Source organism: Schleiferilactobacillus harbinensis, from assembly GCF_008694105.1.
Classification (GTDB): domain Bacteria; phylum Bacillota; class Bacilli; order Lactobacillales; family Lactobacillaceae; genus Schleiferilactobacillus; species Schleiferilactobacillus harbinensis.
Genome location: NZ_CP041364.1, coordinates 1,374,749 through 1,432,419, shown reverse-complemented (window position 1 = coordinate 1,432,419; position 57,671 = coordinate 1,374,749). Strand labels below are relative to the sequence as shown.

Below are 57,671 nucleotides of genomic sequence, written 5' to 3'. Positions count from 1 at the left end.
ATGAAGGAGTTCAGGCGTATAGCCACACGCTATGATAAGCTCGCGCATGTCTTTCTGGGCGCGGTTTACGTTGCAGCAATATGGGTATGGCTTAAGTAATTTTCAGACACACCCTAGAAACTGTTGCACTTAGATTGACAATACGGGAGTTTAAAGATCAGACCGTTCATCAACTTTCTGAAAGTATGGGTGTGGGTTTGGCATGAGAGCTACCAATTGTTTCTATCGTGTTTTAGCAATCGATTAGCTCATGGCCACGCCATGGGCATCAGTGCAGTGATAACAGCACTTCGTGGGCTTTACCGCCAATGGGGTGCTGTTTCTGTCTGAACGAATCAAGCCGAACAAGTTTTCCTCTGAGCATTTAGTTACCGGTAACAGCACACTCGCTATAGCAATCGCTTACACCAATCGGTAAACTAAACATGATACCAACATCATGAAGAAGCGGGGGAAAACAATGGTAAAGACACGATGGCGGCGACTAGTACTCGCCGGTTTAGCGATCCTGGCAATCGGCGGCCTAAGCGGCCCGGCGGTCAGTTACAACTTCAACCCAGCAACCCGGGTTGAGGCGGCCCAAACGGACGCGCAAACGCAAACGACTAAGCTGGTGGTCCATTACCAACCGAAAGCGGGCGATACGGTTCAGCGCGGTGTTTATGTGTGGGCTGATGGGCTGGATGGCAAATGGTATAAATTTACCGGAACCGATAAGTTTGGCCAAGTAGCCGCGCTGGATCTGGCTGGTAATTATGCCAAGATGAATTTTATCGTCACCACTGAGGACTGGAAAAAAGACGGTGGTGATCGCACGGTCACCAGTGCCGGCGGCCTTGGCGAAGCCTGAGTAGAGAGCGGCAACGATACCACACTCACTGCGCCACCGGCTGGGTTTGAGACGCAGTACAAGAGCGTCCAGGTTAAAATCCATTACTACCGAGATGACCAGCAATACACCGGTTGGAATGTCTGGCAGTGGAGCGACGACAAAAACGGCGCGGCGGCGCAGTTTGCCAGTGACGACAGTTTTGGTAAAGTCGCGGAGTTCACAGTTAAGTCAGAGACGCCTTTTTCCCAAGTTGGGGTGATTGTTCGCAAGCCCACCGCCGACCAGGAGTGGGCGGAAAAGGATGGAGATGCGGACCGAATTTTGAAAAATGGACTCATAAAAGATAATGGCGACGGTACAGGCAGTGCAGAGATTTGGCTGACCAGCGGCGATCCGACACTCTATCTTTCGCCGACCCTCATTGATAAGGAAAACCGAATTAAATCGGCGACGATTGACACGATGAATACGATCAAAGTCACGGTGAATAAGGTATTTGACCCGGCCAAGATTAAAGATGGCATTAAGCTGAGCCAGGGGACGATTGCTGATGTGACGACGACTAAGGACGCGCCGACGGTATTGACGATCACGACTAAAGAGGCAATTGATCTGAAGACGCCGCTGACAGTCACGCTCCCTGGCTACGGTGATGCAATGGCCAGTATCGGAGCGGTCGTCCGGACCGACGCATTTGATCAAACATTTGCTTTTAACGGTCAACTTGGCGCGCTGTATACCGATGCGGAAACGACTTTCCGTCTTTGGGCGCCGACAGCAGCAAAGGTGGATTTAGTAACGTATCAGGGCACCGCGGCCGATAGTCCGGTTAAGGCGACTGTGCCACTGACCCCTGGTGAGAAGGGTACTTGGTCAGCGCAATTACCTGGTAAGCAAAGCGGTACGGTGTACACCTACCATCTGACCTTCCCGGATGGAACGACGTCGGACGCTGCGGATCCGTATGCGACAGCTGCTATTGTTAATGGCGGCCGCAGTGTGGTGCTGGCACCCAGCGAGATGGTGCCAGCCAATTGGGGCGGCCGGATGGCACCTTTTAGCCGGCCGACAGATGCAGTGATTGATGAAATGCAGATTCGCGACTTTTCAATTGCCCCGAACAGCGGTATTCAGAATAAGGGCAAGTATCTGGGAGTGATTGAAACTGGCACTAAGACCACGAAGGGCACCGTCAGCGGTTTGGATCACCTCAAAGCGATGGGTGTGACCCATGTGCAGATCATGCCGATGTATGATTTTGCTTCAGTGGATGAAAGCAAACCGGATACGCCACAGTACAATTGGGGATACGATCCGGAGAATTACAATGTGCCGGAAGGGTCATTCAGCAGCGACGCGACCAACCCCCAGACGCGGATTTTAGAAGCTAAAGAAATGATCCAAGGGCTGCATAACAACGGTCTACGGGTGATTATGGACGTGGTTTACAACCATGTGGATGATCCCGGCAAGCAGGCCTTTCAGCAAACCGTACCAGGCTACTATTTCCGCTATGATAAAAATGGCAAACTGGCCAACGGTACCGGAGTGGGCAATGATGTGGCCTCTGACCGGGCGATGGCGCGCAAGTATATTGTGGACAGTGTGACCTATTGGGCGAAAAACTATCATATTGATGGATTCCGCTTTGACTTGATGGGGATTTTGGACACTGAAACGATGAAGGAAGTCCGGGCGGCGCTGGATCAAATTGATCCGTCGATTATTACCCTTGGTGAAGGCTGGGATTTGAACACACCGCTAGCCGCGGACCGAAAGGCGAATCAGAAGAATGCGAATCAGCTGCCAGCCGTGGCGTTTTTCAATGATTCGATGCGGGATGCGATCAAGGGTTCCGTCTTTGAAGCGGCTGATCCGGGTTTCGTAAACGGTAAAACGGGTGTTGAAAGCCTGTTGGCCAAGAATATCCTGGGCGGGCAGAATCTGACCGCTGACTTGGGGACGACGTATGTCGCACCGACGCAGCTGATTCAATATGCTGAGGCTCATGATAATTTGACTCTGTACGATAAGTTAGTGAAGACCAATCCAGACGACACGGATGCGGTTCGGGCGAAGCGGGATATGCTGGCGAACAGTATTGTGCTCCTGTCCCAAGGTGTGCCGTTTATGCAAAATGGGCAAGAGTTTCTGCGGACCAAGGACGGCGATGAGAACTCGTATAAATCGCCTGATGCGATCAATCAGATCGACTGGGATCGGGCGGCGACTTACGCGCCGGCCGTAAATTATATGAAGGGTCTTATCGCGCTGCGGAAGGCGACGCCGGCCCTGCGGTATACCAGTTATGCGGATATCAAGGCCAACACTAAGCTGCTGCAAGCACAAGATTGGGTCGTGGCGTATCAGGCGGTTGCGGGTGATAAGGCGACAACGATCATTTTTAACGCTAATGAAAAGGATACACCGGTGAAGCTCGCCAATGGCACGTATGCGATTTTGGTGAAGGGTGACCAGGTGGATACGCGCGGCAGCAAGTCCTTGACGGTTTCCAACGGTGAAGTGAATGTGCCGGCCCTGTCAACGTTGGTCTTGCAGCAGACAGCGACGACCCCCGGCGGCGGTACTGGCGGTGGCAACACTGGCGGTTCTGGCAGCAACGGAGGCTCCGACAATGGGGACAATTCCAGCAAGCCAGAGACTGTTAAGGTGGAGAAAAAACGCGGTGTGCTGACCCTGCATTCCGCCGGTGTGGTTAAGACAAGCTATGATGCGGACAGTAAAATCGTGGCTCGTGATCCGCTGCCAGCCGGCAGTCGTTGGCAGATCTTTGCTGTGGCTACGTATCCGAATGGGGATACGTGGTATCATCTCGGCGGTAACCAGTGGGTGAAAGCCAATGATGGTGTGCTGAGTACTAATCAAGACAAGGCTCAGGTTGGTGTCATTAACTATGTCCCTGGATATGGTGTGGCGGTGTGGACCAAGCCTGGGGCTAAACTCGTGCCCAAGGTTAAGCTGGCACACAATACCGCCTGGCGTGTGTTTGGCAAGACGACCTACAAAGGGCAGACCTGGTATCATTTGGGTGGTGACCAGTGGGTTTCGGCTGAGCATATGATCTTGGTCGGCGAGCAGCGGGCAACGAAGGGCGTGACGCGAGTACTCGGAAACACAACGGCTCAGGTGTTTGATGGACCGGGGATGACTGGCCAGAAACGGATGCTGCCGGCTGGATCTGCTTGGATCGTTGGGACTATTGGAGCTGCGCAGAACCAATTGTGGTATAAGGTTGGGACTGGGCAGTGGATTCAGGCGGGGAAGACGAGTGGTATTCGTTAGGCCATGCTGAAATGAACAATAACAAAGCCGGTGACTTCCGTGTTAGGGGATACTCACCGGCTTTGTTGATGCACAGAACACAGAGGCTTTTTGGCCGCATTCATATGCTTGCCCAGTGCATCAGTTTGTTCTGGGATAAAATCGCCTAATTCTCGAACAGTGTTCTTCAGCTAAACAAACGCTTGCGATTGTTTTCTTCATATGTGGTTTTCTCTCTCTATGCGTCATGAATTAATAGTGCGGTACGAAGGTACCGTTACCGGCTTTCACATACTGATGGCCGCCCAAGTAGTAGTAAGTGATTCCGCTAAAATTAGTTGTAGCGTAGACTTGCCACTTGCTCTTGGCCTTCAAAATGCGTAATGGTTTTAGCTGGTCGTTATGAACCGCGGTTCCCCAGCTGGGATGATTGGGGACATTGACGGTAAAGACGCCACGGTTAGTTGGTGTAACGACGTCAGAGCTATCGATATATTGTTTGCCGCCGAGACGATAGGCGAAGTAATGGGGCGTGGCCACAGAGAAGACTTCGCGAGTTGTTTGCCACCGGCTGCCCTTGGGCAAAACCTTACCCGTGATCGGTTTAGTGAGCGCTGGATCAGAATAGACTTGGCTGCCAGACGCCTTGGCGATGGTAACGATTTTATTGAGTGGATATTCCTGATAATAGCCGTTTGCTTCCACTGGTTGTTCGGCGTGGACCGCGACTGGGGCAATTGCGCTTGTGGCGACCAGGGCACCGCCAGCCAACATCGCGGCGGCTAATGAAGCAAAGATTTTTTTCTTCAACAAGGTGAATGCGTATTTTTTCATAATCAATCAGCCCTCCTTTGGAATTGAATTCGTCACAAGTATATCAATCTGAGAGCGACGTTAACAGGTGCAGAACATAACAATTTCCAATATCTGTTCAGAGTGGCCGTCAACAGTAAAACAGCACCCGCAACTGTTTTGCCAAGCAGTCTGCGGGTGCTGATTGATTAACTATCATGAGGCAGCACTTGGAAAGGGTAATTGAACCGACTATTTGACAACTTCCAGACTGCTGACCCACTGGCCGCCACCGAGATCATATTTCACACTTTGGTATTTGCTTCGCGGATAGGCGATGTGGAAATATTGCCAAGTGGAGCCAACCTTGAACGGAACGAAACCGTACCATGCGGACTGATAACTGCGCGGATTTCCTTTGTCCATCGTCAAGTTGACGATGCTTCCTTTTGGCGATCCAGGAACCCGAACAACGCCGCGCCGGGAAACGATATGATACGAATTATCTTCACTGTCTAGAAAAGTCAGGCAATAGCCTTCAATCCATTGATTGCCGCCCAGATTATACCAGTAAGTGTCTGTGCCGGTGACGGCGACCTTGTAAAACCGCCATCTAGATTGATCTGGAAGAATTCGGCCAGCATATTTGCGGGTACTGCCCACACCGTTCCATAGGGCAATACCATAACCGGATTTGTAGACGATCCGCAATGTGCCCTTGAGCGGGGTGATGGCCGCATCAGCTGGCAGGGTGGCGGCCTGAACAGGGGCAGTCCCTGCCGCATTCGCGGCAGTTATTGTCCCGCCAACCAGAAGGGCAGAAGCAAGCAGGGCGAGAATTGTTTTCTTCATGGGTTGACTCCTTCGCGTTGAGCTTGGGGTGAATGCATTACCTAGGCACTAACGGATAATAGAACCCGCAAAAGATCCGTTGTACAAACCGGACTTCAAATCCTGAGTAGCAAAGGAAGAATACTTCACGTACTGCTGGTTCCCCAAGTCGTAATACTGATCAACATACCGGCCGCCCTGGCCATAGATCTGATACATGCCATAGGCCGTCCACTTGCTTTGTGCCGGTAAAGAACGGATTGGCTTCAAATTTTTGTTGTAAAGTACAGTCGCCCAAGTAGGATGATTCTGGACATTGACCGTAAAGACACCTTTGACTGGCGTGTAGGACGTCACAGTTTCGATGTCACCTGCTTTGACGTACTGGTGGCCGCCCAGATCATAGCCAACACCAGCTGGCGAGTTGTCAAAACCGAAAGCCGTAAAAGACCGCCAGACCGAATTCTTGGGGAGCACTTTACCCTTAATTGGTTGCGTAAAATTGGTGTCAGAGTATACTTGCGCGCCAGCAGCCGCCGTAATCCGAACGGTACCTTGCCGGGCGGCCGTTTCAGCAGCTGCTACCGGCGATGCCGTGGTTAATGCCGCTGGCGCCAGCGCAGTGACACCTAATGCAGTGGCAGTAAGCAAGGTCAAAATTGTTTTCTTCATTATTTTTATCTCCTTGACGAGTGATAGATGATGACAATATGCAGTACTTAATTCATGGTGCCGTTATACTGACCGGAGTTCAAGTCATGCTTCGGGAAGGATGCGTATTTCACGTATTGTTGATTGCCCAGATCATAGTATTGGTCGACGTAGTGGCCATTTTGCCCATAAATATTATATGAAGCGTAGACCTTCCAGCGGCTGCCAGTCGGCAACGAGCGAATCGGTTTCATGTTCTCGTCGTAAAGAACTGTGGCCCAGGTCGGATGATTTTGTACCTTGACGGTAAACGTCCCTGACCAAGCCGTTTTGACGTCAGTGAGCTGGACATCAGTCACTTTGACGAACTGACTGCCGCCGACACTGTAACCGCCGTTGGTAGGATTTCCGTTGCCGAATTTGTTATACACCCGCCAACTTGATCCCTTGGGTAGGACTTTTCCCTTGATCGGTTTAATAAAACCAGCGTCTGAATAAACTTGCGCGCCGGCTTCGGCGGTTACTTTAGCCGTTGCCCGCTGGTAAGGGATGGCAGTAGCGGTAGCGTCTGCGGCCTGAACTGGTGCCGCAGTGTTCACTGCGGTTGAGGTGACAACGGCCGCACCCAATGTGGTTGCAGCAAGTAAGACTAAGACTGTTTTCTTCATCAAGATCATCTCTCCTTAAATTTGGTATCGTTACTAGTATATCAATTACGCGCTTGACTTAATACACAACGACCGGTGTTCCAGCAGGTACGAGGCAGTACAATTTAGCCATGACAGTCGGCGGCGTGTTCACGCAACCGTGGCTGCCATTTTCTCCATACCAATCGCCGCCGTACTTCGGCTGCCAAGGCGAGTCGTGCAGACCCACCCCAGTGTAGTCGATGGGCATCCAGTAGCTGACTGGCGATGCATACTTTGAGCCATCGTCGTTCAGGCCGCGCAGAGTGGCGTCACGCTGCTTGCTCCAAACGAAGAAGGCACCGCTGGGTGTTGCTTGATTCGGCTTGCCGGTAACGACGTCCGTACTGATTTGTTCGGCGCCATTAACGTAGACCCACATATGCTTCTTGGCCTTGCTGACTTCAACATAGGTCTTGCCAATATCACTCCCGTGAAAACTCTGGCCGGAACCGCTGATTAGGGGGTGCCGGGTGAAATTCTCGCCTTTCTTGATTGTTGCAGCCAGAGCATTCGCTTCACTGGATTGTTGGATACTCCAGCCAAAGGTGCCAGCAGGAATCGACACCGTTCCGCTATTTGTAGTCTTAAATACCCGCGTTTTGTCGACAGTATGGAGAAAAAATCAGCATCAACCGACCAAATGCAGTTTTGGCAGGCAGAGCTGATTGTTAAAAAATCTTAATTTTTAAAAATGGATAATGGTCAAGATTCAATTATTGAAATGCTGGCAATCCATTCGGACTCGTCGTATATTGCCCTTCGATCCACTGATTGCCGCCCAAGTTGTACCAGAACCCGCCATCGACATATTTTTCACCGAAGACTGCCCAACTCGTCGCATTCATCAGGGTTCGCCCCGCATACTGCCGGCTGGCTCCGTCACCGTTCCACAATGCGATTCCGTAATTCGGTACATACTTAATCGTGACGATTTTTGAATTGGACGCGCCGTTGCTATTGACGGCCGGTACCCCGATGGCCCCGGTATCAATATTCGTGTACTGGCCCTCGATCCACTGATTGCCGCCGAGATTGTACCAATACTCGCCATCCGCATAAGTTTGGGCGAGCACCTTCCATTTCGTCCCGGTCAGTAGGGTCCGCCCAGCGTACGTTCGATTCGCGCCATAACCGTTCCACAGAGCGATCCCGTAATTCGGAATGTAATTGATCGTCGCAATTCCCGACATGCTGGCCGGCGGCGTGGTGTTGGCCGACGGGTCCGGATTCACCGGCGGCGTGGGCGCCAGCGCTAGCGTAGAGCATGGTGCTGTCAGAAACCCGGAACTTAGTCCCCTTGGGCAGTGGTTCCTTACCGCGCAGCTGCCGGTATTTGAACGTCCAGTTGGTGATCACGCCATCGGTTCCTAGAGAAATAACGTCCTGGGCGGCATCGCCGGTCTCGGATGTATTGAACCACGGGTACACCTGCTTGCCGGCGGCATGAATTGCATTAACCCCGGCACCATCCAACGTATCCTAGTAAGTTCCAAAGCTGGTGATGTACGGATGCTGGGCGATCCACTCTGGCGTGACGATATGCTTCGTATTCGTCAGCAGCATCGTCTTCGCGCTGGGATTAAGTTCACGAATCAATTGCAGCGACGGGGCCACGAAGGATTCGTAGTAGACCCGGTGCTGCATGCCGTATTTGGCCACCATCTGCAGCAGCTCTCGCTCCTGGGTGAGCTGCCCGTTGACCCGGCGTGTTTCAATGACGAATTTGGCCCGCTGGTCGTTGCGGTAATGCTGGAACAGTTCTTCCAATGAATGAATCTTTTCGCCGCTATTCCCCAGCGGCAGCTGGCTCAATGTGGACCAGGGCGTCTGGCTGATGACGTGATTGACCCCAGACAGCCGGTTTGTAGTTGGGTCATGACGATCACCAAGACCCCATCGGAAGACTGTTCCAAATCGATTTCCAACCAATCCGCGCCGTCCGTTAAGGCGTTGTCGTAGGAGCGGAAAGTGTGTTCCTCAGTCCCGTAGCGATTGCTAAAATATTCTCCCCGATGGCCGATGACGGTGAACCTGCCAGCGAATATCAGGGTCAGGGCGGCAATCACGGTGGATGCCGTCAGCAATAAGTAATGTGTATTGAGCTTTTCTCATGATAATCCCCCCAGATTGAACATGCGTACCGCCTGTCCCTCACAAGCGGCGATGATACATACCACCTCTACATTCTATCGTAACGAAAAGGGTTGCAAATTTAAAGCGATAACCCCTAGTGGGGGCTAACGGTTTTGTAAGTTGATTGGGCGGCGGTCTTCGCAGTCACGCCCATTTAGTCCACCGCTTGAAAGCGACAATCAGTTAACAATGTCGTGAAAAACCTGATTTTCAGTTGAGCGCTTCCCGGTGAACTGATAAAGTTATCTTGTACCGTGTATTTGTTCACGAATACGGAAGTTCACTTGAGGAGGAAACTAGCCTAATGAAGTTAAAAAAACTATTGGTCGCGGGCGCGTTAGCCGCTGTTGTGGGCACCACCGCCAGCGCTGTGCCGCAGGCCAAGGTCAATGCCGCAGTGGATACATCCGCGGCTGCCGGGCAGCCCGTGACGGCCGCGGCGACTTTAGCCACTGCGCAGCAGCGCCAATTCGTTTTGTCGATTGCCAACCAAGCGATGGCCACGGCCCAGCCCAATGGCCTGTACACGTCCGTGATGATGGCGCAGGCCATTCTTGAATCTGGTTATGGCTCATCGCAGCTGTCGCTGCCGCCGGACTACAATTTGTTCGGCATCAAGGGTGATTACAATGGGGCGTCGGTGACGTTCCCGACTTTGGAGTGGGATAAGAACGCGGGCAAGTACGTCACGGTGCAAGCTGCCTTTCGCCAGTACCCGAATTTCACGGCGTCCTTCCAAGACAATGCGGATAAGCTGCGCAATGGCGTTTCTTGGGATCCCGTACGTTATCAGGGCACCTGGATCGAAAATACGACCAGTTACCAAGATGCGACAGCCGCCCTCACCGGTACTTACGCCACCGCTCCAGACTATGGCACCAAGTTGAATCGGGTGATCACTAATTGGAACCTGGCCCAGTATGATACCAAATATACCGCAATCAATGCTGCCATTTATGCTTGGCCTAATGGGGCCACTGTGTATGATGACTTTACCAGTAACGGCACCAGCACTGGGCGAGTCCTGCCAGCGGGCTCGGCCTGGAAGGCCATGCGTTCTGTTAATTTGAACGGCGTGCTCTGGTACAATCTGGGCGGTAATCAATGGGTCCAAGGCAATGATGTGACATTGACTCAGCCGGGATCGGTCACGAGCTTCCGCGGTGTAGGCCAAATCAACTATGTGCCGGGCTATGGTATCGCTATCTGGACTAATAACGGCCACGTCATTCCTGGCCGCTATCTGCAGCATGGCACGCGCTGGCAATTGTATCAACGGAAGATTTACAACGGCCGGGTGTGGTATAACCTTGGCGGCGACCAGTGGATCGACAGTCAGTACATTATTTTGCGCTAATCATCATTGTCATCGTAGAAATCCGTGTCGAGTTTACCGACACGGTATTTTTTTGCCTTTTTTCGAAAAAAATAGTTTCCTGATAAAAATTGGACTAGACCGGTAATTGGAGTAGACCAAACTTCAAGTACACATGAGCAAAAATTGATAAAATAGGATTTTATGCGGAGAATACGATGCTGGTCCAATGATGAACACTTGCTATGCTAATGAAGCTCAAGCGCTTGGGCAATCCATTATCCGAGGAGGAAATGTATTGTCCACAACATCAGAAACCATCACCGAGGCTGGTTTTCTTGCCGCCCTGGCGGCCATGCCGCTGATCAATGGGGCTATTAAACACACGACGTACCGCATCGGCATCGCCGAGCGGGAGGATTTGGTCCAGGACGCGATCCTGACGTATGCGGCGTTCTATGATACGCACACCGAATTATGGGGTGCCGACCCCGATGCCTTTCGGACTCAGGTCTATCAGAAAATCCGCTGGCTGCTCTTGGATAAACTGCGCCGGGAGAAGTGGCTGACGGAACGGATCGAGCACGACGAAGCGGCTTTGGCCAACTTGCCTTTAGCCGGCGATACCGAACTGGCTGCTATTACTCAGGCCTGCGGTCTTTGGCTGGTACGGACCGGGAACGGGCCGTGGTCGAGTACCACTGGCTGCGGGGTATCCCGCTAGCTCAGGTCGCCGCCGCCACCGGCGTGCCCGTTCGTTCATTACGCGCGGTGCGGACCACTTTGCGAACTCGCTTGCGCCGCTTGGAAGCGATTTGACAGTTTGTTTACAGGTGCGCAATATCCATTGTGAGCCACCGGTGGACATGTTAAGCTTTTATTGCGGTGCTTTTGCAGCGCATTCATTTTGAGGAGGAGAATCCCCATGCACGTTCGCAAGACATGGTCAGTTTGGCCTGTGCCGCTGCCCTAAGCGCGGCTGCTTTGCCGCTCATGAACCATACCACACCAGCAGTCGGGCTGCACCACGTTCATGCAGCCGTGAGCAATAGAGACATTAATGCCCAAAGTTTCGCCAATCCCCAAATTACGACCTATCCCACCACGTTTACCAAATACTTTGGTTACCGTAACGGGGTGGGCCGGCCGGAGGGGATCGTCATCCACGAAACGGCGAACAGCACCTCAACGATCGACAATGAAGTTGCCTATATGCAGCGGGCTTGGCCGACAACGTATGCCTATGTGCATGCCTTCGTGGACCATTCTCGGATCATCAATATTCATCCCACTGATTACGGCGTCTGGGGCGCTGGACCGGCGGCCAATGCCCGGTTTATCCAGCTGGAGCTGGTGCGGGAGCACTCGGACGAAGACTTCGCGGCGTCAATCAATAATTATGCCTATTACGTTGCTTATCTATTGAAGCATTACGGGATGGGTGTTGATCTGGCCGACAATGATGGGGCGGGCACCATTTGGTCCCACAACGCTGTCAGCGATTGGCTAGGCGGGACAGATCATACGGATCCCATCGGTTATTTCAAGCAGTGGGGTTACGATATGAACCAGTTCGCCGCCTTAGTCCAGCAGAAATATGATGCCCTCAGCGATGATGGCGGCGGGAACAACAACGGTAATGGCGCTAACCCGGGCCAGCCGATTTTTGACATTGTGGCTAATCAGCAGTCGGTGGACTTGCTTGGTGTCATCAATGGTACCGCCACCAACGGCAAGTACTATCTGACCGACGCCGGGTTCACCCAAGCAGGGACGAGCGCCAGCGAGAACGGCAACGCGTACCGGATCACTCAGCAGGCGACGACCACCAATGGGACTCAAATGTACCTGATGGCGAATGCCAACGGGACCGGTCAGTTCTGGGTCATTTCGTCCATCGTATCGACGGAACCGCGGCCGGCTGCAGCCCCAGCGATCACGCAGAATCAGAATGTGACCGGGACGCTGCGCTTGACCAGCAGTGCGATTCTGCACAACCAGCCGGGCGACGGGACTTTCTTAAAAGGTCTCACCGCGGGCACCAGCTGGTCGGTTTACAAGCAAGCCATCCTGAGCGACGGATCGACTTGGTATAACTTGGGCGGCAATCAATGGGTTGCCGGCAACAAGGGCACATTCAACCGGGCCAGCACCCCGCCGCCGGCCACCGGGGGCGGCAGTTCAGTCGGGGAGGGTGAAGTCACCGACTTCCGGGCTGTGGCCCAGATCAATTACGTGCCAAATTACGGCGTGGTAATGTGGACCGGTGCCGGGCGCGTGATTCCGGGCCGGGTATTAAAGCACGGCACCCGCTGGGCGGTGTTTAAGGCTAAGAAGATCAACGGTCAGACGTATTACAACCTGGGCGGCGATCAGTGGCTGCAGGGGAAATATGTGATCATCCAATAGCAGGCTAGGATAGACAAAAGGCGTCTCGCAAAAAATGCGAGGCGCCTTTTCGCAGACCGTTGGTTAACCGGCATCATCAATGCCAGCCACTTTAGTGCCTTCCAATGGTTCCGGTTCGATATTGACCACATGCCACCCCGGACCATATTTTTTTTCTTCCCAGGGGGTCGCGACTACTAAATTCGCGTAAGGACCCTTGGGCACGCCATCGGTAATGATGCCGGCAATTTCGTGGCCGATGTATTGTTTCTTAGTGCCATCGAGAAGAATGAAGTAGACCCGGGTGACATTATCCATCAGGTCGCCGTCAGTGCCTTTATTGGTCATGACTTGCACGATATACATAGTTGACTCCCCCAGTGAAAAATTTCTTCTCATTCAGTGTACCAAAAATACATTGTGGGCAACAGTACAAATATAACGGTTTTGGTCGGTCAACTGCCCCAAACGAGCTTCTAACCGTCGGCCGGCGCTCTCTACAGAAAAAGCCGCGCACCGAAGCACGCGACTAAAAGGAAGTATTGGTATTCGGCCGATAATTAAAGTACGCGAACGCCGAAGGAAGGTTGGAAGTAGCTGGAAATCGAAGCAACTTGGACACCTTGGCCCGGTTGAGGTGCGTGGATGTACTTACCGTTGCCGATGTACAGCCCAACATGGTAAGTGGCACCGCGAGAACCCCAGAAGATCAGATCGCCGGCCTGTAAGTTACCGATGGAAACTTTTTGCCCAGCGCTTTCCTGAGGAACAGTCCAGCCGCCGATGTTCGTGCCGGCTGCGTTCTTGAACAGGTAGTACATCAAGCCAGAGCAGTCGAAGCTGGAAGGACCTTTGGAACCCCAAACATAAGGTTTGCCTAATTGCTTGTAAGCTAAGTCAATGACGGATTGAACATCTTGGGAAGTCTGCTTGCCTTCAACCAATACGTCGTTAGCCTTCACCCAAGCATCGGTGCCTAACAGATACCAAGTGACACCGTTGCTGTCGGTGGTCACACTGCAGATCGTCCAACGGGAACCATAGGCACCATATCGCGTCTTTTGACCGTTGACAGAATCCGGAGTCTTATAGAAGCCAGCCGCGGAGTGTACGGAGTTGCTGACCCGAACGATATCGCCCTTAACGGCGTTAACGGTGGCTGCTTGTACAATTGCGTTGTCCGAATTGTTTTGTGCGGAGTAAGTAGCGGTGGTGGTAATAGCGGTTCCGAGAAGTGCTGCGGCGATAACTGAAGTGACAACGGACTTTTTCATAGTAGTAGTTTCCCCTTACGTTTTCTTGTATTCGTCCGACTGGACGTGGATGATTCCTCGTGAGCGCATCGTTTAAGATTTGCTTAACAACAGTGTCGATACTACAGGTGGTTTATTGCAGGAGCGTTACAGAATCAACATCGGACCATTACAGTTAACGTTATTTGTATGAAATATGTCTATACCGGCGTTGAAAACGTTGTCGTGGCGGGGCTTGGCGCTGTTTTTGCGGATCAAAAATAATATTGGCTGGCAGCAAGAATTTGGTAAAAGTCGTTTGGCTAACGGTTGCCTGAGAAAAAATCGACGTAAAAAAAGGTGCTCAGCACGTTCGCTGAGCACCAGATGGTGGTGTGTATCACAAATTAATCAATACGGCGGCGGGGATTCTTGGCGGCAATGAAGACCAGACCAAGGAGCAAAAAGCCGGTGAGGCTGATCCAGTCATCCTGATTGACGGCTTCACCCGTTTGGGGCAGGGTATCTTGACCCGCGACGGCACTATTGTAATTGTCATATTGGATTGAAGTGATCCGTTCATTGAGGACGACCACTTTCCGGTCGTCCTTGACGGCTTTCACCGTTGGAACTGTCTGGGCCGTTGTCTGATGGTCGTCCGGTTGGACAGTGAGCACGGCCCCGCCTTTATTCTTGTTCGGCGCCGGTGTGGTTGGCCCGAGCGGCGTCGCGGCTGAGTCCGCGTCCGTTGACCCAGTCGCGTGGTTATCGTCTCCGGGAGTCACCGTCAGCGTGGGATTGCTGTCATCTTTGCTCGAATCGGCATCGTGTTTGTCGCCATCCGCACCCTGTTCCGGTTTGTTAGCGGTCAGCAGAGTTTGCCAGGCGGCAAAGACCTGACCATACTCCGGAACCGGCTGACCGACGGTAAACTGGGCTTTCGCAATGGCAGCGGTCAAGGCCGCACCAATCGTTTGGCCGCTGCTCTGGGCTGGTTCTTTGAGAAAGGCGGCGAGTTGCGCCGCAGCGCCATCCGGCAGTGTTTGCGGTTGCAGACCGTCAGTCACTTGCAAGGCCATGCGCTGCGTCAATTGCTGCAAGACTTGCTGGACCCGGTTATTGAGGTCTGCGGGGCTGCTGGCCGTTGCCACCAAGCTGCTTAAAGGCTGACTGGTCACAGCAAAATTGTCGCTGATAATGCCCAGATTTGCCCAGCCTTGTTGGGCGGCCGTGATTTGCAGAGCCTGCAAAGCGGGGGCTAGCACGATACCCATGCACTTGGCGCTCGCCTGAGTCAGAATTGCCGTGTAGTCCGGATCGCCCTGACTATTGAAGAGACTGGTCACCGGACTGGCATCATAGGCGAGTACCGTAGTACTGTTGGCCGCCAACTGGTCCGCCGACACGTGGGTCATGGTCATCGCCAGGCGCCAGCCAATTTGCTGGCCGATCTGCTGCCAAGCCTGAGCGAGGGCTGTACTGCTCTGAGCATTTTTAACCAAACTCAGTAGAGTAGTTTGAGTGTCCACCGTTAATGTACTGCCGTTTTGTTGAATCACAGGGGTTTGCCAGGTGACCGGCACCGCCGCGTTCTGTAATAATGCAGTGTCTTCTAACCGCTCTGCGGCGGCTGTCCACGCCGTATCAGTTTGTTCCGTTGTTGTGGCGGCTAGCACCGGCTGGCGCGGCCCAGCGCTTAACGCTGCACTGCCTAGCAGGATTGCCGCGATCACACCCGTTGACCAGAGTGCCACGTGCTTTTTCTTCTCTCCCATAAATGTGCCTCCGTTCCACCATCTACATATTCTATTATAGCCCGCTAAGCCGCCTGCGGGCTACAGCCCGAGGCTGATTTTCATTCAGGAAAGGGTTACTTGGCCCGCGTTCGGAATTTTCAAACAAGAAAGCACCGAAATAAAATACTGTGTCACAAAGATTAATATGTGTTATGATGTATCTAGACAGAGCAAAGGAGGTCGGAAAAAATGGCCGAAGCGCACATTTCGAACGACATGATCCGCGGGTACACCGGCACGATCGTGTTGAATATCCTCGCCCAAGGGGATAGTTACGGCTACCAGATCAGCAAAGATGTCACGGCCCTGAGCGATGGGACGTATACGATCAACGAAGCCACCCTGTACACCGTCTTCCGCCGGCTGGTGAAAAACGGCAGCATCACCGGCTACTGGGGGGACGAGACCCAGGGCAGCCGGCGCAAGTATTACAGCATCACGCCCCAGGGCAAAGAAGAATTGACCGCGGCCCAGGAGAACTGGGCCACGGCTAAGCATGTGATGGATGATTTGATTCTTGGAAAGGTGGCAATTAATCATGAGTAATGCAGATCGTGATGTATTAATTATTCAACGGCTGAATAAGTCGTTTAACCAATATCCCCAGACGTCTGACAATAAGGACCTCTTCGCGGAGCTGTTCGGCAACTTGCGGGATTCGGCGGCGGAGAAGATGGCCGGCGGCAAGACGGCAGAGGAGGCCGTGACGGCCGCCTTCCAAGAATTCGGTGACGTGGATGAGTTGCTGAAACAAGTCAATGAAGAAAACGGCACGGCGAAAAAGCCGGCGCCCGCGCCAAAGCCACTGCCCAACGCAGCGGGCCCCGTACCCCCGATGCCGGTGCCGCCCATGCCCGTCGAACCGCGGCCGGTTCGGCCCAAGCCGGTGCCGATTGCGCGCCAGATGCACCAGGGCGACCAGCGCTTGACAGAAGTGCAGCGGTTAACGGCGCCGAGTGCCGAGATTGGCGCGATCACCATTAATTATCCGGATGACTTGGAATTGCAGCCGACCGATTCGGATGATTTCACTCTGATTGAATATATGACTACGGATGAACCGGATCGTTATGCCCGGATGACGCACGTCGGCGACGAACTGCGTATCCAAGCCGGCCGGCGGTCGCACTTTGGCTTCACCCTGCGGATCAATGAACTAAGCTGGGGTTTTCATGCCCGAATGGTGCTGCAGGTGCCGCAGCGTTTCGCCGGCGACCTGACAATTGACGGCGATGACGGCAACATGGTGCTCCACGAATTGGGTACACTGGCGTCGGTATCGGTGAAGATCGATGACGGCAACCTGCAGGTGACCCAGATCGCCGGGAGTACGCTGAACATCGAAGGCGATGATGGCAACATCGGCTTGACCGAGCTGAATTTCCCGAGTACCAGCATTCAGGTAGATGACGGCAATACGAAGGTGACCAATGTCCAGGCGGCCGATGACTTCAGCTTTGCCGGCGGCGACGGCAACCTGCTGCTCGACACGGTCAATGCCGGCAGCTTGTCGATTTCCGGCGACGACGGCAACCAAACCTGGTCGGTGATCCGTGCTGGCGACACCGACGTATCCTTCTCCGACGGCCGCTTGGAAGCCACCGATGTGATCTTGACTAATCTGGATCTGTCCTATGACGACGGCCGGGCGGCCTTCCGCCAGACCACGGTGCAGAATCCGATCACGGCGTCATATGAGGACGGTAACTTGACGCTGGAGCAGTTCACCGGCGCGGGCGACTTTACCCTAGAGGATGGCCGTTTTGCCGGGAGCTTCACCAAGGTCACCGGCGATATCACCGTGACTGGCGAAGACGGCAACGTTCGAGTGGATCTGCCGACGGCGGCCCAATACAACTTTAACCTGCACCGGGAAGACGGCCACGCCAATGTGCCGGCGGAAGCAGTCTTCACCAAACAAGGCAAGCACCGTTGGCTCGGTCAAGTCGGCGCTGCGCCGGAATTTACCGTCAAGGGATCTGTTGAGGACGGCAGTATCAGCATTCGCTAATGATTTTCGTTGTTTCTAAACATTATTTCTGCTTGCAGTAAGATAGAATAGTAGTAAGTAGAAAAAATGGAGGAAATCATGTTGCGGCGAAAATGGGGATGGATTTTGGCGCTGTTGGGGATGGTACTGGTGTTGACCAGTGCGTGCAGCCAGCCGACGAGTATGGTGGGCCCGGTCTTGAAGCGGGCGGATACAACGTGGTATTTGTACCGCGGCCAAGGCAAGAGCAATGTCTTGCTGTTGCAGTTCAACAAAGCGGACGCGGTCGTCAAGGCCGTAGATGCGGTGGGTGAGACTGCGGGGGAGAATAAGCTGAACAGCGACTTTGCCAATCCCAAGTACACCGCCGATAGACGAAGAACACGATGCAGATTGCTGCCAACCAAGCCATCAATCTGACCTTTCAAAGCGACTACACCGGGACGGCTAATGGCTATGCCGTCACCGGCTACACGGTGCAGTATCAGGGCAAGCCGTACCGGTTTGTCCGCTTGAAAAACACGAAGCAGAAGAAAACGGCGACCAGTGCCGCCGGCAGCAGTCAAAACGGCGGTCAGAGTGCCAACGGCGACAACTCCAGCCTTGCCAACCGTCTGATAAGCGCGCTGGTGGACGTCAATACGGGGGCGCAGCCGGTGGCAGATAAAGCCTTTGTCGGCACCTTTACTTACCGCATGTTCGTTGGTAAAAACGTCGGTGCCGGCCAGATCACGGTGAATGCCAACGGCACGTACCAAAATGCCGTAACGGTGCTGAATACGACCAAGCCCGGGGATGCGGACAAGGCGGCGGTCATTTCTTACAGCCTGGCCACCGGTCAGCTGCAATCGTTATATGGTAAGGAATACTTGAACCCGAAGAATCTGCTCACGGTGGACTACACCGTCCACGGACAGAATCAGGCGCGGCGGCTGCCCCAGCGGGTGACGCTGTGGACGAATGGCAGATCCGGGGATAACATTAATCTGGCTCGGGCCCGGATCGAGAATACCAACGCTCAGCTGATCTATTATTCCAAGGACTACACGCCGTGGCCTAAGGAAGGCTTGGGGCCGGTGCAGACGGGGATGGCAATGAGCAAGACGGATGCCGCCACGCCGGGTATTCCGACCATTTACACCAACACTCTGGGCGCGTATCGGGGGATTCAAAAGGCGCCGGTGCAGAGCAATGCGGACTTCATGCAATTGATCGGCGCCATCAGTGATGCCCACCGGCAAAACGTTGGTCAGGTGGCAGTGGACTTCACCGACATGTATGGCGCTGGGGTCAAACCGACGGATTATCAGGCCATCAATAAGGATGGCAGCAAGCAGGCACTGATGCTGTACGTATTCGTCGTATCCCCCGCCAAAGTGATCGAGGGCGCCAGCTACATCATCAGTACCCAAAGCGGCAATCTGCTGGTGTTCGGCTTGCTGGACGGCAAGCTGTACCTGCTGCACCAGCCGGATCACGATTCGGCCACCGTCACTTGGATGATGATGCCGGACGTGGATCTGACGGTGCCGCCGTTGCAGATCCGGTTGAATCCGGGAATATAGTGAATAAAAAATGGGCTTCCTTGACGGAGCCCATTTTGTTTGCAATTAAATGCTTCGGCGGCGGATCAGCACTGGTAACCCGGCGAGGGTAAGCAGCGCCGCGGCCACACTGGCCAGCATCAGCCGGTCGTAATGGTAGGTGAGGCGCACCACACTCTTGCCCGGCGGGATCAGGACGTCGGTGGTACCAGACTTGTTCAGCACACCGCGGCTGGCGTGGTGATTCACGGTTACCCGCTGGGCCGCGTAGTGGTACACCGGAATGGTGAACACCGCTGGGGTAGTGATGTCATTCGCAATGCGCATCGTGTACGTATTCGGGGTAATCGTATTCCGCGGCCAGGCCCGCCGGTTGTGGAGTTTGAAGATGTTTTTATCAATAATTGACGGATGGTGCCGGTAGTGGGCATTACCGTAATCGTGGTGGTTGTAATAGTGCGTGAGGTACGCCAGCCGCTTATTTGTCAGAACGACCTGCCGATTAGCGGCGCGGGCATACGCGGTGGTGGTCATCGTCAGGTCTGTTCCGACCATTAAACCAGCGACGGCGAGGATGGCGACCCAGGGGAGCCACGGCCGGTGCGGTTGGGTGAGAGGCGGATAATTTTTAGCCGCCAAGTAGGCCAGCAGGAGAGAAATGTAGCAGTTCAACCGGAAAGAAAACTGGATCTTGATCAGCGGCGTCCAGGACAGCCAGCTCCAAGGAAACAGCGTAGTGGTTGTCCAAAAGAGAAGGACAGCGGTGCCTAATAGGATGCGATCCATGCGAGTGAGCCGGCGGCTGAAAACCAGCAGAATGATCATGATGACGAGAAAAATCAAACCAATATTATTGGTGAAGGCATCGGTCAGCCCGGTCGCCGTGAGCAATTGACCCAAGGGCGTGCTGTAGACCCGCCGAGCGGACGGGATAATGAGGGCATTAGTCCGGCTCCACTGGGCCATCGGCAGCAGACTGGGCAGGCACAGGAGCACTGATGCCGCCCCAGCTTTCAGCAAGGCCAGCAGCCGTACCTTTCTATCTGTCATCCGCGGCCAGGTGACCAGCAGAGCGACGAGGATCACCACGGCGTTCATCAGCAGCGACAGATTGTGGGTGTAGGCCGTCAGCACCATGGCGATGGTTAGAATGTACCAGCGCCGCGGATCCCGGCGCAGGATCTGGCAGATACCGACCAGCAGAATGGGCAGAAAAGTCATGGCGATCACTTCGCCCAGCGCGCCCCGGGCAATAATATCGCTGATGCGGTAAGGGTTCAGCGCATACAGCAGCGCAAAAACAATCGCCCGTTCCCGCTTTGGCCAAAGGGTGTGGAATGCCCAATAACTGATCAGCATGGTGGCAAACGTGGTCAGCCAGCAGTAAACATGGTACGCCCAGACCAGATTGCGGCTGAGACTGTACAGCCAATAGGCCGGATACAGCGTGAGCCACGGGTAAAAGAGATTCATCGCCGTGCCGTGGTGGGCAAAAGTCGTGAAGTTCACGGGACTTTGCCAGACATTTTCTAACCCGACGATTCGGGTCAGATGGAAGATCGTATCCGTGGGATTATAGTAAATGATGCGGTTGCTGACGATGAACATCAGATGGAACGCCAGCGACACAATGAAGAAAAACACACAAATGATAGCGCCTGTACAAAGTTTGTTGGCCCGCACACTGACCCCTCCCCAGTCGGTCGGAAAAATTGCTGGGTAGACCGACTTGCTCATGATAGCACGGCGAGGGATGAACGGGAATGGTGAAAGTGGGAAAGACACCAAGCGGTAATGTTCCCCGGAAGATTTGGTAGACTATAGTTGTCAGGAGGTGAAGGGCATGGCGGCAGATAAGTTCGCGATGAGTCGGGACGGGGAAGACATTTTAGTTGAGAAGAACTTTGCCCAACTGGTTTATCTGGCTGGCAAATTTGCGGGGTTGTCCACAACGCTGCTGGACACTCAGGCTAAACCGAGTGAAATTCGTACGATCTTGAATTTGCGCGACGCGTATCACTATGCGATGTCCTTGCAATATATCAGCGAAGTGAGCTTTGCGGCGTTATTGAAGATCAATTTGTTCGTCATCGGGGCCGGCGCGTCTGGGGCGGGTCAAATTCGAGTACAACCGGTTGTCGTGCCGTTAACGGACATGATATATCAACCGACGATCCCTGATGAGACACAAGTGAAGCGTGAATTTTCAGATTTGGTGCAAAGCGAGGCAACGACCACGGATAAAGCCATCACCGTGCTGCTTTGGCTTTCCCGCGCACAGCTTTTCTTAGATGGTAATAAACGAACGGCAATCATTGCGGCGAATGCACTGATGTTTGCGGGCCGGCGGGGACTGCTGGCCGTTCCTGAAAACAAGTTGGCGGAATACTTACAGCGATTGCAACAGTATTACAAAAACGGCGACACCGCCAACCTTAAACACTGGTTGTACGACACCGCCATCTTTGGTTTCTGATCGGCCCAACCTTACAAAACTATTACCAGAAACGGACTTAAGCATGATGTTTCCCTAAGCCGCATGCTTTAGAATAAAACAGTTGAAGCGGTATACTGACGGTAGAGAAGGCAGGGTGCTTGAAGAATGTACGATAAGTTTGTGGAGAATGTCCGGTTGCGGCGGTGGACGGTGTTTTTGGTCATTGCGCTGCTCTTGTACTTAATGCGGAGCCAGATGACGACGATTTTGCTCACGTTCATCTTCTCGTTCCTGGCCGTACGGTCGCTCCAGCATTTACGCCGGCACTTCCCCATTAAGCGGCCCTGGATGGTGGTTGGCCCGCTGTACCTGCTGGTGATCGGTCTGCTGTATCTAGTCTTGACCCATTACGTGCCGATTATTGCCCGGGAAAGCCACCACGTTATCAATGGGCTGATCCGGTTTTACAACAGTCCTGAGTTTGATCAAAACGCGACGTGGAGCTTCCTCTCCCGTTGGATCGATCGCTTAGGCTTGGTCAATCAGCTGCACAACGGCTTGAACGGTGTCGTGGCCACCATTACCAGCATTGGGCACGTTGGCTTTGCCATCGTCATTTCCTTCATCTTAAGCTTCTTCTTTGCAGTGGAGATCGACGATTTGAAGCGGTTCGGCCACAACTTTCTCACCAGCGACTTGGGCTGGTTCTTCCAGGATTTCAATTTCTTCGCCCAAAAATTCGTTAATACGTTCGGCGTTGTGATGGAGGCACAGCTGTTCATCGCGGTGGTGAACACGACGATCACAGCCATTACGCTGTTCATCATGCGCATGCCCAACCTGGCCAGTTTAACCGCCATGGTGTTCTTCTTCTCGCTGGTACCGGTGGCCGGGGTGATCATTTCCCTGATTCCATTGTCTCTGGTGGCCTTTTCCGTCGGCGGCTGGCAGGATGTCATTTATATTCTGATCATGATTGCCGTGATCCACGTGCTGGAAGCCTATATTCTCAACCCAAAGTTCGTGGCCAGCCGGACTCAGCTGCCGGTTTTCTTCACCTTCGTGGTGTTGATTTTTGCCCCGGAGATCATGGGACCGTGGGGGTTGATTGTGGGCATTCCGGTGTTTACTTTCCTATTGGATATTCTCGGGGTGAAGAGCATTCCGCGCCCCCAGCGGGTGAAGAGAGTTAAGAAAATAGTCAAGGAGGCTGTTCACGATGACGATTCAGATCACAGCAGTGACAAAAAGTAACGTCCGCCAAGTCGCGGATCTGCAGCATGATTTATGGCCGGAGCATCCGTTACTGGACTTGATCGTTGCGGCCCAAACCGCGGTACGTCAGGCTAAGAGCCATTATTGGCTGGCGATGGATGGGACGCAGGCGGTCGGCTTTTGTGAAGTAACGCTCCGGCACGATTACGTGGAAGGGGCGGATACGTCGCCCACCGGTTATCTGGAAGGGATTTACGTCCTGCCGGATCGCCGCCAGCAGGGCATCGGCACGCAGCTGGTGAATGAAGCGGCCCGCTGGCTGCGCAGTCAGCGCGTCAGCAGCATGGGCAGCGATGTGGCCATGGACAACACGGTGTCTCAGGAATTCCATCAGGCCTTGGGCTTCAAGGAAGTCAACCGCCTAGTCCATTACCTGCGGAAGAACTAGGGGGTCAGCACCATGCGGAAGAAATGGTGGCCGCTTCTGGCCGGCGCGGTCATGCTGCTGCTAGCCGGAATCGGCGTGTGGCGGGCGGCGTTGGACCGGCCGGAAGCGGTCAGTGAAGAAAAGCTGAACGGGCCCGCACTGAATAAGGCGATCGACCGGGTCGTCGCGCCGACGCATTTTAAAGGAGCCATCGCGGCGATTAAGAATGGCCAGGTGATTACGGTGCGGACTTACGGCTATGCTAATGCCCAGACAAAGCAGCCAATCACCGGGGACACGTTATTTCCGATTGCCTCCATGGAAAAGCCGATGACCGCCGCGCTGATCGCGCAGCTGATTCGGGAGGGCAAACTGAACTACACTACCAAACTGAGCCGCTTTTATCCGGCCATCACCGGTGCCGATCAGGTGACGGTGCGCGAGCTGCTCAACCATACGTCTGGATTGGCGATGGATGAGGTGCCGCCAGCCAGCGAATTGACGACAGACAAGGCGGCATTAGCCTATACCGTTCATGAAGTGACTAATACTCAGGATAAGTCGTTCAATTACACGAACGCCAATTTTGTGTTGCTGGCCGGGATTGTGGATCAGCTGACCAGCGAATCGTTCAATCAGGCATTAAAAAAGCGCATTTTGGACCCGCTGCACCTGACCCATACCTACGATTATCGAGTCATTCCCAAGGGATCAGTGGTTGCTGAGGGGTACAAATATGACAACGGCCGAGATTATGTGCCGGAAGAATTGGATCACAAATTGTTATCCAGTTTGCTGGGTACCGGGTCGCTGTATATGTCCATCAAAGACATGGCGGCATTCCAATTGGCGTTGAGCGATGGCCGTTTGCTGACGCGGCCGCAGTTCAAAGAATTGACGGAACAGCCGGACCATGACGGCAATTACAGTGGCGGCTTTTTCAATCTCGATGAAGACACGCGGCTGGTGGTCGGGCAATATGATGACTTCCCGAACAGCTTCAACACGGTCTTTGAAGCATACAACACTAATTCTGCGGGGGTCTTGATGTTTGCCAATCAATTCACGGATGCTGATACTAAAAAGATGGCAGAAGAGATTTTGGGCCACTTATAACGGGCTTCGCCCTATGAATTTATGCCGTTTCCGTGTAAACTAAAGGAGTAAATTCAAAAGGCGAGGAGTTAATTTCAACAATGGCAAAACTTGTATTGATTCGTCACGGTCAATCTGCCTGGAACTTGTCCAACCAGTTCACAGGCTGGGTTGACGTGGACCTTTCTGAAAAAGGGGTTGAAGAAGCCCAACATGCTGGTGAATTACTGAAGCAAAGCGGCATCGAATTCGACCAAGCTTATACTTCTGTATTGACCCGGGCCATCAAGACCCTGCACTATGCATTGGAAGGCTGCGGCCAACTGTGGATTCCGGAAATGAAGTCCTGGCGCTTAAACGAACGTCACTATGGCGCTCTGCAGGGCCTGAACAAGAAGGAAACTGCTGACAAGTACGGTGCTGACCAAGTCCACATCTGGCGTCGTTCTTACGACGTGCTGCCTCCTTTATTGAAGGCGACGGACGAAGGCTCAGCAGCCAAGGATCGGCGCTATGCTGATTTGGATCCCCGCATCATTCCTGGCGGCGAGAACCTGAAGGTCACTTTGGAACGGGTTATTCCTTTCTGGGAAGACCATATCGCTCCGGATCTGATTGCTGGCAAGAACGTCATCATCGCTGCCCATGGTAATTCGCTGCGGGCCCTGACCAAGTACATCGAGAATATCTCTGATGCCGACATCATGAACTTGGAAATGGCTACTGGCGAACCGGTCGTTTATGACTTCAACAAGCATTTGGAAGTACAATCTAAGACTAAGCTCGACTAATGAGTTTGTTTTTTGAGGGCGTCCCTGCGGGGGCGTCTTTTTTGTATTGAGCTATTCAGCTAACATAGTAGATTACACGAATTTGAGTTACATATGTTCAAGCTGATGCGTATACGACACTTGTTATTTTGTTATTATGCAACTTTTCAGACAGCCGCCCAATGCCGATTATACTTATTCCGTGTAGAGCTAAGCATATCGCTAAAGGGAGAAGTGTGTAATATGGAGAAAAAGGATCATTATCGGTTATACAAGTCCGGGAAACGCTGGTTGGCCGCTCTGGTTGTGACCGTTGCTGGGGGGCAGTGCTGACCACAGCAGGGCCGACCGTTCAGGCGGCTGGTACAGACGACGCCGCTAAGGTCACTGCGGCCGAGCCGGCATCCTGGGAAACTCAGTTGGCGGCGTTGAAGAGCACGGTTGCTGCAGGTAATTGGGGTAATTTGACTGTTAACAACCAGACAGTATCTGCTGTTTTGGCGGGTGTCACGGATGAGGCAAGTTTTAACAGTGCCTGGAGCGAAGTCGCCCAGACGATCATCAGCAATACCGTGGCTAGCAAGTTTGCCAAGCCTGCCGACCAAACAGCATTCATTCAAGCCCAATCTACCGATGCGCAATATGCAGGCAAGACAAACGCCGAAGTGCTGAGCGAAATCATCCAGTCCGGTGCCGCTGCGCCTGACTTTGGCGCTGTTCTGAATCACTTGATTACATACACAACAACGGAGGCTGATCAATTCCAACGCGCTACTGATGATCCGGTGAAGCCGAACAAAAACAACCTCACCGCGTTCTTGCAAGCCAACAGCAAAATTGGACAGCTGCTTGTAGAAAAGAAAGATGGCACCATAACGACGGTGACCGCAATAGTCGCCCAAGCTGCAGACGCGGATAGTCTAGCCCAAGCCTGGTCAGCGGTTGCCCAGGCCGTAATCACGAATGAAATGCAAGCTAAGCTGAACCTGCTGGATACGACATCTGCGGCCAGTCGAAATACAATGAGTAAACTGCTGGCGGTTAAAGCAAATGGCGCCACGGTAGCGAATAATCAGGTTTTGGCCAACGTAGTCGCGGCCAACACACCATCAACGGAGAATCCGGAATTGAATGTCGCCACGGCGATGGGGAAAATTTGCGAGGCAGTTGATAGTGCCGTTGCTAATACTCAGCTCGCTGCTGATTGGCAAGAAAACAAGGATAGCCTGCTGGCATTTTTGCAGAGCAGTAATCTAGGGTCATTAACCCCCCCCGACTGCGGGCGGATCATTAACGGCTTTGGTAAATGGTGTTCAGGACACCGGTGGCTTGACTAAAGCATGGGGGGGAAACGGCCCAGGCAGTTTTGATCAATGAAATGCAGACAAAACTGGGTCTTGCTGATACAACATCTGTAGCAAGCCGCAGCAAACTTGCTGATTTGCTGAATACTAAATCTAGCGACACCCATTATTCCGGTGACACTAATGGCGATGTGTTTGAAAAAGTCATTGCAGCCAACACGCCGTCTGCAGCCAATCCGACGCCTAACTTTGCAACGCTGGTCACCAGCTTGAGGAGTTACGTGACTGATGCAGTGAAGGCCGAAAATCTTACTGGCCAAAGCCAAGTCGTCATCCGCGACTGGGCTAATGGCGTGATTATCAATCAGCGCTCGACCACGGTCACAAGCGGACAGACGATTCCACTTTACGTTGCCGCGCATGATGGACTCAGCTTCGACTCGGTGAAGATTGACGGTGTGACCCAAAGCACCACGAACGGGACATTGAATTTCTCCCGGACGTTCAGCCAAAGCACGACGTACTACGTGGATTATTACTTCATAAAGTCTACCGGGTATACTGAAAAGGATGCTCGGGGCACGGTGTATATCAAGAACACTAACGGTGCTGCTCTTTACAGCAACATGAACATGACGGCGCAGATCACCGATCGCAATCTGAAACAAGGGACGGCGTGGGCTTCCTATAAGAAGGTCTATGATGCCCAAGGCAATGTGGTCGGCTACAACCTGGGCGGGCAGCAGTACGTCAAGGCTAGTGATGTGCAAGAAACACCGATTGGCGATGTGACGACTCAGACTTTCAATGGCGTCGTCAGCGTGATCAATCCTTGGACCCCGGTCTATTCGGACAGCGCGATGGCCAAGCAGATCAATAACTGGACCTTGGATGCCGGGACGCGCTGGCAGATTTTCCAGAAGGTCTTTATTGACGGCAAACTCGCCGGCTATAATCTAGGCGGGCAGCAGTTCATCAAGGCCAATGCCGTGCAAGAAAGCACGACCCCGTCGACGCCGCAGCAGCAGATTATTCCTAACAGCGGCGTCGTCAGCATCATTTCGCCCTATGGTGCGCGGGTATACAGTGACGCGGCCATGACCAAGGATACTGGTCGGGTATTGCCCCAGGGCGCCCGCTACCAGTACAACAACGAAGTCTACACGAAGGGCCAGCTCACCGCGTTCAATGTGGGCGGCAATCAATTCATCAGTGTCGCTGACATTGCGACCCAAATTCCGCTTTACGGTGGTTCTGGCACCTTCACGGTCCGCTACCCGGCGAATCCGCGCTGGGGTGTGGCGGTCTTGGACAGCAATCTGCAAGTTCTGAAGATCATCCCCGCCGGCACGCACTGGCGCTCTTACGGGATCGGCATTCTCAGCGATGGCCGGACCTATTACAGTCTCGGCGGCAACCAATGGGTACCGACGGATTACGGCTTCGTGCAGTAATCGAAGGCTAACAGACAATTTTCTCGACGGCGGGCAGCAATGTCCGCCGTTTTTTGAGACGGCAATCGTGGCAGATTCTTTACAATGTGCTAAGGAGCCATTTCTTTCTCAACCAATAGGGTACAATGTGGCTAAGACATTGAGAAAGACGTGTAGAAAATGAGAAAAAGGCTGTACCAGTTCTGCTACGGGCTCATTGCGGTGGGCGGCGGACTGGTGATTTACCTCGGCGTCCTCTTATTAAGCCGAGCTTACGCATATTACGCCTGGGAGCCTGGGCAGAAAGCCGTGATCTGGTTTGGCCTGCACGCCGGGAACGCCGTCGTGCAGCTGATGATCCCGGTGCTGTTTGTGTTAGCCGGTTTTGTCAGTGCCCGCAAACGCGGATCATTGGCCTGGCCGCTCCAAATCTGGCTGCGCACGGTGAGTGCCTTGATCCTCGGCACCGCCGCTGTTTTCATTGGTTTGAAACAACTCACGCTGCCGGCCATGCTTAGCAGTTTCCTGCCCCTGACCCGCGGTGTCAGTGCTGTGTTCACGGGCTTTATTATCAGCTTGATCGTGCAACCGCTTTTCTACCGGCTGCTGGAAAGGTTCGGTCAGTGGCCCGGCTGGCTCTTAACGGCCGCGACGCTGGTCGGCGGGTCGATTTTAACTCCGGCCCAAGCGGATTATGCCAGTTTCCGGATGCTGCCGCTGATGGTCGGGCTGTTTCTATTCGGCCTGGTCCTCCAGCGCAGCCGCTTTAATCAGCTGCGCAGCGGCATGGTGGCCCTGCTTGGCACGGCGGCCCTGCTTGTCACCTGGGCCAGCCAGGCCGGTTTGGGCAAGTTGTCCCTGTATTACGAAGGGGATTACCGGTTTATGGATCAGTTGGCCGGACCGTTCAGTCTGCCGGTGGTCTTGACTGCGGCGGCGCTGGTCGTTCTGATTACCCGCTGGTTTAATGAAAAACAAAGCCAAAACTTGATTACCATGCTAGTCATCAGTTTCACTGTGGCCCAATCGCCGTTCATCGGGCAGACCTTGATGGCCCCGGCGATGCAGGCCACCGGCAATAACTTGGTGAACTTTGGTCTGTTGTCGATTGGCCTCGCCCTGATGCTGAGTTTGGCTGCCTGGGCCTGGACGATTTTTAGCGGCTGGCTGTTTCGCCGGTCGTTGGCGGTTCTCGATACGCGCTTGGCCTTCACCGCCACCGGCGACTACCGGACTGGCCTGCCGGCTCTGGGCCGGGCGATCATTGCTTGGCTGCGCCGCAACTGGCCGCCCATCATGCTGGTGGCGGTGTTCTACCTGACCGTTTTTGCTTCCTTCCTGGCCATGTCACCCAACGGCAAGATTTCCATGGGGCTGAAGGGGGAGACCCAGCCGATTTTGAGTTATTTGCTGGTGGACGGACAGAAGTCCATCGTCTACACCAGCCTCTTTCTCATCGCTGCGTTCTTCGTCCTGTACGTCCTGACGACCCGCTTCTGGGTCAGCTTTCTCCTCACCGAAACGATCTACGCCGTCTGGACCGTGGCCAACGCCATCAAGATGGTCTACCGCTCGGCGCCGATCACCCCGGCGGACCTGCACGAGTTGACCGCGCTGCCGGAGTTGATGGCGATGCTGGGCAAGCACACCGTGTGGTGGGTCCTCCTCGGGCTGGCGGTGCTGATCACCGTGATCGTGGTGTTAGAAAGAAAGCTGCCGCGGAAGATCCGCGTCAATTGGGGCGTGCGCATCGGCGGCGTGATCCTCGGGTTCGTGCTGCTCCTATCTCCGGCCACCGCCAATTCGCCGACTTCCTATTCCCGGTTGTTCAACTCGGCGATGGGCAACGGCCAAGACGTGATCACGCCGCTCAAGGGCGTCCAGCGCAGCGGCCCGCTGCTGCAATTCGTTAATGCCGTGGATATTCAGGTGATGGACAAGCCCAAGGGCTATTCCGAAAGCCGGATCCAGGCGATTCTCGCCAAGTACGCGCGGCGGGCCAAGGCAATCAATCAGACCCGGACAACGAAGATTGGCGATCAGACCGTGATTTTCAACCTGAGCGAAAGCTTCACCGATCCCAAGCAGTTTCCCGATGTCAAAGTCGGCGGGGCAGATCCCATGCCTTATATTCGCCAGCTGACCAGTGAGACCACTGGTGGGCACATGTTGAGTGCGGGCTATGGCGGCGGGACGGCGAACATGGAATACGAGGCGTTGACCGGACTAGTGATGGGCAACTTCTCGGCGAATGTGACGCCTTTTTCCCAAGTGATTCCCCGAGATACCAAGGTGGCGTCGTTCAATCAGAATTTCCCATACTCCGCGGCGATTCACCCATACAACGGCACGTTCTACAATCGGCCCCAGGTCTACAACAAGATGGGTATCGACAAGTATTCTTATCTCGGCAGCAAGTACCCCATCACGAATCAGAGCAAGATCCAGAAGAGTCCGTACCTGTCGGATAACACCGCGTATGCCAATGCGCTGAATCAGATCAACGCGAAGCAGAGCGGGCAGTTCATTGAACTGGTCACGATGCAGAATCATATGCCTTACGACAGCTACTATTACCCGAATAATCCATACCAGGGCAAGGTGACCGGGGCGGCGTTGAAAGAGCAGAGCATCGCGGACGCCTTTGCGACGTTTACTTACAGTATCAGTCAGACGGATCAGGCGGTGGCGAAATTCATCAAAGCCCTGGATCAGATCAAGAAACCAGTGACAGTGGTCTTCTATGGTGATCACTTCCCGGGGATCGTGAACAACAAGTATCTGACCCTGCGCCCGGTGCGAATGCATGCCACGACGTTCTTCATCTACTCGAATAAAGCCAGCAAAGCCCACAACACAAAATTGAAGAATACCAATTATGTGGGCACGAACGACTTTATTCCGCTGGTGCTGGAACATCTTAATGCGCAGGTGTCCCCGTATGAAGCACTGCTCACCGACGTGGACCACGATCTGCCAATCATGTCCATGCCGCCTCATCAAAAGAAAAACAAAGCGGGCAAGGTCAAGACCAGCCCGGCTTGGGTAGGCGACGATGGTGATTGGTACAACGTGAAGAAGATGACGGCCAAGCAGAAACAGCTCTACGCCGATTATCGGATGATTCAATACGATATCACTGCGGGGCGGCAATATGCCTTGCAGGATAAAGCGTTTATGACGAATCCGGGGAAGAAATAACACTTAGTTTTTCAAAGACGTCCTGCGGGGCGTCTTTTTCGTAGAGAGCGCAGGCCGACGGTCAGAAGCGTAAGCACAAGGCAGAGGGAACGAAAAACCCGGGCTTAGGTTTTGCGTTCCCTCTGCCTTGTGCTCTAGCTTCTGTCGGCCGGAGCTCGTTTTTGGAAACGGATTCTGTTGATTTAGCAGTTGACGGGATACTATTCAGGTCTTAGAATACGGAATGAACGTTCATTCCACTTCCTGAAAATAACTCACTGGGGAAGGAAAATATGCTATGGACAAAGTAACCAATACCAAAGGAGACGCGATCTTAGAGGCGGCCTTGCACTTATTTGCCACGCAGGGTTATGCCGAGACCAACGTTCCGTCAATTGCTAAGGCTGCTCAGGTCGGGGTGGGCACGGTTTACCGCTACTTCAAGAATAAAGACAGCATTTTGAACCATCTCTTCCAGAAGGTCCTGGCCGTTTTTCTCTCTGAAATTCAGGAAGCAGTGGATGAGCATGCAGATATTCAGGCCCAGTTCAGCCAGTTGTTCGATGCTTCAGCCGGGTTGATGCTGAACTACACACCTGAACTGCAATTCATGAATCTCAATGTTTTTAATGAGGTCTTGGATGACGATAGCCGGGCTGCCAGAGCAAAAGTGATCACGTATTACACTGATTTTCTCCAGCGCGGTCAAGACGCGCACATTTTTGTGCACAGCAGTCCAGATGTTCAGCTGGTTCTGCTGTATGGCAGCGTGCAGACGATGGTCAGTTTCCTTTGGGCGAAACATCGCTTTGCTAAAATTCCGCCGGCAGACACGCGGAATATTCGGCAGTTGAAAAATCAATTATGGAACGCACTCACTGTGGAGAGGAAGATTTTTGTTGAAGAAGTTTAGAGAACACCACATTCTCGCCCTGATTGCCTGGATCGTGATCGTTGTTGCGGCCCTGATCATGATGCCCAACGTCAGTCAGCTGACCCGGGATAAGGGCGCTATCAAGCTGCCCAACGATGTGGAGAGCCAAATTGCCACGCGCATCGAGAAGAAAGCGAACGACAATAAGACCGTCCGTACATATATTGCCGTGTTCAACAATGGCAATCAGAAGTTGTCCGCCGACCAAATCAAGGATATCAACACGACGATCAAGGATATTCATAACGTCAAGGGCTTGTCTGTCCGGGGTATTACCGCCCCGAGTGATAACGCGGAAACTAAGAATCAGCTGGTTTCCAAGGACGGCACGACTCAGATGGCAATGATCACGGCGAAAGCCAACACCCGGGTCGCAGTCCAAAGCAAAGCGCTGGAAAAGCAGGTCAAGACCAGCGGCTTGAAGACCTATATCACCGGTTCCGACGTACTGAACGATGACTTCTCGACCATCACCGAACAAGGTATTCAGAAGACTGAAATCATTGCCATCGTCTTCATCTTGATCGTCTTGATCATTGTCTTCCGTTCGCCAATCGTTCCGCTGGCTTCGCTGATCACCGTTGGCGTGGCCTTCATCACCAGCTTGAGCATCGTGATGAACCTGGCTCAGTCCTTTGATTTCCCCATCAGCAACTTCACCCAAGTGTTCATGGTTGTGGTGCTGTTCGGGATTGGGACAGATTACAATATATTGCTGTATAACACGTTCAAAGGCAACTTGGGTGAGGGCCGAACGCCGGTGGAAGCCACCCGGCGGACACTGAAATACGGCGGCCGAACGATCCTGTATTCTGGATTGTCGGTCCTGATTGGTTTCACCGTGTTGGCCTTGGCCAAGTTCTCGTTCTACCAATCTGCTGTTGGGGTCGCCGTTGGGGTTGCTGTGCTCTTGCCGGTCCTGCTCACCCTGAACCTATTCTTCATGAGCACGCTGGGCGAACGGCTTTTCTGGCCCACTGGTACCAAGGGCCGCGAATCCGAAAGCCGCTTATGGCACACGCTGTCTAAGTGGGGCTTAGCCCAACCAATCATCACCATCGCCGTCATCGTCATCGCTGCCATCCCGTTCCTGTTCACGATGAATCAGACGCTGAATTTTAATAATGCTGACGAATTGCCAGAGAGCATTCCCTCGAAGGTCGGCTATCGGCTGATCCAGAAGCATTATTCCAAAGGGATGACTGCACCATCGACCGTCTATATCGAAAGCAAGCGGCCGCTGAATACGCAGGAAGACCTGGCTGCTGTGGATGATTTGACGCAGTACTTACAGGCTGAAAAAGGGGTCAAGACCGTCGCTTCGGTCACTCAGCCGGGGGGTAGCAAGATTTCCCAGCTTTACCTGAAGAATCAGCTGAGCACGATCGTTTCTGGTTTGAATCAGTCCACGAAGGGCATGAAACAGATTCAAAGCGGGCTGAGTGACGCCAATAAGCAGCTGACTAGCGCGAATGTGCCGGCCCAAACTGCTCAGGTACAACAATTGGCCAATGGCACCCAGCAGCTGCAAAGCGGGGCCGGCCAGTTGAATGCCGGGGTCAGCCAGTATACGGCAGGTGTCGGCCAAGTGAATAACGGCGTCGGCCAAATGCAGAGCCAGGTACCGAGTTTGACTAGCGGCGTGAGCCAGTTGGCCAGTGCGACCCAACAATTGCAAAGCGGGGCCAGCAGTTTGAGCCAAGGCATCAATCAATATACTGCTGGCGTCAGCCAGGTGAACAGCGGCGTTGCGTCGCTGCAAAGCAAGACGCCGGCATTGACCAGCGGGGTCAGCCAACTTTCTGCTGCTGGCACGCAATTGCAAAATGGGCTGAAACAACTGAATGCCCAAGTTGCCCAACTGGCCAGTCTGAATAGCCAGCTGGCGCAATTGGCGGCGAGCACTGGCGCCTTGAGTACCGGGGCCACCCAGCTGAATAGCGGCATCAGCAGCATGAGCGGTCAATTGCCGACGCTGGCCAGCGGGGTAAACACGCTCGCCAGCGGCAGTCAGCAGTTAGCCGGTAACGGGACGGCACTCAAAAGCGGGGCCAGTGCGCTGAACAGTGGCACGACCCAGGTCAACAGCGGAATCCAGTCGCTGAATGGCCAGCTGCCAGCACTGAGCAGCGGCGTCAATCAGCTTGCCCAAGGGACCGGTCAGCTGGCCAGCCAAAGCGGCACGCTGAATAACGGAGCGTCCTCCGTATCTGCGGGCACCCAGCAGGTCAACGCTGGTGTGCAGCAGATGAATACTAAGGTTAAGGCCCTGGCAACTCAAGTTGCTCAGCTGCAAAAGGGCTTAACCAGTGCCACTGATGGATTGACCACTCTGCAGCAGGGCAATGCCACGATGAAGGCATATCTCAGCGGCCTGCAAAAGTCCTATATGGGAGATAATTTCTACATTCCCCAGGACACGATCAAGAGCAAGACCTTCAAACCGGCCTTGGATAATTACATGGCCGATGACAACAAGATCACCACGTTGACAATGGTCTTCAAAGGTGATCCGGCGACGTTGGCAGCAGCTAAGCGGGTACGAGTTATCCAAAGTGATCTTAAGGCCAAAATGAAGCATGGTCCGTTGAAGGACGCCACGGTGGCGGTGGGCGGTCAAACGTCGCAAACTGCCGACCTGCAGGAACTCGCCAACGGCGACTTCCTGCGCACGGCGGTGATCATGGTGGTCGGGATTGCCATCGCTTTGATGGTTGTCACCCGATCGATCATTCAACCGCTGACCATTCTGGCAACGCTGTTGATGGCTTACGTAACTTCGTTGAGCTTGACCCATATCGTGACGAAGGTGTTCATGGGTGTGCCGCTGCTGACGTGGAACACACCATTCTTCTCCTTTATCATGCTGATCGCGCTGGGGGTAGATTACAGTATCTTCCTGATGATCCGCTTCCGCGATCTGCGGGTAATCGAGCACAACACCGCCAAGCGGATGCTTAAAGCAGCATCCGTCATCGGCGCAGTCGTGATTTCCGCCGCCGTGATCCTCAGCGGCACCTTTGCCGCGTTGATGCCTTCGGGTGTCACGACGCTGATTCAAGTGGCCTTGGCCGTGATCATCGGGTTAGTGATCCTGGTCATTACCCTGCCGCTGATGCTCTCGGCAGCAGTGGAATGGGTCGCTCGGTCCCAGAAGCTGCCGAAGAAGGGCAGCAGTGCATATCAGGCAGAGAGTGAAGCAGCCGGCGATGGGCAGAAGGCTCAGCCGACAGATAAGAAGTAATCATCAATAAACGAAAAAGGCGAGCGGATTCATCCTAATCTGGATGAGTCTGCTCGCTTTTTTGCCGGTATTGCGGTATTGAAAAAAGCAGGCAGAAAATTAAACCTTCTGGCTGCTTCATGCTTCAGTATTCTTATTGCCGCTTCTTTATCTCAATCGTATTGTCCTCATGGGCAATGATGACGGTGTCGCAGATCCCGAGGAACAGGCCATGTTCGACCACCCCGACGGTACTGTCAAGGTAACTGGCCAGCCCGCGCGGGGCGGGAAGGGGATCAATGTATAAATCAATGATGAAGTTGCCGTAATGGGTGACGTAGCGCTCGTTGGTATCGGTGGTGCGGAACCGGGGGAGCAATCCCTCATCGGCGAATTGATTGAAGACTTGCTTGGCGCTGATCGGCAATACTTCCACAGGTAAGGGGAAGCCGCCTAAATGATCCACCACTTTTGACTCATCCACGATCCATGTGTTGTGTAGAGAATGAACGGCGACGTTCTTCTCCATCGTTAGCGCGCCGCCACCGCCCTTGATGCCGTCCAGGTGGCTGTCCACCCGGTCGGCACCGTCAATGGTTAAGTCCAAATGCTCCACGTCGCTGAGTTCGCCGACGGTGAAGCCTAGGTTCTCTAACTGCTGCCGGGACCGGTCGGAGGTGGTGACCACCGCGCCCAGTGCCAGGCCTTCTTTTCTCCGTTTGCCTAAGGCATCAATGAAGAACTTGACAGTGGATCCAGTGCCCACCCCCAAGCGCATACCGGACCATACGGTGTCTGCGGCGCGTTGGGCGGCCTTTTCCTTCATCGTGTTCTGATCGACTTCGCTCAGCATCGAATAACCTCCTTGAATTTCACTGTTATTATACATGAATATGCTCAATTTGTGAAATAGAAATCGATATAGTTTTCTGACCGGAACAATACCCGGAATCGGTAGAAACGCCTGCGTATAAAGGTTCCTAACACAATCGAAATTGGAACGGTCCAAATCTGGTAATGGCATAGAACACTGGATGAGCATGTTACGTGATAGAATGAGCACAATACAGTACACTGAAAAGGAACGCAATACGAGAGTTCGCAAAAATCAGTTTGCTGCTGGTAAAGGAGGCATGGCTGGCTACGCCAAAAAATCGCAACCGGCCAAACGTATGAATGATTATCTGGATTTGAATGACGATGCGCTGGTGCGGTACCCTAATCCGTCCATTGGGGTAGTGGTGCCGACCTTAATGAACCCGTTTTTTCCGAAAATGCTTAGCGAGATCGCAGAAACGGCCCGGATTCAGGACTATTACACGGAGGTGTTTAACGCCGCGCAAGACGGCGGAGATTGGACGAATCTGGCGGCCCGCTTTGCCCAAGGCCGCCAGCAGGGCTTGATTCTCGCTGCACCGAAAGTGACGGAGAAAATTGTCCGGCTGCTCGCTGAGACTGAGCCCATGCCCTACGTCCTGACGGATCAGGCCGATGATGTTCCCGGAGCCTTGCGGGTGGCAGTGGATGACACCACCGGCGGCGGTTTGGTGGTGGACCATTTAGTGGGATTGGGCCATCAGCGGTTTGCCATTGTCTGCCCGCCCCAGCTGTCGTTCAATATGGCCGCGCGCTACCGGGGCTACTTGGATGCGTTAGGCCGGCACGGTATTCCGCGGAACGCGGTGACTTATGTGTCGGCTCCCCTGACCCGGGAAGCCGGGCAGGCCGCGGCAGCGCGGATCGTGAAGCTGCCCGGGATCACCGCCATTATTACCATCAATGATGATTTAGCCATTGGCGTGTTGAAAGGACTGCATAAACTGGGCAAGCAGATTCCCCACGATTATTCAGTCGTCGGTTACGACAATACGGACCTGTCGAATTATGTCACGCCGGAATTGACCACGGTGAATCAGCCGGTGATGGACCTGGGCCATGCGATCGCTGATTGTCTATTGGCCAAAATCGAGCGGCGAGAGCCGGAGGTGCCAGCGACACTGCCAGTGGAATTAGTCGTCCGGGCCAGTTCCGGCCGGGCAAAACTCGCCTAAGAGCGTGTTTTCCGGTAAGATGGGCGTAGAGATTATTTGGAAAGCAGGCATTTTCTATGACCAATCGCATCGTGATCATCGGCAGTATCAATGTGGATAATATTCTGCACATTAACCGGCTGCCGCAACCGGGAGAAACCATCGCCATGTCGGAATATTCCCAGGCCGCCGGCGGAAAGGGGGCCAATCAAGCCGTGGCCAGTGCGCGCAGCGGGGCGGCGACCACGTTCATCGGTCGGGTCGGTGACGACAACAACGGTTGGCTGATGATTGAGAAACTGAAGCGGGAAGGCATTGACGTGCGGCACGTGATCACCAGCCATACGCTGCCCACGGGTCAAGCGTATATTCTATTGCAAGAAAGCGGCCAGAATTCGATTATTATCGACCATGGGGCGAATTATCAGGTCATGGTGGAAGACGTTACCGCTGCAGCTGACGCCATCCAAGCCGCGGATTTTGTGATCACCGAATGCGAGACGCCGATTCCCGCGGCCGCGGCGGCGTTCCATCAAGCCAAGGCAGCCGGGGTGCGCACCATTTTGAATCCGGCCCCGGCGAATCAGCGCTTGACCCCCGAATTGTTGGCCCACACGGATATTATTGTGCCCAACGAGACCGAAAGCGGCAGGCTGACCGGGATGCCGATCACGGATCAGGCCTCGCTGGCCGCGAACGCTGCTTACTTCCGGGAGCGGGGCGTGGCTACGGTGTTGATTACACTGGGTGATCAAGGTGTTTATGTGGTGACGGATACGGGGAGTCGGCTGCTGCCGGCTTTCCCCGTGCACGCTGTCGATACCACGGGTGCGGGAGACGCGTTTATTGGCGCGCTCGCTTCCGAACTCCGGCCCGATTTAAGCAATCTGTACGCCGCGGTCCAATATGCCCAGCGGGCATCATCCTTAGCTGTCCAGGGACTCGGGGCGTTTCCGTCAATTCCGCATCGGCTGGCCGTTTTGGCCGCTGCCAAGAACGCTTAACCCAAGCGGCACCGATTGTCCAGTGGATAATCGGTCTTTTTTTGCGGGCAGATGCTATCGAGACCCACTTTCGGGTAGAATAGGTGGTATGGATTTCTTCGTGCAGAAAAGGATGTGGCATTTTCAGTGAACGTCGTGGATTTTGATTACCAAAGCCGCCCGGCCCGGCGGTGGGATTGGCTGCTGGCTTTTGGTTTAGCCGCTGTACTCTTTTTCGCCGCCGGCATTGTTGCCCAGGCCAATCCGCTCACCGGCGGCTCGTGGCTGGGCGGCGATCTCAGCCAGCAATACGTGTCTTTTTTTCAATATTATCGGCATGTCTGGGCGGGGGCGACGGATCAGATTGGGTATAGTTTCGCCAACGGTCTGGGCGGCAGTATGGCTGGCAATTGGGCCTATTACTTATTGAGTCCGTTTAATTTACTCACGCTCTTATTTCCTGCCAGCCAAATTCCGTTGGCGTTGTATGTCTTGGTGTGGTTGAAAATCAGTTGTGCGGCTGCGGCCATGAGCTTCATGCTGCGCAAAGTCGAACCGACTTTGGAGCGGACCATCAATCTGGCACTGGCCATCAGTTACGCCATGATGGGCTATGCCATTGTCTACCAAATGAATCTGATGTGGCTGGACGGGGTGATCTTGCTGCCGCTGCTGGTCTGGGCGTTACGGCGGCTGCTGGATCAGCGCAGTTATGTGCCGTACACCTTGCTCTTGGCATTGGCTGTCATCAGCAATTACTACATTGCTTATATGCTGGCGGCCTTTTTGGTCCTGTATTGCCTGTACATGGTGATCATGTCCTGGGCGGATTGGCGCAAAGCGGGCAAACAGATAGTACGGTTTGTTTGGGGCTCGCTGCTGGGCGGGCTGCTCAGCATGGTCGTGGTGGTGCCCACTTTGCTGGACCTGCTAGCCGGCAAGGGGACCCAAACCACGCCGCATTTGCCGCTCATCATGCAGGGGTGGACGCTGGTACCGACAAAACTGATTCTGGGATCGCCCAGCAACGGACTGCCTAACGTCTTTATCGGTACGCTGGCCATGTTTGCGTTTGTCGGCTATTTCTTCAGTACCCGCTTTGCCTTGCGGGAGAAGATTGCCGGCGGACTGGTTGCCCTGATTTTAGCTTCCGGGTTTCTGTTTAATGCTGTCAACCTTTTTTGGCACGGCATGCAGCTGCCCCAGGCCTATCCGTTCCGGTTCAGCTTTTTGGTCAGTTTCTGGTTGATTTATCTGGCGGCTACTCAGCTGACGCAAATCGATTATTGGCATTTTGAATCCTGGTTTCCCAGCACACTGGTGGGCGTTGCTGTGCTCGGCTACGCCTTCTTGATGCGTCATCGGGTGGTGGGTATCACCTGGTCCCGGCTTCTGCTCAGTGCCTTTTTCTTTCTATTAATCATGGCGACGGTCGTTTTGTGGGAGAAGCGGGGCGAACGGCTCTGGCGTTGGCTGGTGCTGCTGGCGGTAGTGGGCGAGTTTGGCGCGAACGCGGCGCTGGTCGCCCGGCAGATGGTCCGCGTGCCGACGGCCACGTATACCGAGTATTATCAGCGGACGCACCAGTGGGTGCAGACCGTCCAGAAACAGGACGACACGGCTTTTTATCGGTTGGATAAGAATTTTGTGCGGGCTAATGACCGAGGCGATGCCTTTGGTCAGGACTATGCCAGTGCATCGGTCTTTACGTCGAATACGCAGCCGGCCATCGCCAAGTTCTACACGGCGATGGGGCTGCCAGCCTATGGTTATTGGGCGGCCTATACGAATGGGACGCGGTTGACCGATACGTTCTTGGGCATCAAGTATTTTGCCACGACAACGCAGCCGACGACACCGGCGGCTAATTTTACGAATTACGGCCAACGAAACGATTTGGCGACCCAGCCGGTGACGACTCAGCAGAGCAAGGTCACCGTGCGTGAAAACACAGACGCGCTGCCCCTTGGCTTCGCGGTACCCAGCAACATGGTGACCCCGACGTACCAGACTTTGGATATCTTGGGCAACCAAAATAATTTATTCAATGCCCTGACTGGCGCGGATGATGCCTACTTCACGTCGTTGACCGCAACCGCGCCGAAATTGACCAACGCCATATTGACCAAGTCGTTGACTGGTACGACGATCACGAAGAAGAATCCGGCCAAACCGGCCCAGGCGGTTTTCACGATTGCTGCGCCGCGCCAGCTGCCCACTTACATCACGATTGATCAGGGCTTGCTGAATACCGCTCGGGTCACTCTCAATGGTCAGGCCATCACGTTTTTCCCGGCCCAGTATGCCCCGGTACCGTTGGGGACGCTGCCCCGGCATGGTCGGGTTACGCTGACGTTAAATTTGCTCAGCAACAAGATTCAATATCAAGCCATGCAAATCGATCAGCTGCATCCAAATATTTTACAGGAGGCGGCAACGAAGCTGAAGCAGCAGTCATGGCGGCTGCGCAAGGTCAAAGCCAATGAATTGGCCGGCTCGATCACGACGACCAGAGACCAACAGCTGCTGACGACGATTCCGTACAGTCGGCGCGGTTGGACTGCCACGGTGGACGGCAAACCAGCCGCTATTAAGCAGGCTTTGAATACGTTTATCAGCGTGCCGCTGAAAGCCGGACAGCATCAGGTGGTGCTGCGCTACCGGATTCCGGGTATGCGACTGGGCATCGGCCTCAGTATCGCTGGTCTGGTTTTGCTGATCGGCACCTTGATCATCATTCGGCGGAAGCGGCCGGCTGATGGCGACGATGAGATTCAGTAATGAGTGAAGGGGGAGATTCACTAATGCTGGGCAAACGCCTGCGACGTTGGCTGTGGCCGACGGCTTTGACCATTTTGGCGGCCATCGCCAATATTCTTTATTCCGGTGTGTCGTTTATTTATTATCCGATCACGCTGCCGGATCCGAATTGCTACCTCACTGTCGGGCGGGCCATGGCCGCCGGGAAGGTGATGTACAAAGACATTTTTGATCAAAAGGGACCATGGACCTATTTTCTCCACTGGTTCACGATCACCATCACGCCGAATCAGGGCGATTACGGCTACCTGATTTTCGACATTTTCTTCACCGTGCTGATCCTGTGGTTCGCCTACAAGATCATGCGGCTGTATTTGTCTTTCCAGTGGAGTGCGCTGCTCACGCCGGTTTATCTGGTGTTGATCATGCAGCCGTATTTCTATCCCATGGGGGACACGGTGGAGATTACCTGTATGCCGGTGATGCTGGCGGCCATTTATTTAGTGCTGCGTCAGGTCCGGCAGCCTGACCGGTTGGTTCATTGGTGGGAATCTGGGCTGCTCGGCGTGGGTCTGAGCTGGATTTTGTGGACTAAGTTTTCGCTGATCCTGCTGCCCGGGGTGGCCACATTGGTGCTGATCACCTACGTTTGGCGCGCTCAAGGTGCGCCGGAAGCATTGCGGCACATTATTTGGGGAGTGATTGGCGCTTTGCTCCCCACGATCCCGGTGATTATTTATTTTGCTGTCAACCATGCGTTCAGCTATCTTTTCCATTATTATTTTGTGGTTAATTTGACGGCCTATAGTCCCGCCTCGCGCATGATTCTGCCCTTGGCGATTTTGCGGGGCATGACTTACGGTATTTTTCACAACCTGACCAGTAATTGGGGTCTGGGAATCGCAGGCGTATTATTCTTTCTTAGTTTTTTCGTCGGACCAGTGGCTCCACGGTGCTGGGGCGATCGGCTGGCAATTTTCCTGCCATTCTTCGCCGGGCTGTTTGCGGTGGCGTATCCCCAATATGGCGGCTATTATGTCTACCCCGATTGGGTGATCGCGCCCATCGCCGCCGTGACCGGGGCGTGGTTATTGGTGAAAGCCTTCCCGATGCTGAAAGGCTGGCAGCTGGCTGGTCGCCATCTGGGTTTTGCCTGGACTGGGGTGGCCTTCACCTTGCTGTTGGTTCTGGCGAGCTTGAACACCACACCGCGTCAATCGTGGCTATATAACAAAGACAAACCGGTTTTTGACCAATTCGTCGCGCCAATTCGCAAAGATCCGAACAAGGACGCGTCGCTCATGCTTTACAACGTGATGGACCAGGGGTTCTATTATTTTGCTGGGAACAAGATTCCGCCGACTCGCTATTTCACCCACTACAACATCAAGGATAAACAGTTCCCGGAGTTGAAGCAGGATCTGAACAAGCAGCTGCGGGCGCGCTCGGTGGATTACGTGATTACCCGGCACGGGACGGCTAAGAAATACCGAAAGTTCAAGGTGGCTAAGGTGATCAAGCAAAATTACCGGCTGATCAAGACACTGCCTTATTGGGGTATGACCTATGATCTGTACCAGGCCAAGAAGTAGGAGGAGACAAAAACTTGGAGAAAAGTAAAACGCTGTTGCGCCGGGGCTGGCAGCTCTGGTTGGCCCTGGTGGCCGGAATCAGCACGCTATTATTCGCCGGCACGTCGGTGCTGTACCATAATATTTCATTGCCTGATCCGAACTATTATTTCACTGCCGCCCGCATGATCATGAACGGCAAGGTGATGTACCGAGACATCTTTGAGCAGAAGGGGCCGCTGGTGTATTTCACCCATGTCATTGCCCTGGCCATTACTCCGGGTCGGCGGGATTACGGCTATTCGATCATTGAATTCCTGTTGATGTTTTTCCTGCTGTGGTTCACCTACCGGATCATGCGGCTGTATTTGCCCCGTATCTGGGGCGCGGTGCTGACCCTGCTATTCCCGGCGGTCTTCTTGCAAAACGCTTTGTTCCGGGAGGGGGACACGGTGGAGATCACCAGCACGGTGATCATGATGGGGGCTTTGTACCTGGTCATGCGGCAGATGGTTCAGCCGGCGCACCGGGTTCGGTTCTGGGAATCCGGGCTGCTCGGCATGGGCGTCGCGTGGATCCTCTGGAGCAAGTTTTCGTTGGTGTTAATGCCCGGTATCGCAGCGCTGGTGCTGGTCGCGGTGGTTTGGGGCAATCAAGGCTGGCGCCAGGCGCTGCTGCACACGGGACTGGGGCTGCTGGGCTTCGTGCTCATCACCGGTCCAGTCTTGTTCTATTTTTGGCACTATCGGGCTTTGAATGATCTATTTAACGTGTATTTTTACTGGAATCTCAATGCTTATACGGAAGCGGCCAAATTACCGTTGGCTGGTGCAATCCTGTATGGGGCATACTTAGGCGTGGCCAATGCGCTGATGTCCTATCCGATCCTGATGTGGGCGGCGGTGATCGGTCTGCTGGGTGTGTTCCTTGGCCCCTTCACCCCGCGCAAGGGCTGGTATCGCTTGGGTTTGTTCTTGCCGCTGTGGGGCGTTATGTTCTCCGTCGGCTATCCGCATTTGTTGGGGTATTACATCTATCCCTTGGTCATTTTTGTACCCTTGGCGCTGCTGACAGCGGCGAAGCTGATCCTCTTTCTTTATCCCAAGCTGGCAGAGTGGCAGCCGCGGGGCTGGGCGACGGTGGGGACGTGGCTGGCGCTGACGGTAGTGACCCTGCTGATTGCCGCCGGATTCAACAACACGCCCCAACAATCCCGACTGTTTGAGAAAGAAGATCCGGCCATTTTTCAATTCATGGCGCCGGTGCGTCATGATCCCAAGGCCAGCATGATGCTGTTTGGCGTCATGGATTATGGCTTCTATTATTACGGTGGGAATAAAGAGCCGGTATCGAAGTATTTCGCCGTGTACAATTTGGATTGGAATAAATTTCGTTATCCGTGGAAGGATTGGGATCAGCGCTTGGCGGACAAGAGTGTGGACTACGTGGTAACGAATACCGCCCGGGCCCACTCGAATGGCCATTTGCGGAAGAATTATAAGTATTTGTCCACTGTGCATATTCAGGGGCAGGCGTTTGACCTATATCACGTGCGCAACTAATTTTGCAGGCAGCAACGACCACGCCAGGCCGTTACTGCCTGTTTTTGATTGGCCGCAACTTGACTTAACATAGCTAAGTTCCTTACACTAAGTAAGGAGACTATTTCAGAAAGGATGGTAACATGGCTAAAATTAACGCACACAGTCTAACGGATACTTACACGCTGACTAACGGGGTGAAAATTCCGGTCATTGGCTTCGGTACTTGGCAATCTTCACCAGAGGATGCTTATAATTCGGTTAAGTGGGCTTTGGAAGCCGGCTATCGCCATATTGATACCGCGGCCACTTATGAGAATGAAGAAGCTGTTGGTCGTGCGATTCGCGATGCTGGGGTGCCGCGGAAAGAACTGTTTGTCACCACGAAACTGTGGAACGAACAGCGTAATTCCTACGATGATGTACTGCATGCCTTCCGGGATTCCCTGACGCGGCTGGGCTTAGACTACATTGATCTGTACTTGATCCACTGGCCGGAACCGGCTGCTCATCATCAGGATTGGCAGCATTTGAATGCCGAGACGTGGCGGGCCATGGAACACATCTATCATTTGGGCAAAGCCCGGGCGATTGGTGTATCGAATTTCTTGGCGCACCATTTGGATGAGCTCGCCAAGACGCAAAAGACACCGCCGATGGTTAACCAGATTTTCCTCAATCCCCATTCTCCACAACCGGACATGGTCGCCTACAATGCAGCTCACGATATGCTCAGCGAGGCGTATTCGCCGCTGGGCACCGGGGAATTGCTGAAGAATGAAACGATTGGGGCGATTGCCCAGAAGCATGGCAAGTCCCCGGCTCAAGTGCTGGTACGCTGGAGTTTAGAGCAGGGCTTCCTGCCGTTGCCGAAATCCGTGCACCAGAATTACATTCAAGCCAACGCGGACGTCTTTGATTTCGAATTGGATGAGGATGATACTCAGAAGATCGGCGCGTTGGCCGGACAAGGCCGGCAGCGGCAGGATCCGACAACGTTTGATTTCAGTAAGCAGATTCCGTTTTTGTGAGTTGAGCCATTGAAAAAGCCTGACGGTACGCGCAGTTGCGTATGCCGTCAGGCTTTATTGATATTACTGAGCGATGCGGGCTTTGACATCTGCCAAAGTCGTCCACCAGTCGGCCTCCCAGGGATCGGCAATTGCCAGATGCTGCCAGGGCAGAAGTATTCATCAATGGCATAGCACCGGCATGCCAATCGGTCTGCCGCTCCAGAAAAAATGTTTACCCAGGTCGTTTACGATGATGTCGCGTGATTTGACCAAAGAAACTACTGTCTCAGTGGCGTTGCAAGCTGGTATGATAGGGATAAAAGTGAATGACGCCAGTGCAGTCAACGGGCAAAACTTGGTCGTACTGCCCAATCGGTTTGCGGCCATTAGCGTACCGGTACTCGCTGGTCAATCGACGGTTGCGGTGTTTCAGGCACCCGATCAGGCTCAAATCGAGCAGGTCCAAGCAGCCCTGCAAGCGGGGGTGCCGGTGCGGCTCCAAGTGTTTGGCCCTGGCCTTGGCGGCTGGGCTGATCAGTTGCGGCCGGCGCTGTCACCCAACTTTTCGTTTCTAGACAGTGAGGGAAAAGCATGAATTTCTTTGTTAACGGCACCATGGGTATCGGCAATTCCGGCATCGAACACGCTGAATTTTATCGGGCCAAACTTTTCGATCAGGTTGGCTTAGAATACAAGTACGTTTTCGTTGATTTGGCCCCCCAATTACGGGAAGCCATGGCCGAGTGGCATATTGCCAACGAGACAGTTGCCAATATGTGGGAGTATTTCACTCTCGGCGATCGGTATTTGACCAACGGTGTAACGCGTGAGTTTAAGAAAAAAGACGATCTGGTCATCGACAGTACCAAGACCCATCGAAAGCGGGAAACATGGACACCCAGCGGTTTGCGAATCGTAGAGCATCTGGTGAAGTACCCGAATAAACACGAAAAAACGGATGTCTTACTGGTCAGTACAGCCCGGGTGGAGATTTTTTCCCGAATTGATGGCCGACGCAAGGTTGAGTTTGAATACGTGGACGATCCGCACCGCAAGTTTCAAATCCGCAATATCCATGTCTATGACTTAAACGGCCAGCATCTATTCTTTCCCAATGAAATGTTGGCGCGGCGGTACTTTTTCCATCAGCTGGCGCGGGTCTACGCCGAACATAATGTCTTCATGATTGACCGTGGGGAACGGAATGAAGTGGCTCTGTATGCGCCCAAGATACCGAATGCGACGGTGATCCATGTAATCCACGCAGACCATCTCACCAATCGCGACGATCCTGCTAAACCGCTGTGGAACAATTACTACGAATATCTGTTGACTCATTTGGATCGCGTGGCGAAAGTGGTGGTGGCCACCAAGATGCAGCGGGCAGACTTACTGCGGGACTTCCCCCAGGAGGGCGATAAGTTTGTCGCGATTCCGGTCGGCGGAGTGCGGGACCAAGCACCTGCGAACATTGACCATCCGCTGACGGCGCCATTGAAGCTGATCACGGCATCCCGGCTATCTCCTGAAAAGAATGTTGATTTTATTGTCCGGGCAGTGGCCAAGGTCCACGATGAGGGTACGCCGATCACGCTGGCGGTGTATGGTGACGGGATCAAGAAGCCCCAGTTGGAGAAATCAATTGCGGAACTCCATGCTGCGGACTACATCACTTTGGCGGGCCAGTCCAATCATCTTGAGGATCTTTACCCACAGTATGATGCCTTTATTTCCGGATCATTTTCTGAAGGCTTCGGGCTGACCTACATTGAGGCACTGAACGCGGCCCTGCCGGTTGTGTCATTCAGTGCCCACTATGGGGCCCTGGAGCTTATTGAGAACGGGGTGAACGGATTCTTGCAGCCGTTTAAACGGAATGATGATCAGTACGATATTGATCAGTTAACAGAGGGCTTGCATCGTTTACTGGCCGCCGACTATCCGCAGCTGCGGAAGAACACACAGCAATCCGTACGCGATTACCGCGATAGCGTGATTGCGAAGAAATGGCAGGTGCTGATCAATGAATTATGAGCTGATTAATGGGGTCTCGCCCCAAAGTCCCGCGTGGCCGACATTCAAACAGTGGGCCAAGGAAGAAAACGCGCCGTTCATTGTTCTTCAGCCATTGCCGGGGCTGCTCGGCGTGGCTAAGGAACAAGATATCCAACTGCGCAGCGTCATCGACTTTGTCACGAAGCGGCGGTATGCAAAAGATTTTTATCGCTTTTTTAATGAGGCACCAGTGCCTGACGGTGCAGAGATTTTCATGAGTGGCGACGGTGTCATCAGCATTATTTACGAAGGCGAAATCATCGGCTATGTGACTACTTATGCAAATACACGGCGGGCAGTCAAACAGATTGATTATCTCAATCCGGACCAGACGAAGGACTTCACGGAAGAGTATGCCTATGATGGCAATGAATACAGCAATTTGTTTTACTATGACAACACGCTGCAGCAGATCCAGTTTTTAAATAATGACGGCCAAATAGTGGTGCGGGAGTATCTGTACGATGGGATGATCAATATGATCACGATTGAGGACCCAATCACCGGTAAAGTCGTGACCCAGTATGATGACTTGACTCGTTTTTTGACGGCCACTGTAGCCAAAATGGTCACGGCCCACGATACCGTCCGCATTCACTATATGGGCGTTGAGCTGAACGTGCTTAAGGATTCGCCGGCTCACAATGTGCTGCGGCTGGCCGAGGCGCCTTTTGATGATCAGGGGACAGTCCGCGGCTTTCTGCTGATGATTCTGAAGGATGAGATCAACTATGTGCAGGAAGTGGAAATGTCCCGGGCCGCTTATCAGGCACTCACCGTGCAGAATATCCCCTTGGAGAAAGCGACAATTATTGACGATCCATTGAGTGACCCCAAGTAAGCACTTGCTCATGTGTACTCATGGGGAGGCCGCGATCTGTGGGACGACCATTTACCTTTTTGGCGGATGGCTGTTTTTTAGTAAGCGCCTTTCTCAAACGTGGTGCAGAGTTTAATGAAAACAGGTGTTGCCATGCCTGTTTTTCATTCTGAGAACTACTGAAAATTAATGTCACCAACGAAAGCCTGCTGCTCCGCTGTTGCAAGCACTCGGTTGGTAAAGTAGCCGTCTCGAAGCAAGACGCCCATATTATTGACGTGTACCAGCATATCCTTGATTTCATCGTCGCTTAGATTTGCTAGCAGCCCATCAATTTCATCCAGACTGCCGATGGTCAGCCCTAGATGGTTTTTCTCGATAAACGGTGCCACTGCTGCCTGCTTCCAGACGATCACTGGCATGCCATGGGAAAGATAGAGCGATACTTTATGGGGATGATTGTATTTCGTATAACTTCCGTAATGACCCATCCAAGAATCACTGTCCCAGGCCAAGCCAAACCCCTTAGGCAGTTGATTGATCAGATCATCCCGGCGCAGGGCCCCATGATACTCTACTTTTGGATTATCCCGGAGTCCTTTCTGAATCGCATCATCGGCAACGCCAAACACTGAGATAGGAGTTTCTTCGTGCCACTCTGTTAAGTAAGATGATTTGAAAAGATTACCGGATAAAACCAAGGTCTTGGTAAACTCTTCAGGAGACGTAAAAAGGCGGTGCCAGTCGTGGTTATTGTCCAGATAATCTAAGAGATATTGAGAGACCATAGGGACATTGACGCCAAGTTCTCGTAACTTGGCGCCCATAATTGGGTTGTGAATGATCAGAGCATCAGCTTTGTTAAAATAGGGGATCTCATCAATACTGTTGCCAATATTGGTTCCCCGAAGAAATTCGACATCGTGGATGAGCAGAACGACTTTGACGCCGCGATTATGCATTTGATCAATGAAGAACTGATCGAAGCGGGGGCTGATCAGGACGGGATATTGATATACCACAAGATCGCCGTTGGTGACGGCTGCTGTGATCCCGTCAATGCGGGACTGAATGGCTTGATTGGATTCGTAATCGCTGTTATAGCGAAAAATGTGCAGCGGCGCATACCCGTTCTGAATGCCGATGGCGGTGATGTCATCCTTGGCTTGGGAGGTTGCATCGGCGGATTCGCCTTGAATGATATCTGTGATCCATTTTCGCAAAATGATTCCTCTTTTCGAGAAATTTATTTAGGCAGTGTGATTGGGCCGAAGCGTACCGTTTGCTCAGCAGCAAGCAGCACCCGTTTAGTAAAGCAGTCCACGCGCGCCCCGCGCATCTTCATGCAATCAATAAAGCGGGTCTCAAAGCGCGGACCATTCAAACCGGGATATTGATAGACTAGAAAGTCGCCAGCAGCCACTGCCGCCGTGATTCTGTCGATCCGTGAATCCACCGCTTGGTCGGACTCATACGCACCATTATACCGGTACATGTTTAACCATTCGTAACCGACGTGGCGTCCAGTGTGGGCGCTTCGATCATGCGGGCCGCCGTTGAATTTAACCTGCACACTCTCCACTAGAACTATATCAAGGAATGTAAGCGTTTCGCCATAAACTTTTAGTAAGTAACATTATGCTTTCTGACCCCGCATTTGAGAAAAATAATGTAAATGAGGATAACGGTTGCTTTACAACCACTAAAGGGGTATATTACTCATCAAGTTATTAATCGACACACAAGGATAAATTGCTTATGGATATTGACGAAGAAATTCGACCGGGGACCAACCGTTATGTTAGTGAAGAAGGGGCCACTGCCAATCTGCCAACACTGTTGACGGGATTCTCTCATCCAATTATCATCACCGGGGAGAAATCCTATGCCGCTTACCAAGCCCACACAACCAAACCGTTGCGCTTGCCGGTGTATCGTTATGACGGTTCAGCCAGCGATGCGGATGCTGCCCGTATCGCCGCGGAAGCAAAGCACGCCGACATGATTATTGCCATTGGCGGCGGCCGGCTGCTGGACACCGCGAAATTGGTGGCTGAGAATTTCGACTGTGAATACATTACGGTACCGACATTGGCGTCAAACTGCGCACCGTATACGCCGATCGGCGCCATCTACAATGCCGTCGGCCACACCTTTAATCGCGTCGCCTACTTCCCCCGAGCACCTTACGCTACCGTGGTGGATTGGGATATTATTGCCACTACGCCGGAGGATTACTTAGTCGCCGGAATCGGTGATACATTGGCTAAGTGGTACGAGATGGAGAGTATTACCCGGCCTCGGCGGGACAGTCTCACGGCTTTCAGCCAGCTGGGGTTTAGCGCGGCCCAAACGATTCGGACGATCCTGCAGCGCGCCGCGGTCCCAGCAGTCGTTGCCCTGCGCAAAGGTCAGGTAACGGCGGACCTGGTCGCCATTGCCGACACGATCATTGGGATTGCTGGCACCGTCGGCGGTTTTGCCGGGGCGGACGGTCGCATGGCTGGGGCCCACGCGATCCATAACGGGCTGTCCTATGTTGATGAAACCCACGAAATTCTCCATGGGTCGAAAGTCGCTTACGGTATCCTGGTGCAACTCGCCTACACCGGGGACGACGATGAGATCCGTGCACTCCTGCCGTTTTATCAGCAGGTCGGCCTGCCCACGAATCTCAGTGATCTTCACGTCGTCCGCGACTTAAAGGTGAAAAAGGCTCTCGTCGCCGACTGGGCCGCCGCCGATACAGAATCTTTCCGCTTAATTGACCCAGACATTTCGTCAGAGAAGGTCCTGGCGGCGATGGACAAGGTCGAAGCTTTAACTGCCGCGCCCTTGGTGGATGAAGGGTGAAAAAAAGGGCCGGCCAGCAAAAAATGGTCGGTCCTTTTGGTCTGCTAAAAATCAATGTGTTACGTGTGCCAGTACCCATCGATACGCCAACGGCGTCGCCATCTGCCAATACGCCCAGCCATGATCAAAGCCCTGATCCTGCACATAAACCGTCGGAATACCAACTTCCTGCAGCACCGTCACAAAGTCCCGGACATCATGCACCGGCACCGTCTGGTCATCACCGCTGGTCGCCACATAAAAATCGACTCGGCCTTTGCCGTGATGGACATCGTGGACAGGCAGCTGGGCATTGTACACTTTATCCGCCCAATTTGTTTGGCCATCCGTGAAGGCGTGCAGTGACTGACGGAACGGACTGTTACTGGGAATATGCTCCCAAATTGCCGGCGAAATCAGCGCCGTGTGGGCAAACACATCCGGATAACGCAGTGCGAGGCGGGCGGCGCCGTAACCGCCCATGGAAATTCCGCCGATGGCGTGGCGGCTGGCACCCCCGAGAATTCGGTAACGGGCAAAGATAGCGGGCACCAAGTCGTGCATGATGGCATCTTCCATCGCCACACCGTTGATCGCATTAATATAGAAGGAATTAAATCCGTCCACAAAAATCACGATCATGGCGTGCCCGGTTTGAACAAATAAATCGTCCAGTATTTGCTGGGAATCGAAGCGCTCCAGCAAGTTGCGGTGGTTTCCGTACAAGCCGTGGAGCATGAACAGTACCGGATAGCTCAGTGTACTGTCGTTGTAACCTGCTGGCAGATAGGCATCGTAATTCCAATCGATCCCCAGGATTGGTGAGTATACGGTGGTGGTCACTACCTGACTTTTCGTCATGATCATAGCTTTGTTGTCCCCGTCCTTTTTTGTTTACATGACCATTGTAACGCGCGGGCTGGTCAGGGAAAAACAAAGCGTTCCCCACACTGGCCTGCGGTGGTAGAATTGGCACATAGTTTGAAAATCAAAGGGGTCTTTCAGTTGCGTATTAATCGTTCAAGTTGTACCGCTGTATTAGTCGGAAAAGAAGCCAGCGTCGACCATGCCACCATGATTGCTCGAAATGAAGATGCCGAGGGCGGAATCAACCCCAAGCGGCTGATCTATGTGCCTGCCCAGACGGCCAGTCGGGAATTCAAGTCCACCTTCAACGGCTTCCACGTGCAATTGCCGGGGGATGCGCTGGGCCACACGCTGACACCGATGGCTGACACCAGTACAGACGGTGAATGGGGTGAGTCGGGCATCAATAGTGCCAATGTGGGCATGAGTGCCACGGAAACGGAGTTCACCAACGCCGCCATGCTTGGGCTGGATCCGCTGGTTCCGGACGGCATCGGTGAAGAAGCGATGCTCAGCTGTGTGCTGCCCTTTGTGAAGACCGCTCGGGAAGGCGTGGAACGCTTGGGTCAACTGATCAGCGAGTTCGGTACCTGTGAGAGCAACGGGATCGCCTTCAATGACGTCAATGAAGTCTGGTACTTTGAGACCGTCGGCGGCCACCACTGGGCGGCTCAACGGATCCCAGACGATGCCTACGTGATTGCTCCGAACCAAACCGGTATCCAGGAGATCAACTTCGCGGATTCGGCGAACTTCATCACGGCGCCGGACCTGCAGGCCTTTGCCCAAAAGAATCATTTGAATACAGCCCGAGAAGGGTTCAACTTCCGTGAAATCTTCGGTGAAGATCTGCGCAGCGACCGGTTTTACAACACGCCCCGAGTTTGGGCGGCCCAGCGGCATTTCCAAAAAGATCTGCCGGAAGTACCGGAATCCCGGGAATTGCCGTTCATTCAGCATGCCCCGCGTAAGATTTCTGTGATCGATGTGGCGATGGTTTTGTCCGACCACATGCAGGGGACACCCTACGATCCTTACGGGCGTACTGGTACAGATGAGGAAAAGAGCCGCTACCGCCCGATCGGCATGAACCGGAATCAGGAAATGCATATTCTGGAGATTCGCAGCGACGTGCCCGCAAGTTATCGAGCAATTCATTGGCTGGCAATGGGAATGAATCCGTTCACGTTCCCGCTGCCGTTTTATGCCAATGTCAGCGATACGCCGGCGTTTTTCAAGAATACCACGAACGATGCTACCACCGAGAATTGGTACTGGCTGAATAAGATCATTGCCAATATGGTTGATCCGTTGTTCACCAAGCGAGATCAGGACGTCATGAACCGCATCCTGAATTTCCGTCGTGCGGGCTTTGCCCTGGGCAGCGGTACAGTGGCTAAGAATGATGCTGGTTTGGCGGCCAGCACCGCTGACGCCACGGCCAAATTGACGGCTGCCAACCAGGCCATGGCGGACCAGGCTGTTGCCCTGACAAAGACTTTGCTGACGGACGTGACTACGATGGCCGCGGACCGGTTGACCCTGCAATTTGAAAAGGGCGGCGAAATGTAATTTCTGCCGTCTAGCAGACAGCTGTCTCCCAGGAGATGGCTGTTTTTTTAATACGCGCAGCGCGATCAAGGCCCAACACGTGACAAATTATGGGAAACGTGGTATGAAGGAGGTGTCTGTTCTTTAAAGGGGAGAGGGAACACCATGTTACAAGCACTCAATTTTGAAATTAACAGTTATTTAGAAGGCCATGCCAGCGTGAGCGTTACCTTCGCTGGGGATGAGGTCCACGTGGTGATTCACAGCACGGCGCGGCCCGCACACAACGGTCGGACGACTTATCCAGCCAATTTATGGATGGCTTGGCGCCGCCGGTTCACCAGTTTACATATTGCACAGTGGCATCCGGAATATATGACCACGAATCTGACCGTACGGGATGGGGCCCGCTGGTCAGTGCAGTATCAGATGGATGATGTATGGCATACACGCCGCGGCGTTACCCGGCTGCCCCATAACTGGCTGGCTTTTTTACGCTGGCTGGACGTGATCGCCCCGATTTTTTTCGTCGGGGAAGTGGATGATCTCACACTGGGGTATCGTCAGGGTTTTCATGTAGAAAAAATGCACATTACTCGGCCTAATCGATCCATTGTGCTCACCCGGGACTTGCCCTCGGGGGAGCATACCAGCTTTTTGACAGTCCGTCACCCGGCGGTATTGGACCTGTTGGATGATGTGTCGTTCACAGCGGCTGATACCAAGTCTATGACGCCGGGGGTCCTGACTAAGACTAAACCGGGATACTTTCTCATGGCGACTATTCACCATCAAGAGCCGCTGGCGATTCAAGGCTTGCACGGAATCGCGTTGTTGCCGGGAAATTGAGATGATTTTCTGGATGATCTGCAAGATCTGCTGGCCAGTGAGAATGATTTCAGTTTATTCACCGATCGCCCAGACAGCATTGTTGGGCGTGCATAAATAGCGCGCTGTTTGGTATGTAAACCATGACAAGCAGCGCGTTTTCTGGTACAACAAGGGCAGACTAACGGCGCTCAGAGACAATTGCCGCTGAGGGTTGCAGGAAGGGGGATGGAAGGGTCGCCATGGATTGCATAATTCACGGAATATTTGCATATTCTAAGAAATTCCGGTAACATAGAAGACACTGTTTTTTACGAAATCACGAAAGGACGTGGCGCTTACGGCATTCCTCGAAATTTCCCATCTGCGCAAAGTATATGGAGATAATGTTGCAGTATCTGACTTTAATATCTCCGTGGAGCGGGGGGAATTCATCTGCTTCATCGGTACTTCCGGTTCTGGGAAGACAACGACGATGCGGATGATCAACCGCATGAATGAACCAACTTCAGGAACAATTAAAATTAATGGTGAAGATGTTACCAAAATGGATCCGGTGAAATTACGCCGGCGCATTGGTTACGTGATTCAAAATATCGGCCTGCTGCCCCATTTGACCATCAAGGACAATATTCTGATGGTGCCCAAGATGCTGAAATGGGATCAAAAGCGCATGGACGAACGGGCGGTCGAAATGATCAAGATGGCCGAATTGCCCGAAGACTACTTAGACCGCTATCCCAGTGAACTCTCCGGCGGCCAGCAGCAGCGGGTCGGCGTGGTCCGGGCCTTAGCCGCTGATCAGGAATTGATTTTAATGGATGAACCCTTCGGTGCCTTGGATCCGATCACCCGGGATGCCCTGCAGGACTTGGTTAAAGACCTGCAAGAACGGCTGGGCAAGACCTTTGTCTTTGTCACCCATGATATGGACGAGGCCTTGAAGCTGTCGACTCGCATCGTGGTCATGTCCCACGGGGAAGAAGTCCAGGTGGATTCGCCGGAAGAAATTCTGCGCCACCCGGCCAACAAATTCGTCGCGGATTTGATTGGTGAAGATCGTTTAATTCAAGCAAAACCGACGATCACCACCGTTGGCCAGATTGCCCGGCCGGCGGTCTCCATCGTGCAAACGGCGACCTTGCGGGAAGCCTTGACTTTGATGCATAAGACCCGGGTCGACACCTTATTGGTCACCGATCCCGATGGTATTTTGCGGGGCTATGTGGACTTGGAAGTGATCAATGACCACTTCCGGACCGCCGACACCGTTGAATCGGTCATGAACCCCAAGGTCTTCTATGTCCGCCAAAGTGCGGTCATTTCGGACACCGTGGACCGGATCTTGAAGCGGGGTTACCGCAACGTCCCGGTCGTGGATAATGCTGGTAAATTGACCGGTATCGTTACCCGCGCCGCCTTAGTCGACATGGTGTACGATGCCTTGGGCAGCGGCACATCCAACGATGACGGCCAAGATCGCTCCACAGACGGTCCGCGCACTGACATCGGCACCACCGATGTTAAGGAAGGCGCCCAGGCCGTTGACCCTACCCCTGACGATAAGGAGGAGGTGCCTGCCAATAATGGTCACCTTTCTTAATCAATACGGCGGTCAGCTGATGCAGGAGCTGGGCGAGCATATCTACATTTCTGCTGTCGCCCTGGCCTTGGGGGTCATTGTTGCGGTACCGCTGGGCATTCTGTTGACGCGGGCGAAGAAAATCGCCGGCTTTGTCATCGGTTTGACCAGTGTCTTGCAGACAATTCCTGCCATGGCGCTGCTGGCCATGATGATTCCAATTTTTGGGATCGGCACCACGCCGGCAATCGTCGCGCTGTTCATTTATTCCTTAATGCCAATCTTGCGGAATACTTATATCGGTATGTCCGACGTCAATCCGAACTTGTTGGATGCCGCCAAGGGTATGGGCATGAGCAACTGGCAGTCCATTAAGTGGGTTGAGTTTCCCCAGGCCGCGGGCGTGATCATGTCCGGCATTCGGCTGTCGGGGACTTACGTCATTGCCTGGACCGCCCTGGCATCTTATATCGGTGCTGGCGGTTTAGGGGACATGATTTTCAACGGCTTGAACCTGTACCGTGGCGACTTGATTCTGGGCGGCTCCATCCCGGCCATCATTCTCGCGCTGGTCGTTGACTGGCTGCTGGGCTTGGTCGAGAAGAAAGTCACTCCGGCCACTACGCAGGAGGTGTGAGTTGATGAAAAAGACATTGTTTAACAAGCTCACCTTCCTGTTCGCGGGGGTATTGGCGGTCGTATTCCTGGGCGGTTGTTCCTTCAGCTGGCCCGGTTTAGCTGGTACATCGGCGGATACCATCAAGATCGGCTCGCAGAACACAACAGAACAGCAGATCATGGCGAATATGATCCAACAAATGATTCAGCATTACGATAAAGACACGCCAACCACGATTCTGAATAATCTGGGTTCCGGCAATGTCAGTTTCCAAGCGCAAAAGCGCGGCGATACCGACATGACCGCTATCCGGTACAACGGGACCGACTATCAGACGGTGCTTGATCTTAGCGGTGAAACTGATCCCAAAATTGTTAATGATCAAGTGTTCAAGCTGATGCAGTCGCGTTACCACATGACCTATTTTCCAAGCTATGGTTTCGCGGACACATACCAATTCATGGTGAGCCAGAAATATGCCAAGGCCAATAATCTGAAGACGATTTCGGACATGAAACGGGTCGCTCCAGATATGAAGGTCGGTATCGACCAAATTTGGGCGAACCGCCGAGGGGACGGCTATTCTGCTTTCCAAAATACTTACGGTTTCAGTTTCGGCCACGTTTATCCGATGCAAATCGGGTTGGTCTACGATGCGCTGGAGGCAGGCAAGATGGATGCCGTCTTGGGCTATTCCACTGACGGTCGAATTCGCAGCTACAATTTGAAGCTCCTGCAGGACGATAAGCATTTCTTCCCGCCGTATCAGGCCAGTGTTGTGGTGAACGATGCCGCCTTGAAGGCCCATCCGAAACTCAAGGGAATTTTGTCCCGGTTAAATGGCAAAATTAACTTAACCACGATGCAAGAATTGAACTATCAAGTGGACAACAACCTGGTAGAACCGGCCGTGGCGGCCCAACAGTTCCTAGAGAAGCACAACTATTTTGAGAAAGGGGCGGATTAATTGTGCAAGGCATGAATTTGTGGCAGCAATTGGTGTATTATTTCACCCACAACGGCCAATATATCCTGGATCAGTTTAATCGGCACTTCCTGATCTCAATTTACGGGGTGATTATCGCCGCCATCGTGGGGATTCCCATTGGCGTGTATATTTCACGGC

General features: G+C 53.4%; 49 protein-coding genes and 4 pseudogenes (2 of these 53 running past the window's edge). 37 read left to right on the top strand and 16 right to left on the bottom strand.

The genetic code is table 11. The features are described from left to right. The 3 genes from FMM01_RS07335 to pulA all read left to right on the top strand — a co-directional run. Positions 1–99, top strand: a protein-coding gene (locus FMM01_RS07335) for an IS5 family transposase (protein WP_419555021.1); it begins 680 nt to the left of the window's first position. Within the gene, positions 1–99 belong to an annotated coding region that runs on past the window's edge; the region does not span the whole gene. Between the two features lie 361 nt (positions 100–460). Next, the gene (locus tag FMM01_RS07330; RefSeq protein WP_190973481.1) at positions 461–850 is read left to right on the top strand and encodes a pullulanase-associated domain-containing protein; all 390 of its coding nucleotides are present in this window, start codon (positions 461–463) and stop codon (positions 848–850) included. Positions 851–928: 78 nt separating this feature from the next. After that, positions 929–4,135, top strand: a complete 3,207-nt coding sequence (gene pulA, locus FMM01_RS07325) for a type I pullulanase (RefSeq protein WP_223850048.1) — start codon at positions 929–931, stop codon at positions 4,133–4,135. Positions 4,136–4,366: 231 nt separating this feature from the next. Here the strand turns inward: pulA and FMM01_RS07320 are convergent, their stop codons facing one another. From FMM01_RS07320 to FMM01_RS16750, 8 genes and pseudogenes are all read right to left on the bottom strand, one after another. After that, positions 4,367–4,948, bottom strand: coding sequence for an SLAP domain-containing protein (locus FMM01_RS07320; protein WP_150392072.1), 582 nt, complete (start codon positions 4,946–4,948; stop codon positions 4,367–4,369). 210 nt (positions 4,949–5,158) lie between these two features. Then, the gene (locus FMM01_RS07315) at positions 5,159–5,758 is read right to left on the bottom strand and encodes a hypothetical protein (protein ID WP_150392071.1); all 600 of its coding nucleotides are present in this window, start codon (positions 5,756–5,758) and stop codon (positions 5,159–5,161) included. 48 nt (positions 5,759–5,806) lie between these two features. Next, entirely contained in the window at positions 5,807–6,409 is a 603-nt protein-coding gene (locus FMM01_RS07310; protein WP_150392070.1) for a hypothetical protein, read from the bottom strand. A 47-nt stretch (positions 6,410–6,456) separates the two neighbouring features. Continuing rightward, on the bottom strand, positions 6,457–7,059 hold the full coding sequence (locus FMM01_RS07305; protein WP_150392069.1) for an SLAP domain-containing protein: 603 nt from the start codon (positions 7,057–7,059) through the stop codon (positions 6,457–6,459). Positions 7,060–7,114: 55 nt separating this feature from the next. Further along, positions 7,115–7,687 (bottom strand): annotated as a pseudogene (locus FMM01_RS07300) (L,D-transpeptidase); the annotation flags it as partial. A gap of 103 nt (positions 7,688–7,790) precedes the next feature. Beyond that, entirely contained in the window at positions 7,791–8,309 is a 519-nt protein-coding gene (locus tag FMM01_RS07295; protein WP_150392067.1) for a hypothetical protein, read from the bottom strand. A gap of 247 nt (positions 8,310–8,556) precedes the next feature. Further along, on the bottom strand, positions 8,557–9,006 hold the full coding sequence (locus FMM01_RS16455) for a glycerophosphodiester phosphodiesterase (RefSeq protein ID WP_223850090.1): 450 nt from the start codon (positions 9,004–9,006) through the stop codon (positions 8,557–8,559). A gap of 8 nt (positions 9,007–9,014) precedes the next feature. Continuing rightward, a pseudogene (locus FMM01_RS16750) lies at positions 9,015–9,143 on the bottom strand (hypothetical protein); the annotation flags it as partial. 371 nt (positions 9,144–9,514) lie between these two features. Between FMM01_RS16750 and FMM01_RS16690 the strand changes: the two are divergent. From FMM01_RS16690 to FMM01_RS07270, 3 genes are all read left to right on the top strand, one after another. Further along, positions 9,515–10,567 carry a glycoside hydrolase family 73 protein gene (locus FMM01_RS16690; protein WP_150392064.1) on the top strand — a complete coding sequence of 351 codons (1,053 nt, stop codon included), beginning with the start codon at positions 9,515–9,517 and terminating at the stop codon, positions 10,565–10,567. 256 nt (positions 10,568–10,823) lie between these two features. After that, complete coding sequence (locus FMM01_RS07275) at positions 10,824–11,249, top strand: sigma-70 RNA polymerase sigma factor region 4 domain-containing protein (protein ID WP_150392063.1); 426 nt, start codon at positions 10,824–10,826, stop codon at positions 11,247–11,249. A gap of 218 nt (positions 11,250–11,467) precedes the next feature. Beyond that, positions 11,468–12,934, top strand: a complete 1,467-nt coding sequence (locus tag FMM01_RS07270; RefSeq protein ID WP_150392062.1) for a peptidoglycan recognition protein family protein — start codon at positions 11,468–11,470, stop codon at positions 12,932–12,934. Between the two features lie 63 nt (positions 12,935–12,997). Here the strand turns inward: FMM01_RS07270 and FMM01_RS07265 are convergent, their stop codons facing one another. The 3 genes and pseudogenes from FMM01_RS07265 to FMM01_RS07255 all read right to left on the bottom strand — a co-directional run bounded on the left by FMM01_RS07265 (position 12,998) and on the right by FMM01_RS07255 (position 15,920). After that, on the bottom strand, positions 12,998–13,279 hold the full coding sequence (locus tag FMM01_RS07265) for a hypothetical protein (protein ID WP_150392061.1): 282 nt from the start codon (positions 13,277–13,279) through the stop codon (positions 12,998–13,000). 194 nt (positions 13,280–13,473) lie between these two features. Continuing rightward, positions 13,474–13,827, bottom strand: a pseudogene (locus FMM01_RS16715) (C40 family peptidase); the annotation flags it as partial. 725 nt (positions 13,828–14,552) lie between these two features. Next, positions 14,553–15,920 carry a hypothetical protein gene (locus FMM01_RS07255; protein WP_150392059.1) on the bottom strand — a complete coding sequence of 456 codons (1,368 nt, stop codon included), beginning with the start codon at positions 15,918–15,920 and terminating at the stop codon, positions 14,553–14,555. 210 nt (positions 15,921–16,130) lie between these two features. Here FMM01_RS07255 and FMM01_RS07250 point away from each other — a divergent pair, with 210 nt between their 5' ends. The 4 genes from FMM01_RS07250 (at position 16,131) to FMM01_RS07235 (ending at position 19,496) form a co-directional block, all read left to right on the top strand. Continuing rightward, the gene (locus FMM01_RS07250) at positions 16,131–16,487 is read left to right on the top strand and encodes a PadR family transcriptional regulator (protein WP_150392058.1); all 357 of its coding nucleotides are present in this window, start codon (positions 16,131–16,133) and stop codon (positions 16,485–16,487) included. Then, positions 16,480–17,952: a DUF4097 family beta strand repeat-containing protein gene (locus tag FMM01_RS07245; protein WP_150392057.1), complete on the top strand. Its 1,473-nt coding sequence runs from the start codon at positions 16,480–16,482 to the stop codon at positions 17,950–17,952. Before FMM01_RS07250 ends, FMM01_RS07245 begins: the two co-directional genes overlap by 8 nt. Positions 17,953–18,030: 78 nt before the next feature. Further along, positions 18,031–18,351 (top strand): hypothetical protein, encoded by a 321-nt coding sequence (locus FMM01_RS07240; protein ID WP_150392056.1) that lies wholly within the window; start codon positions 18,031–18,033, stop codon positions 18,349–18,351. Further along, positions 18,318–19,496 (top strand): hypothetical protein, encoded by a 1,179-nt coding sequence (locus FMM01_RS07235; protein WP_150392055.1) that lies wholly within the window; start codon positions 18,318–18,320, stop codon positions 19,494–19,496. The genes FMM01_RS07240 and FMM01_RS07235 overlap by 34 nt, the downstream gene beginning before the upstream one ends. A 45-nt stretch (positions 19,497–19,541) precedes the next feature. Here FMM01_RS07235 and FMM01_RS07230 read toward each other — a convergent pair whose 3' ends face one another. Further along, on the bottom strand, positions 19,542–21,158 hold the full coding sequence (locus tag FMM01_RS07230) for a hypothetical protein (protein WP_150392054.1): 1,617 nt from the start codon (positions 21,156–21,158) through the stop codon (positions 19,542–19,544). A 160-nt stretch (positions 21,159–21,318) separates the two neighbouring features. Between FMM01_RS07230 and FMM01_RS07225 the strand changes: the two genes are divergently transcribed. The 11 genes and pseudogenes from FMM01_RS07225 to FMM01_RS07175 all read left to right on the top strand — a co-directional run. Beyond that, the gene (locus FMM01_RS07225) at positions 21,319–21,951 is read left to right on the top strand and encodes a Fic family protein (RefSeq protein WP_150392053.1); all 633 of its coding nucleotides are present in this window, start codon (positions 21,319–21,321) and stop codon (positions 21,949–21,951) included. Between the two features lie 126 nt (positions 21,952–22,077). Next, positions 22,078–23,166 carry an AI-2E family transporter gene (locus FMM01_RS07220; protein ID WP_150392052.1) on the top strand — a complete coding sequence of 363 codons (1,089 nt, stop codon included), beginning with the start codon at positions 22,078–22,080 and terminating at the stop codon, positions 23,164–23,166. Continuing rightward, positions 23,132–23,575, top strand: a complete 444-nt coding sequence (locus FMM01_RS07215; RefSeq protein WP_035440907.1) for a GNAT family N-acetyltransferase — start codon at positions 23,132–23,134, stop codon at positions 23,573–23,575. The genes FMM01_RS07220 and FMM01_RS07215 overlap by 35 nt, the downstream gene beginning before the upstream one ends. 12 nt (positions 23,576–23,587) lie before the next feature. After that, positions 23,588–24,670, top strand: a complete 1,083-nt coding sequence (locus FMM01_RS07210; RefSeq protein WP_150392051.1) for a serine hydrolase domain-containing protein — start codon at positions 23,588–23,590, stop codon at positions 24,668–24,670. A gap of 80 nt (positions 24,671–24,750) precedes the next feature. Then, entirely contained in the window at positions 24,751–25,440 is a 690-nt protein-coding gene (locus FMM01_RS07205; protein ID WP_027829176.1) for a 2,3-diphosphoglycerate-dependent phosphoglycerate mutase, read from the top strand. Between the two features lie 93 nt (positions 25,441–25,533). Further along, positions 25,534–25,752, top strand: coding sequence for a KxYKxGKxW signal peptide domain-containing protein (locus FMM01_RS16745; RefSeq protein ID WP_150392050.1), 219 nt, complete (start codon positions 25,534–25,536; stop codon positions 25,750–25,752). Further along, positions 25,746–26,756 (top strand): hypothetical protein, encoded by a 1,011-nt coding sequence (locus tag FMM01_RS07195; RefSeq protein WP_150392049.1) that lies wholly within the window; start codon positions 25,746–25,748, stop codon positions 26,754–26,756. The genes FMM01_RS16745 and FMM01_RS07195 overlap by 7 nt, the downstream gene beginning before the upstream one ends. Before the next feature lie 104 nt (positions 26,757–26,860). Then, entirely contained in the window at positions 26,861–28,177 is a 1,317-nt protein-coding gene (locus FMM01_RS07190; protein ID WP_150392048.1) for a hypothetical protein, read from the top strand. A gap of 159 nt (positions 28,178–28,336) precedes the next feature. Continuing rightward, on the top strand, positions 28,337–31,357 hold the full coding sequence (locus tag FMM01_RS07185) for a sulfatase-like hydrolase/transferase (protein ID WP_150392047.1): 3,021 nt from the start codon (positions 28,337–28,339) through the stop codon (positions 31,355–31,357). A 277-nt stretch (positions 31,358–31,634) separates the two neighbouring features. Continuing rightward, positions 31,635–32,249, top strand: coding sequence for a TetR/AcrR family transcriptional regulator (locus FMM01_RS07180; RefSeq protein WP_150392046.1), 615 nt, complete (start codon positions 31,635–31,637; stop codon positions 32,247–32,249). Further along, positions 32,236–35,508 (top strand): annotated as a pseudogene (locus FMM01_RS07175) (MMPL family transporter); the annotation flags it as partial. The gene FMM01_RS07180 and the pseudogene FMM01_RS07175, both read left to right, overlap by 14 nt. 139 nt (positions 35,509–35,647) lie before the next feature. Here FMM01_RS07175 and rpiA read toward each other — a convergent pair. Then, positions 35,648–36,346: a ribose-5-phosphate isomerase RpiA gene (gene rpiA, locus FMM01_RS07170; protein ID WP_419555019.1), complete on the bottom strand. Its 699-nt coding sequence runs from the start codon at positions 36,344–36,346 to the stop codon at positions 35,648–35,650. Between the two features lie 280 nt (positions 36,347–36,626). Here rpiA and FMM01_RS07165 point away from each other — a divergent pair, with 280 nt between their 5' ends. The 9 genes from FMM01_RS07165 to FMM01_RS07125 all read left to right on the top strand — a co-directional run bounded on the left by FMM01_RS07165 (position 36,627) and on the right by FMM01_RS07125 (position 48,287). Continuing rightward, on the top strand, positions 36,627–37,544 hold the full coding sequence (locus tag FMM01_RS07165) for a LacI family DNA-binding transcriptional regulator (RefSeq protein WP_190973478.1): 918 nt from the start codon (positions 36,627–36,629) through the stop codon (positions 37,542–37,544). Positions 37,545–37,600: 56 nt separating this feature from the next. Further along, a complete protein-coding gene (gene rbsK / locus FMM01_RS07160; protein WP_150392044.1) occupies positions 37,601–38,527 on the top strand; it encodes a ribokinase in 927 nt (308 codons plus the stop codon). 114 nt (positions 38,528–38,641) lie between these two features. Then, on the top strand, positions 38,642–41,287 hold the full coding sequence (locus tag FMM01_RS07155) for a YfhO family protein (RefSeq protein ID WP_150392043.1): 2,646 nt from the start codon (positions 38,642–38,644) through the stop codon (positions 41,285–41,287). After that, the gene (locus FMM01_RS07150) at positions 41,287–42,858 is read left to right on the top strand and encodes a glycosyltransferase family protein (protein WP_150392042.1); all 1,572 of its coding nucleotides are present in this window, start codon (positions 41,287–41,289) and stop codon (positions 42,856–42,858) included. Before FMM01_RS07155 ends, FMM01_RS07150 begins: the two co-directional genes overlap by 1 nt. 14 nt (positions 42,859–42,872) lie before the next feature. Further along, entirely contained in the window at positions 42,873–44,399 is a 1,527-nt protein-coding gene (locus FMM01_RS07145; RefSeq protein ID WP_027827774.1) for a hypothetical protein, read from the top strand. Between the two features lie 122 nt (positions 44,400–44,521). Then, positions 44,522–45,409, top strand: a complete 888-nt coding sequence (locus FMM01_RS07140) for an aldo/keto reductase (RefSeq protein ID WP_150392041.1) — start codon at positions 44,522–44,524, stop codon at positions 45,407–45,409. A gap of 289 nt (positions 45,410–45,698) precedes the next feature. Beyond that, on the top strand, positions 45,699–45,986 hold the full coding sequence (locus FMM01_RS07135; RefSeq protein WP_150392040.1) for a hypothetical protein: 288 nt from the start codon (positions 45,699–45,701) through the stop codon (positions 45,984–45,986). Continuing rightward, entirely contained in the window at positions 45,983–47,425 is a 1,443-nt protein-coding gene (locus tag FMM01_RS07130; RefSeq protein WP_150392039.1) for a glycosyltransferase, read from the top strand. Before FMM01_RS07135 ends, FMM01_RS07130 begins: the two co-directional genes overlap by 4 nt. Further along, complete coding sequence (locus FMM01_RS07125; protein WP_150392038.1) at positions 47,415–48,287, top strand: hypothetical protein; 873 nt, start codon at positions 47,415–47,417, stop codon at positions 48,285–48,287. Before FMM01_RS07130 ends, FMM01_RS07125 begins: the two co-directional genes overlap by 11 nt. A 155-nt stretch (positions 48,288–48,442) precedes the next feature. On the opposite strand, the gene FMM01_RS07120 is transcribed toward FMM01_RS07125, so the two are convergent. Beyond that, on the bottom strand, positions 48,443–49,489 hold the full coding sequence (locus FMM01_RS07120) for a glycosyltransferase (protein ID WP_150392037.1): 1,047 nt from the start codon (positions 49,487–49,489) through the stop codon (positions 48,443–48,445). A 23-nt stretch (positions 49,490–49,512) separates the two neighbouring features. Then, positions 49,513–49,839 (bottom strand): glycosyltransferase, encoded by a 327-nt coding sequence (locus FMM01_RS07115; protein WP_027827780.1) that lies wholly within the window; start codon positions 49,837–49,839, stop codon positions 49,513–49,515. 185 nt (positions 49,840–50,024) lie between these two features. Here FMM01_RS07115 and FMM01_RS07110 point away from each other — a divergent pair, with 185 nt between their 5' ends. Then, positions 50,025–51,119 (top strand): iron-containing alcohol dehydrogenase family protein, encoded by a 1,095-nt coding sequence (locus FMM01_RS07110; RefSeq protein ID WP_150392036.1) that lies wholly within the window; start codon positions 50,025–50,027, stop codon positions 51,117–51,119. Positions 51,120–51,170: 51 nt separating this feature from the next. Here the strand turns inward: FMM01_RS07110 and FMM01_RS07105 are convergent, their stop codons facing one another. Next, positions 51,171–51,965: an alpha/beta hydrolase gene (locus FMM01_RS07105; protein ID WP_150392035.1), complete on the bottom strand. Its 795-nt coding sequence runs from the start codon at positions 51,963–51,965 to the stop codon at positions 51,171–51,173. Positions 51,966–52,103: 138 nt separating this feature from the next. Between FMM01_RS07105 and FMM01_RS07100 the strand changes: the two genes are divergently transcribed. The 6 genes from FMM01_RS07100 to FMM01_RS07075 all read left to right on the top strand — a co-directional run. Beyond that, a complete protein-coding gene (locus tag FMM01_RS07100) occupies positions 52,104–53,537 on the top strand; it encodes a C69 family dipeptidase (protein WP_121500000.1) in 1,434 nt (477 codons plus the stop codon). Positions 53,538–53,681: 144 nt separating this feature from the next. Next, the gene (locus tag FMM01_RS07095; protein ID WP_150392034.1) at positions 53,682–54,365 is read left to right on the top strand and encodes a hypothetical protein; all 684 of its coding nucleotides are present in this window, start codon (positions 53,682–53,684) and stop codon (positions 54,363–54,365) included. Between the two features lie 310 nt (positions 54,366–54,675). Beyond that, positions 54,676–55,947 carry a betaine/proline/choline family ABC transporter ATP-binding protein gene (locus FMM01_RS07090; protein WP_146994363.1) on the top strand — a complete coding sequence of 424 codons (1,272 nt, stop codon included), beginning with the start codon at positions 54,676–54,678 and terminating at the stop codon, positions 55,945–55,947. Continuing rightward, positions 55,931–56,563 (top strand): ABC transporter permease, encoded by a 633-nt coding sequence (locus FMM01_RS07085; protein WP_027827784.1) that lies wholly within the window; start codon positions 55,931–55,933, stop codon positions 56,561–56,563. The genes FMM01_RS07090 and FMM01_RS07085 overlap by 17 nt, the downstream gene beginning before the upstream one ends. Positions 56,564–56,567: 4 nt before the next feature. Beyond that, positions 56,568–57,512 carry an osmoprotectant ABC transporter substrate-binding protein gene (locus tag FMM01_RS07080; RefSeq protein WP_150392033.1) on the top strand — a complete coding sequence of 315 codons (945 nt, stop codon included), beginning with the start codon at positions 56,568–56,570 and terminating at the stop codon, positions 57,510–57,512. A gap of 2 nt (positions 57,513–57,514) precedes the next feature. Beyond that, positions 57,515–57,671 carry the beginning of an ABC transporter permease gene (locus FMM01_RS07075; protein WP_027827786.1) on the top strand. Its footprint extends 497 nt past the window's final position, so only the first 157 of its 654 coding nucleotides appear in the window; the start codon lies at positions 57,515–57,517; its stop codon lies off the right edge, out of view.

Bases quoted from the DNA above. Each gene is read 5' to 3' on its own strand.
- FMM01_RS07210 (WP_150392051.1), top strand. From the start codon at position 23,588: ATGCGGAAGAAATGGTGGCCGCTTCTGGCCGGCGCGGTCATGCTGCTG.
- FMM01_RS07085 (WP_027827784.1), top strand. From the start codon at position 55,931: ATGGTCACCTTTCTTAATCAATACGGCGGTCAGCTGATGCAGGAGCTG.
- FMM01_RS07250 (WP_150392058.1), top strand. From the start codon at position 16,131: ATGGCCGAAGCGCACATTTCGAACGACATGATCCGCGGGTACACCGGC.
- FMM01_RS07135 (WP_150392040.1), top strand. From the start codon at position 45,699: ATGATAGGGATAAAAGTGAATGACGCCAGTGCAGTCAACGGGCAAAAC.
- FMM01_RS07165 (WP_190973478.1), top strand. From the start codon at position 36,627: ATGGCTGGCTACGCCAAAAAATCGCAACCGGCCAAACGTATGAATGAT.
- FMM01_RS07265 (WP_150392061.1), bottom strand. From the start codon at position 13,279: ATGTATATCGTGCAAGTCATGACCAATAAAGGCACTGACGGCGACCTG.
- FMM01_RS07205 (WP_027829176.1), top strand. From the start codon at position 24,751: ATGGCAAAACTTGTATTGATTCGTCACGGTCAATCTGCCTGGAACTTG.
- FMM01_RS07320 (WP_150392072.1), bottom strand. From the start codon at position 4,948: ATGAAAAAATACGCATTCACCTTGTTGAAGAAAAAAATCTTTGCTTCA.
- FMM01_RS07220 (WP_150392052.1), top strand. From the start codon at position 22,078: ATGTACGATAAGTTTGTGGAGAATGTCCGGTTGCGGCGGTGGACGGTG.
- FMM01_RS07330 (WP_190973481.1), top strand. From the start codon at position 461: ATGGTAAAGACACGATGGCGGCGACTAGTACTCGCCGGTTTAGCGATC.
- FMM01_RS07310 (WP_150392070.1), bottom strand. From the start codon at position 6,409: ATGAAGAAAACAATTTTGACCTTGCTTACTGCCACTGCATTAGGTGTC.
- FMM01_RS07270 (WP_150392062.1), top strand. From the start codon at position 11,468: ATGGTCAGTTTGGCCTGTGCCGCTGCCCTAAGCGCGGCTGCTTTGCCG.
- FMM01_RS07215 (WP_035440907.1), top strand. From the start codon at position 23,132: ATGACGATTCAGATCACAGCAGTGACAAAAAGTAACGTCCGCCAAGTC.
- rpiA (WP_419555019.1), bottom strand. From the start codon at position 36,346: ATGCTGAGCGAAGTCGATCAGAACACGATGAAGGAAAAGGCCGCCCAA.
- FMM01_RS07240 (WP_150392056.1), top strand. From the start codon at position 18,031: ATGTTGCGGCGAAAATGGGGATGGATTTTGGCGCTGTTGGGGATGGTA.
- FMM01_RS07110 (WP_150392036.1), top strand. From the start codon at position 50,025: ATGGATATTGACGAAGAAATTCGACCGGGGACCAACCGTTATGTTAGT.
- FMM01_RS07080 (WP_150392033.1), top strand. From the start codon at position 56,568: ATGAAAAAGACATTGTTTAACAAGCTCACCTTCCTGTTCGCGGGGGTA.
- FMM01_RS16745 (WP_150392050.1), top strand. From the start codon at position 25,534: ATGTTCAAGCTGATGCGTATACGACACTTGTTATTTTGTTATTATGCA.
- FMM01_RS07180 (WP_150392046.1), top strand. From the start codon at position 31,635: ATGGACAAAGTAACCAATACCAAAGGAGACGCGATCTTAGAGGCGGCC.
- FMM01_RS16690 (WP_150392064.1), top strand. From the start codon at position 9,515: ATGAAGTTAAAAAAACTATTGGTCGCGGGCGCGTTAGCCGCTGTTGTG.
- FMM01_RS07245 (WP_150392057.1), top strand. From the start codon at position 16,480: ATGAGTAATGCAGATCGTGATGTATTAATTATTCAACGGCTGAATAAG.
- FMM01_RS07235 (WP_150392055.1), top strand. From the start codon at position 18,318: ATGCAGATTGCTGCCAACCAAGCCATCAATCTGACCTTTCAAAGCGAC.
- FMM01_RS07125 (WP_150392038.1), top strand. From the start codon at position 47,415: ATGAATTATGAGCTGATTAATGGGGTCTCGCCCCAAAGTCCCGCGTGG.
- FMM01_RS07140 (WP_150392041.1), top strand. From the start codon at position 44,522: ATGGCTAAAATTAACGCACACAGTCTAACGGATACTTACACGCTGACT.
- FMM01_RS07185 (WP_150392047.1), top strand. From the start codon at position 28,337: ATGAGAAAAAGGCTGTACCAGTTCTGCTACGGGCTCATTGCGGTGGGC.
- FMM01_RS07105 (WP_150392035.1), bottom strand. From the start codon at position 51,965: ATGATCATGACGAAAAGTCAGGTAGTGACCACCACCGTATACTCACCA.
- FMM01_RS07130 (WP_150392039.1), top strand. From the start codon at position 45,983: ATGAATTTCTTTGTTAACGGCACCATGGGTATCGGCAATTCCGGCATC.
- FMM01_RS07315 (WP_150392071.1), bottom strand. From the start codon at position 5,758: ATGAAGAAAACAATTCTCGCCCTGCTTGCTTCTGCCCTTCTGGTTGGC.
- rbsK (WP_150392044.1), top strand. From the start codon at position 37,601: ATGACCAATCGCATCGTGATCATCGGCAGTATCAATGTGGATAATATT.
- FMM01_RS07150 (WP_150392042.1), top strand. From the start codon at position 41,287: ATGAGTGAAGGGGGAGATTCACTAATGCTGGGCAAACGCCTGCGACGT.
- FMM01_RS07225 (WP_150392053.1), top strand. From the start codon at position 21,319: ATGGCGGCAGATAAGTTCGCGATGAGTCGGGACGGGGAAGACATTTTA.
- FMM01_RS07095 (WP_150392034.1), top strand. From the start codon at position 53,682: ATGTTACAAGCACTCAATTTTGAAATTAACAGTTATTTAGAAGGCCAT.
- FMM01_RS07255 (WP_150392059.1), bottom strand. From the start codon at position 15,920: ATGGGAGAGAAGAAAAAGCACGTGGCACTCTGGTCAACGGGTGTGATC.